Annotated in this window: 56 protein-coding genes, 1 other RNA gene and 1 pseudogene (2 of these 58 only partly in view); 26 read left to right on the plus strand and 32 right to left on the minus strand. The window is 53.4% G+C overall.

Features of this window, described 5'->3' with window-relative positions:
* Window positions 1-248: the beginning of a Fe-S cluster assembly transcriptional regulator IscR gene (gene iscR, locus NR195_RS15695; RefSeq protein ID WP_010257591.1), read on the minus strand. 250 nt of this gene lie to the left of the window's left edge; 248 of the gene's 498 nt are visible here — the first part of the coding sequence; it begins with the start codon at window positions 246-248; its stop codon lies beyond the left edge, outside the window.
* A 130-nt stretch (window positions 249-378) separates the two neighbouring features.
* Window positions 379-1,131 carry a tRNA (cytosine(32)/uridine(32)-2'-O)-methyltransferase TrmJ gene (trmJ, locus tag NR195_RS15700; protein ID WP_010257594.1) on the minus strand — a complete coding sequence of 251 codons (753 nt, stop codon included), beginning with the start codon at window positions 1,129-1,131 and terminating at the stop codon, window positions 379-381.
* 132 nt (window positions 1,132-1,263) lie between these two features.
* On the opposite strand from trmJ, the gene suhB reads away from it, so the two are divergent.
* Window positions 1,264-2,067, plus strand: a complete 804-nt coding sequence (suhB, locus tag NR195_RS15705) for an inositol-1-monophosphatase (RefSeq protein ID WP_008926709.1) — start codon at window positions 1,264-1,266, stop codon at window positions 2,065-2,067.
* Window positions 2,068-2,130: 63 nt separating this feature from the next.
* Here suhB and NR195_RS15710 read toward each other — a convergent pair whose 3' ends face one another.
* The 3 genes from NR195_RS15710 to NR195_RS15720 form a co-directional block, all read right to left on the minus strand.
* The gene (locus NR195_RS15710; RefSeq protein WP_010257601.1) at window positions 2,131-3,144 is read right to left on the minus strand and encodes a TIGR04086 family membrane protein; all 1,014 of its coding nucleotides are present in this window, start codon (window positions 3,142-3,144) and stop codon (window positions 2,131-2,133) included.
* A 204-nt stretch (window positions 3,145-3,348) separates the two neighbouring features.
* A complete protein-coding gene (locus NR195_RS15715; RefSeq protein WP_256844701.1) occupies window positions 3,349-4,329 on the minus strand; it encodes a nickel/cobalt transporter in 981 nt (326 codons plus the stop codon).
* Window positions 4,320-4,946, minus strand: coding sequence for a DUF1007 family protein (locus NR195_RS15720; RefSeq protein WP_010257608.1), 627 nt, complete (start codon window positions 4,944-4,946; stop codon window positions 4,320-4,322). The genes NR195_RS15715 and NR195_RS15720 overlap by 10 nt, the downstream gene beginning before the upstream one ends.
* Window positions 4,947-5,101: 155 nt before the next feature.
* Between NR195_RS15720 and csiE the strand changes: the two genes are divergently transcribed.
* Window positions 5,102-6,370 carry a stationary phase inducible protein CsiE gene (gene csiE, locus NR195_RS15725; protein WP_010671313.1) on the plus strand — a complete coding sequence of 423 codons (1,269 nt, stop codon included), beginning with the start codon at window positions 5,102-5,104 and terminating at the stop codon, window positions 6,368-6,370.
* On the opposite strand, the gene NR195_RS15730 is transcribed toward csiE, so the two are convergent.
* Together NR195_RS15730 and glyA are read right to left on the minus strand one after the other, a co-directional pair.
* A complete protein-coding gene (locus NR195_RS15730; protein WP_022624118.1) occupies window positions 6,352-7,500 on the minus strand; it encodes a 3-phenylpropionate MFS transporter in 1,149 nt (382 codons plus the stop codon). The two genes, csiE and NR195_RS15730, sit on opposite strands and share 19 nt — an antisense overlap.
* A gap of 128 nt (window positions 7,501-7,628) precedes the next feature.
* The gene (glyA, locus tag NR195_RS15735) at window positions 7,629-8,882 is read right to left on the minus strand and encodes a serine hydroxymethyltransferase (RefSeq protein WP_010257616.1); all 1,254 of its coding nucleotides are present in this window, start codon (window positions 8,880-8,882) and stop codon (window positions 7,629-7,631) included.
* Window positions 8,883-9,209: 327 nt separating this feature from the next.
* Between glyA and hmpA the strand changes: the two genes are divergently transcribed.
* Window positions 9,210-10,394: an NO-inducible flavohemoprotein gene (hmpA, locus tag NR195_RS15740; protein WP_124890208.1), complete on the plus strand. Its 1,185-nt coding sequence runs from the start codon at window positions 9,210-9,212 to the stop codon at window positions 10,392-10,394.
* 201 nt (window positions 10,395-10,595) lie between these two features.
* Here the strand turns inward: hmpA and glnB are convergent, their stop codons facing one another.
* From glnB to purL, 5 genes are all read right to left on the minus strand, one after another.
* Window positions 10,596-10,934, minus strand: a complete 339-nt coding sequence (gene glnB / locus NR195_RS15745) for a nitrogen regulatory protein P-II (RefSeq protein WP_003848647.1) — start codon at window positions 10,932-10,934, stop codon at window positions 10,596-10,598.
* A 184-nt stretch (window positions 10,935-11,118) separates the two neighbouring features.
* Entirely contained in the window at window positions 11,119-12,453 is a 1,335-nt protein-coding gene (gene glrR, locus NR195_RS15750) for a two-component system response regulator GlrR (RefSeq protein ID WP_010257627.1), read from the minus strand.
* Window positions 12,453-13,121: a two-component system QseEF-associated lipoprotein QseG gene (gene qseG, locus NR195_RS15755; protein WP_033772428.1), complete on the minus strand. Its 669-nt coding sequence runs from the start codon at window positions 13,119-13,121 to the stop codon at window positions 12,453-12,455. The genes glrR and qseG overlap by 1 nt, the downstream gene beginning before the upstream one ends.
* Window positions 13,122-13,124: 3 nt before the next feature.
* Entirely contained in the window at window positions 13,125-14,552 is a 1,428-nt protein-coding gene (locus NR195_RS15760) for a HAMP domain-containing sensor histidine kinase (RefSeq protein WP_022624115.1), read from the minus strand.
* Between the two features lie 579 nt (window positions 14,553-15,131).
* Entirely contained in the window at window positions 15,132-19,019 is a 3,888-nt protein-coding gene (purL, locus tag NR195_RS15765) for a phosphoribosylformylglycinamidine synthase (RefSeq protein WP_256844702.1), read from the minus strand.
* A 267-nt stretch (window positions 19,020-19,286) separates the two neighbouring features.
* On the opposite strand from purL, the gene mltF reads away from it, so the two are divergent.
* Window positions 19,287-20,753 carry a membrane-bound lytic murein transglycosylase MltF gene (mltF, locus tag NR195_RS15770; RefSeq protein ID WP_010257637.1) on the plus strand — a complete coding sequence of 489 codons (1,467 nt, stop codon included), beginning with the start codon at window positions 19,287-19,289 and terminating at the stop codon, window positions 20,751-20,753.
* Here the strand turns inward: mltF and tadA are convergent.
* Window positions 20,750-21,241, minus strand: a complete 492-nt coding sequence (tadA, locus tag NR195_RS15775; RefSeq protein ID WP_010671307.1) for a tRNA adenosine(34) deaminase TadA — start codon at window positions 21,239-21,241, stop codon at window positions 20,750-20,752. The genes mltF and tadA overlap by 4 nt on opposite strands.
* Window positions 21,242-21,304: 63 nt before the next feature.
* Window positions 21,305-21,943 carry a phosphatidylglycerophosphatase C gene (gene yfhb / locus NR195_RS15780; RefSeq protein WP_010257641.1) on the minus strand — a complete coding sequence of 213 codons (639 nt, stop codon included), beginning with the start codon at window positions 21,941-21,943 and terminating at the stop codon, window positions 21,305-21,307.
* 154 nt (window positions 21,944-22,097) lie between these two features.
* Here yfhb and NR195_RS15785 point away from each other — a divergent pair, with 154 nt between their 5' ends.
* Window positions 22,098-22,937: a MurR/RpiR family transcriptional regulator gene (locus tag NR195_RS15785; RefSeq protein ID WP_256844703.1), complete on the plus strand. Its 840-nt coding sequence runs from the start codon at window positions 22,098-22,100 to the stop codon at window positions 22,935-22,937.
* Window positions 22,938-22,992: 55 nt separating this feature from the next.
* Entirely contained in the window at window positions 22,993-23,241 is a 249-nt protein-coding gene (locus NR195_RS15790; protein ID WP_010671305.1) for a YfhL family 4Fe-4S dicluster ferredoxin, read from the plus strand.
* Here NR195_RS15790 and acpS read toward each other — a convergent pair.
* From acpS to rpoE, 11 genes are all read right to left on the minus strand, one after another.
* A complete protein-coding gene (acpS, locus tag NR195_RS15795) occupies window positions 23,238-23,618 on the minus strand; it encodes a holo-ACP synthase (RefSeq protein WP_010257645.1) in 381 nt (126 codons plus the stop codon). The two genes, NR195_RS15790 and acpS, sit on opposite strands and share 4 nt — an antisense overlap.
* Window positions 23,618-24,349, minus strand: coding sequence for a pyridoxine 5'-phosphate synthase (gene pdxJ / locus NR195_RS15800; protein WP_010257647.1), 732 nt, complete (start codon window positions 24,347-24,349; stop codon window positions 23,618-23,620). The genes acpS and pdxJ overlap by 1 nt, the downstream gene beginning before the upstream one ends.
* Before the next feature lie 72 nt (window positions 24,350-24,421).
* The gene (gene recO / locus NR195_RS15805; protein WP_010257651.1) at window positions 24,422-25,150 is read right to left on the minus strand and encodes a DNA repair protein RecO; all 729 of its coding nucleotides are present in this window, start codon (window positions 25,148-25,150) and stop codon (window positions 24,422-24,424) included.
* Between the two features lie 4 nt (window positions 25,151-25,154).
* Window positions 25,155-26,060, minus strand: coding sequence for a GTPase Era (era, locus tag NR195_RS15810; protein WP_010257653.1), 906 nt, complete (start codon window positions 26,058-26,060; stop codon window positions 25,155-25,157).
* Window positions 26,061-26,202: 142 nt separating this feature from the next.
* Window positions 26,203-26,883: a ribonuclease III gene (rnc, locus tag NR195_RS15815; protein WP_010257656.1), complete on the minus strand. Its 681-nt coding sequence runs from the start codon at window positions 26,881-26,883 to the stop codon at window positions 26,203-26,205.
* Between the two features lie 131 nt (window positions 26,884-27,014).
* A complete protein-coding gene (lepB, locus tag NR195_RS15820; RefSeq protein ID WP_010257658.1) occupies window positions 27,015-27,989 on the minus strand; it encodes a signal peptidase I in 975 nt (324 codons plus the stop codon).
* 9 nt (window positions 27,990-27,998) lie between these two features.
* Window positions 27,999-29,798, minus strand: a complete 1,800-nt coding sequence (gene lepA / locus NR195_RS15825) for a translation elongation factor 4 (protein ID WP_010257661.1) — start codon at window positions 29,796-29,798, stop codon at window positions 27,999-28,001.
* 218 nt (window positions 29,799-30,016) lie between these two features.
* The gene (gene rseC / locus NR195_RS15830) at window positions 30,017-30,481 is read right to left on the minus strand and encodes a SoxR-reducing system protein RseC (protein ID WP_010257664.1); all 465 of its coding nucleotides are present in this window, start codon (window positions 30,479-30,481) and stop codon (window positions 30,017-30,019) included.
* The gene (gene rseB, locus NR195_RS15835; protein WP_022624108.1) at window positions 30,478-31,434 is read right to left on the minus strand and encodes a sigma-E factor regulatory protein RseB; all 957 of its coding nucleotides are present in this window, start codon (window positions 31,432-31,434) and stop codon (window positions 30,478-30,480) included. The genes rseC and rseB overlap by 4 nt, the downstream gene beginning before the upstream one ends.
* Window positions 31,434-32,087, minus strand: a complete 654-nt coding sequence (gene rseA / locus NR195_RS15840) for an anti-sigma-E factor RseA (protein ID WP_010257667.1) — start codon at window positions 32,085-32,087, stop codon at window positions 31,434-31,436. The genes rseB and rseA overlap by 1 nt, the downstream gene beginning before the upstream one ends.
* 27 nt (window positions 32,088-32,114) lie before the next feature.
* Window positions 32,115-32,693: an RNA polymerase sigma factor RpoE gene (gene rpoE / locus NR195_RS15845; protein ID WP_010257669.1), complete on the minus strand. Its 579-nt coding sequence runs from the start codon at window positions 32,691-32,693 to the stop codon at window positions 32,115-32,117.
* Window positions 32,694-33,107: 414 nt separating this feature from the next.
* On the opposite strand from rpoE, the gene nadB reads away from it, so the two are divergent.
* On the plus strand, window positions 33,108-34,727 hold the full coding sequence (nadB, locus tag NR195_RS15850; protein ID WP_372340764.1) for an L-aspartate oxidase: 1,620 nt from the start codon (window positions 33,108-33,110) through the stop codon (window positions 34,725-34,727).
* Here the strand turns inward: nadB and NR195_RS15855 are convergent.
* Entirely contained in the window at window positions 34,712-35,461 is a 750-nt protein-coding gene (locus tag NR195_RS15855) for a tRNA1(Val) (adenine(37)-N6)-methyltransferase (protein ID WP_010257673.1), read from the minus strand. The genes nadB and NR195_RS15855 overlap by 16 nt on opposite strands.
* Window positions 35,462-35,626: 165 nt before the next feature.
* Between NR195_RS15855 and srmB the strand changes: the two genes are divergently transcribed.
* Window positions 35,627-36,955 (plus strand): ATP-dependent RNA helicase SrmB, encoded by a 1,329-nt coding sequence (gene srmB, locus NR195_RS15860; protein ID WP_256844705.1) that lies wholly within the window; start codon window positions 35,627-35,629, stop codon window positions 36,953-36,955.
* A gap of 217 nt (window positions 36,956-37,172) precedes the next feature.
* Here srmB and grcA read toward each other — a convergent pair whose 3' ends face one another.
* Complete coding sequence (grcA, locus tag NR195_RS15865) at window positions 37,173-37,556, minus strand: autonomous glycyl radical cofactor GrcA (RefSeq protein ID WP_010257678.1); 384 nt, start codon at window positions 37,554-37,556, stop codon at window positions 37,173-37,175.
* 242 nt (window positions 37,557-37,798) lie between these two features.
* On the opposite strand from grcA, the gene ung reads away from it, so the two are divergent.
* On the plus strand, window positions 37,799-38,479 hold the full coding sequence (gene ung / locus NR195_RS15870) for a uracil-DNA glycosylase (protein WP_010257681.1): 681 nt from the start codon (window positions 37,799-37,801) through the stop codon (window positions 38,477-38,479).
* 59 nt (window positions 38,480-38,538) lie between these two features.
* Here the strand turns inward: ung and grpE are convergent, their stop codons facing one another.
* The gene (gene grpE, locus NR195_RS15875) at window positions 38,539-39,120 is read right to left on the minus strand and encodes a nucleotide exchange factor GrpE (RefSeq protein ID WP_010257683.1); all 582 of its coding nucleotides are present in this window, start codon (window positions 39,118-39,120) and stop codon (window positions 38,539-38,541) included.
* Window positions 39,121-39,242: 122 nt separating this feature from the next.
* Here grpE and nadK point away from each other — a divergent pair, with 122 nt between their 5' ends.
* From nadK to bamE, 3 genes are all read left to right on the plus strand, one after another.
* Window positions 39,243-40,121 carry an NAD(+) kinase gene (nadK, locus tag NR195_RS15880; protein WP_256844706.1) on the plus strand — a complete coding sequence of 293 codons (879 nt, stop codon included), beginning with the start codon at window positions 39,243-39,245 and terminating at the stop codon, window positions 40,119-40,121.
* Between the two features lie 84 nt (window positions 40,122-40,205).
* Window positions 40,206-41,867 carry a DNA repair protein RecN gene (gene recN, locus NR195_RS15885; RefSeq protein ID WP_039389657.1) on the plus strand — a complete coding sequence of 554 codons (1,662 nt, stop codon included), beginning with the start codon at window positions 40,206-40,208 and terminating at the stop codon, window positions 41,865-41,867.
* Between the two features lie 186 nt (window positions 41,868-42,053).
* Window positions 42,054-42,401: an outer membrane protein assembly factor BamE gene (gene bamE / locus NR195_RS15890; RefSeq protein ID WP_010672176.1), complete on the plus strand. Its 348-nt coding sequence runs from the start codon at window positions 42,054-42,056 to the stop codon at window positions 42,399-42,401.
* A 95-nt stretch (window positions 42,402-42,496) separates the two neighbouring features.
* Here bamE and NR195_RS15895 read toward each other — a convergent pair whose 3' ends face one another.
* A complete protein-coding gene (locus NR195_RS15895; RefSeq protein ID WP_033778631.1) occupies window positions 42,497-42,790 on the minus strand; it encodes an RnfH family protein in 294 nt (97 codons plus the stop codon).
* Window positions 42,783-43,217 carry a type II toxin-antitoxin system RatA family toxin gene (locus tag NR195_RS15900; protein WP_009088627.1) on the minus strand — a complete coding sequence of 145 codons (435 nt, stop codon included), beginning with the start codon at window positions 43,215-43,217 and terminating at the stop codon, window positions 42,783-42,785. The genes NR195_RS15895 and NR195_RS15900 overlap by 8 nt, the downstream gene beginning before the upstream one ends.
* 158 nt (window positions 43,218-43,375) lie before the next feature.
* Here NR195_RS15900 and smpB point away from each other — a divergent pair, with 158 nt between their 5' ends.
* The 13 genes and pseudogenes from smpB (at window position 43,376) to NR195_RS15965 (ending at window position 53,782) form a co-directional block, all read left to right on the plus strand.
* A complete protein-coding gene (smpB, locus tag NR195_RS15905) occupies window positions 43,376-43,858 on the plus strand; it encodes an SsrA-binding protein SmpB (RefSeq protein ID WP_010257694.1) in 483 nt (160 codons plus the stop codon).
* 43 nt (window positions 43,859-43,901) lie between these two features.
* Window positions 43,902-44,263: a transfer-messenger RNA gene (gene ssrA / locus NR195_RS15910) on the plus strand.
* Between the two features lie 191 nt (window positions 44,264-44,454).
* Window positions 44,455-45,696: pseudogene (locus tag NR195_RS15915) on the plus strand (integrase domain-containing protein).
* The gene (locus NR195_RS15920; protein WP_256844707.1) at window positions 45,668-46,870 is read left to right on the plus strand and encodes a DUF262 domain-containing protein; all 1,203 of its coding nucleotides are present in this window, start codon (window positions 45,668-45,670) and stop codon (window positions 46,868-46,870) included. Before NR195_RS15915 ends, NR195_RS15920 begins: the two are co-directional and overlap by 29 nt.
* On the plus strand, window positions 46,863-47,945 hold the full coding sequence (locus NR195_RS15925) for a DUF3696 domain-containing protein (protein WP_256844708.1): 1,083 nt from the start codon (window positions 46,863-46,865) through the stop codon (window positions 47,943-47,945). The genes NR195_RS15920 and NR195_RS15925 overlap by 8 nt, the downstream gene beginning before the upstream one ends.
* Complete coding sequence (locus NR195_RS15930; RefSeq protein WP_256844709.1) at window positions 47,942-48,838, plus strand: hypothetical protein; 897 nt, start codon at window positions 47,942-47,944, stop codon at window positions 48,836-48,838. Before NR195_RS15925 ends, NR195_RS15930 begins: the two co-directional genes overlap by 4 nt.
* A gap of 450 nt (window positions 48,839-49,288) precedes the next feature.
* Window positions 49,289-50,110: an RNase A-like domain-containing protein gene (locus tag NR195_RS15935; RefSeq protein ID WP_256844710.1), complete on the plus strand. Its 822-nt coding sequence runs from the start codon at window positions 49,289-49,291 to the stop codon at window positions 50,108-50,110.
* Between the two features lie 7 nt (window positions 50,111-50,117).
* On the plus strand, window positions 50,118-50,414 hold the full coding sequence (locus tag NR195_RS15940; protein ID WP_065110696.1) for a contact-dependent growth inhibition system immunity protein: 297 nt from the start codon (window positions 50,118-50,120) through the stop codon (window positions 50,412-50,414).
* Window positions 50,415-50,443: 29 nt separating this feature from the next.
* Window positions 50,444-50,935: an RNase A-like domain-containing protein gene (locus NR195_RS15945; RefSeq protein WP_256844711.1), complete on the plus strand. Its 492-nt coding sequence runs from the start codon at window positions 50,444-50,446 to the stop codon at window positions 50,933-50,935.
* Between the two features lie 3 nt (window positions 50,936-50,938).
* On the plus strand, window positions 50,939-51,241 hold the full coding sequence (locus NR195_RS15950; protein WP_061901184.1) for a contact-dependent growth inhibition system immunity protein: 303 nt from the start codon (window positions 50,939-50,941) through the stop codon (window positions 51,239-51,241).
* A gap of 286 nt (window positions 51,242-51,527) precedes the next feature.
* Window positions 51,528-51,773 carry a YmjA family protein gene (locus tag NR195_RS15955; RefSeq protein ID WP_256844712.1) on the plus strand — a complete coding sequence of 82 codons (246 nt, stop codon included), beginning with the start codon at window positions 51,528-51,530 and terminating at the stop codon, window positions 51,771-51,773.
* Window positions 51,774-52,112: 339 nt separating this feature from the next.
* Window positions 52,113-52,601, plus strand: coding sequence for a cold-shock protein (locus NR195_RS15960; RefSeq protein WP_010257735.1), 489 nt, complete (start codon window positions 52,113-52,115; stop codon window positions 52,599-52,601).
* A 326-nt stretch (window positions 52,602-52,927) separates the two neighbouring features.
* A complete protein-coding gene (locus NR195_RS15965) occupies window positions 52,928-53,782 on the plus strand; it encodes a PA4780 family RIO1-like protein kinase (protein WP_010257738.1) in 855 nt (284 codons plus the stop codon).
* A gap of 67 nt (window positions 53,783-53,849) precedes the next feature.
* Here NR195_RS15965 and mgtU read toward each other — a convergent pair whose 3' ends face one another.
* Together mgtU and mgtA are read right to left on the minus strand one after the other, a co-directional pair.
* On the minus strand, window positions 53,850-53,936 hold the full coding sequence (mgtU, locus tag NR195_RS22980; RefSeq protein ID WP_350029534.1) for a magnesium transporter protection protein MgtU: 87 nt from the start codon (window positions 53,934-53,936) through the stop codon (window positions 53,850-53,852).
* Window positions 53,937-53,946: 10 nt separating this feature from the next.
* The gene (gene mgtA, locus NR195_RS15970; RefSeq protein WP_039391420.1) at window positions 53,947-56,649 is read right to left on the minus strand and encodes a magnesium-translocating P-type ATPase; all 2,703 of its coding nucleotides are present in this window, start codon (window positions 56,647-56,649) and stop codon (window positions 53,947-53,949) included.
* A gap of 658 nt (window positions 56,650-57,307) precedes the next feature.
* On the opposite strand from mgtA, the gene NR195_RS15975 reads away from it, so the two are divergent.
* Window positions 57,308-57,671, plus strand: partial view of an ABC transporter substrate-binding protein gene (locus NR195_RS15975; RefSeq protein WP_010257743.1) — the beginning only. It continues 1,205 nt past the right edge of the window; 364 of the gene's 1,569 nt are visible here — the first part of the coding sequence; its start codon is at window positions 57,308-57,310; its stop codon lies off the right edge, out of view.

Raw genomic sequence — 57,671 nt, forward strand, 5'->3', positions numbered from 1 at the left:
ACGGCGGTGATCACTTCACCGACAGAGATGGTATTAGACGCTTTGCCCAACAGATAACCGCCGCCCGGACCACGTACGCTGGACACCAGCTCATTTTTACGCAATCGGGAGAATAACTGCTCCAGATAGGAGAGCGAAATGCCCTGACGCTCTGAAATATCAGCCAGCGGGACCGGACCTTCATGGGAGTGAAGGGCAACGTCCAGCATTGCAGTAACGGCATAACGTCCTTTGGATGTCAGTCTCATAGCGTACGACCTCAATAGCGTCCGGTTATCGGAGGATTAGCAACAGATGCTCTGAAGTCTGCCATTCCCGAGTAAATTGGTCAACTATTTAACCTGGTAAATTAGTCAGGTATTTAACCTGGTAATTCACTCAACTATTATCTGCTTCTTTTTTATCGTTTTTTCGCTTTTCAAACGACGAAAGCATGCCGCGCAGGATGTTCAGTTCATCGCGTTCCGGGCGGGCACGGGTGTAAAGACGACGCAGTTTGCTCATCACCTGGCCAGGATTGGCTTCACGGATAAAGCCGCTGTTCAGCATCATCTGTTCCATATGCTGATAGAAGCGCTCCAGGTCATCCACCAGCGGATAAGGTGACTCTTCATACTGTGGCGGCGGGCTGGCCTGCTCCTGCGCCTGTAACCATGCCATGCGCACTTCATAGGCGATAATCTGTACGGCCATCGCCAGATTCAGCGAGCTGTATTCCGGGTTTGCCTGAATTGCGACGTGATAGTGGCACTTCTGCAACTCGTCATTGGTCAGGCCGACACGTTCACGACCAAAAACCAACGCAACCGGTGCCTGCTGGCCCTCTTCCACGCTTTTCACGCCACATTCGCGCGCATCCAGCATCGGCCAGGGCAGCGAGCGGGAACGTGCGCTGGTGCCGACCACCAGACTGCATCCGGCAATGGCCTCATCCAGCGAGTCGACAATTTTTGCGTCGCCGATAACGTCGCTGGCACCGGCCGCGAGTGAGATAGCCTGTGAGTCAGGCTTGACCAGCGGGTTAACCAGATAGAGGTTGGTTAAGCCCATGGTTTTCATGGCGCGCGCAACGGAGCCCATGTTACCGGTGTGAGAAGTCTCGACCAGCACGATACGAATATTTTGCAACATGATTAGGGATACTCAGAAACGGGTCAGTAAAATCAGTAGAGAGAATATTAACATAAAGCAGGACATTTACCGAACACGCTGCTATACTCCGCGCCGTTTTCCCCGTTCTTTAACATCCAGCGAGAGATACCGATGCATCCAATGCTCAACATTGCCGTGCGCGCAGCGCGCAAGGCCGGAAATTTAATTGCCAAATATTATGAAACCCCGGACGCCGTCGAAGCCAGCCAGAAAGGCAGCAACGACTTCGTAACGAATGTTGACCGCGAAGCAGAACGCCTGATTATCGAAATTATTCGTAAATCTTACCCGAAACATACCATCATCACTGAAGAAAGCGGTGAACTGGCGGGCGAAGATCAGGATGTTCAATGGGTTATCGATCCGCTGGATGGCACCTCAAACTTCATCAAACGTTTACCCCACTTTGCTGTTTCTATCGCTGTGCGCATTAAAGGCCGCACTGAAGTCGCCGTCGTTTACGATCCAATGCGCAATGAACTCTTCACCTCTTCACGCGGTCAGGGCGCTCAGCTGAATGGCTATCGTCTGCGTGGCAGCACGGCCCGCGATCTGGATGGCACCGTTCTGGCGACCGGCTTCCCGTTCAAAATGAAGCAGCACGCGCCGGCTTACATGAATATCATGACCAAACTCTTTACCCAGTGTGCTGACTTCCGCCGCACCGGTTCTGCTGCGCTGGATCTGGCCTATGTGGCTGCCGGTCGCGTAGATGGCTATTTTGAGATTGGCCTGAAGCCGTGGGATTTTGCGGCGGGTGAACTGCTGGTCCGTGAAGCGGGCGGTCTGGTGACCGACTTCACCGGCAACCATGGCTATCTGCTGTCAGGTAACCTGGTCGCGGGTAACCCACGTGTGGTGAAATCGATGCTGTCGAACATGCGTGATGAGCTGAGCGAAGCGTTAAAACGCTAAGTCTCAGTACAGAAAAAGGCGGCTTCTCAGCCGCCTTTTTTATTGCCTGTTACTCAGTGATGATTAACGACGTTCGTGTGACAGCACCTGACGAGGCTGAGTACGACGACCTACCATACCCATCACGCCTGCCAGCACCGCTTCGATGATCAGCAGAATCAGGGCATACCAGCTCGCTTTCGCAGTCGCGGCAGCGGCTTTTTCACCGGCTTCACGCGCTTTCTGTTCAGCCTGCTGTTTCAGTTCCTGATACTTCTGAACCGCCTGCTGATAGCTCTGCTCGGTTTTGGCCACGATCTGATCCACTTCCTGATCGCTTTTGCCGGTGCGCGCTTTGATAATATTTTTCAGCGCATCACGATCGGCTGCCTGCAGGGTATCGGAATGACGATCCATCACCCCTTTTAACCAGTTAGCCAGATCAGTATCCGCTGTCTGTGGATGGTTTGCGGTGTTGTTAGCCTGGTTTTCAGCATTCTGCGCTTCTTTATTTGCATCCTGCTTTAAGTTCTCTGGCTGTAATTCCGGTTTCCCGGTCTGGCGTAAAGTCGTTTCCAGTTCGTTCTGCAGGTTATCTAAATTAATATTACTCTCCTGCAGTTTGTCTTTTGCCATTTGGGTAACGGATGGCGCAGCGGCCGAAATACCACTACCCAGCGCCTGGAAGCCTGAGCCCACAATATTCATCGCGCCGCCTAATACACTGGTCGCCAGCGCAATAGCCAGGTAAATAGTGAAAATTGTGCTAAGGCCAAACATCAGTAAACCGTGCAGTGCGCCTTCGCGCTGAGCCAGTCGGCCTGCAACATAACTACCTGCAGCCATCGCGACCAGCATTTCAATGGCAGTCCAGACCAGCGCGCCTGTGCCCAGGCCGTCGAGTGGATTCTGTTCTTTCATCGGATCAATGGTTGTTGCACCAATGGCGGTTCCCAGCAGCGTCAGAATAATGTGAACGATCAATGCACAAATGACACCGGCAAACACGGCGCTCCAGGAAATACGTTTTAACGGCAATCCAGCCGGCCCGGTCGCCAGCGTTTCGGTGTAGCCATTATTAATACGGGTATCAGCCATGAAATATACTCCTCGCAATAAACAGAAAGCGGTCTTGATCTTTTATCATCCCGACGGCGGAATGCCGTTTTGGTATTATCAGCGTAGACAGGGAATAGTCATTTCACCACTAAACCAGCCAGAGAAAAAAATAAAGAGATGAATTCAGAGATAATTAACGAAGAGAAGAGCGCAGCGGCAATTTTATTTCCGCTGCGCTTTTATTCAGAAGGGTCGAATTCCGCCACCCAGCGTCATCTGCGCTGACTGCCATAGCGCGATACCCGCTACGATTAAAATCAGGCTGCCGGTTAAGGCCAGCGCGGGGATCAGCAGTCGCGTCATGCCTGCGGTAACGCCAGGCTGTGCCAGCCGTTGTGCCACCGTGCGCGCCTGCTGAACCAGCAGGCCAATCGCCGAAATGGTCAGTGCCGTGCCCAGCGCCATCACCGCAGCAGAGATCACCCCCCAGCCATAGACACCAATCACTTTGGCAAACAGCAGCATCATAATCGCGCCGGAACAGGGACGTAATCCCATCGACACCACCACCAGCAGCTGGGTTTTCACGCTGAGATTGCCGCTCATCTGCTGCGGTGTCGGAAGATGTGCGTGTCCGCATCCGCACTGATCGTCATGCTGATGGTGAGGTTTGAAGGTGCGAAATACCGGGGCCGGACGCGGACGCAATGTCCGCCACAACGAACGCAGCGCCCGATAACCGATCATCACGCCCAGCCCGATCACCAACAGATAACTGCCCTTCTCCAGCCAGAAACTGCTGAGATGCAGCTGTCGCGATGACGTTTTCAGCAGCAACAGCATCACCGTCACCAGGACAATCGCCACCGAACCCTGCAGCAGTGAGGCGAGCAGCGTCAGCCTGATACTGGTTTTCACTCTGGTGGGATGGGTCGCCAGAAAGGTCGCGATCACCACTTTGCCATGGCCCGGTCCCAGCGCGTGCAGTACGCCATACAGCAGGCTGAATATCACCAGCGAAATGCCTGCCTGGTGGGGCTGCTCCGCAACCTGCTGTAGCAGCTGAGTCATCTGCCGATGCAGATCTTTCTGCCACAGTACGCTCTGCATCAGAATCTGCGACCAGTAGAGCCAGACCAGCAACGCGCTGCTCAGCAGCACGCCCGCCATCAGCCACAGCGGCCAGAGGCGGGAAGCCCGTAACGGTGGGGAGATTACTGACATGTCAGTATCACCGTCTGGGCAAACTGGCGGCCTAAATCCATCTCCTCTGCAGGCGCGTCGGCTTTATCCAGCGACAGCGCATACTGCTTCAGTGAATCATTGGGCTTTGGCGTGTTCAGCGCGAACTTGCAGCGCGCCTGCAGCGCCGTCGGCAGCGTTAACGCACCAGGATTGTCATAGAACATATCGACGAAATAGGTGGGATCAAAAGTCAGGATCTCAAAGCGCTGCCCAGTCAGCTTCGGGGGTTCCGCCAGCGGCAGAATAAATTCCAGCACCGCTTTATGGCCGTTACGTGACAGGTTGTATTCGGTTGGCAGATTCAAAAACTTTACCCGCTGTTGGTTGTGCCAGATTTCAGAAAAGTAGTGCTGGCCCAGCACGTTCGCCATCACGCCTGCCGCCAGCTTCTTCCACACCACGCTGCCTGGTTTCGCCTCGCCCGCGTCGTAAAGCAGATCGGCGGAGGTAATCTCATCCATGGTCCAGGTCATCTTTAATCCGGTAAAGGTGTCATCCTGCGCCACCAGTTCGGTTTTCATATCGATGAAGCTGTGAGGATGTGCCATTACAGCCGGACTTAATACCATCAAGAGGGCAAAGAGTGTGCGTTTCATAATGTTATAAAGTAACGTTCCCGATGAAAAGAATCTATAAGTAACAAAATTTTGTGACCCGCCTTAAACCTCCAGCAAATAAACCGCGTAAACCGCGCAGGCGCTGACGGGGTTGACTATTCTTAGCTCAAAATAGCCTGCTGGAAACCTGATTGATGAGTTCTGCTACCCCTTTGGCACCACTCTTCACCCGCTCACAGCGTCAGTGCCATCTTTTATTGCTGCTGTTTCTGCCGACACCCGTGCTTACGCTTGAAAAAGTCTGCCAGCTGAATGGCGTCGATCCTGCTGTTGCCCGACAGGATATCGCGGATGTGGGCCTTGAGATACAGCGATATCACCAGCTGGAATTGCATCAGATGGTGGATGGCAGCTTTCGTCTTCATGGCACAGAGTTGGATCGGCGCCTCTGTCTGCTGCACAACCTGCGACGCAGTTTGCGTTTATCGCAGGATTTCGTCTGCGACCATTTTGCAGCTCCCCTGCGTCAGCGCCTGAAGGTGATGAAGATTGAGAAGGCGCTGTGGGATGAGACCAATTTACAGGCGCTGATCCAGCACTGTAGCCTGCGTCTGAAGCGCGATTTCAGCGAACGCGACCGGCTTTTTCTGCAGATTTTCATGAAATATGGATTGTGCCAGCGCCAGCCGGTGCTGTTCAGTGAAGCGCAGTGTCACTGGCTGCAGCAGAAGGCTGAGCGGCAGGCTGCCGAGGATGTGATTCACCACTGGCGCAAACGCTGCCACCTTGCGCCGCCCGTCAGTGAAACCGACTTCTGGACACTGCTGTTCAGCCAGATACATACGCCTGTCGTGGATGCGATTGCCCATCCTGCTGAGCAGCAGTTAATGGCTGCGACCCAGCAGTTAATTAATGACTTTGAACGGTGTGCCGACATCACTTTTGCTGATCGCGACGAGCTGCTTAACCAGCTCTATCCTCATCTGGCGCAGGCGCTGGATCGCACCCACTTCACTATCGGCATCGACAACAGCGTGGCGCTGGATGTCAGCCGCCTCTATCCCCGCCTGTTGCGCACCACTCAGCAGGCGCTGCAGGCGTTTGAGCAGCAATACGGGATTGCGTTCAGCCCGGAAGAGGTGAGCTTAATCACCGTTATTTTTGGTGCCTGGCTGATGCAGGAGAATGCATTGCAGGAGAAGCAGGTGCTAATTCTGACGGGTGACGATACCGATCTGGAGCAGGATGTGGAGCAGCAGATCCGGGAGATCACGCTGCTGCCAATCAATATTACCTATCAGGACGTGAAACAGTTTCAGCGGGATGGCGCACCGCGGGATGTGGACATCATCATTTCGCCCTACCCCACCTCGCTGCCACTCTTCTCTCCGCCGCTGGTGCATGCGGAACTGCCGCTGACGTTACACCATCAGCAGCGGATTCGTTATTTACTGGAGTCGTAGCCGGGACGCAGAAATAGCGCGGGCAGTGCCACCAGTGCCATCACCCAGAACAGATGCCCCTGCAGATGAGCGAACAGCACGCCGCAGATCATGGTCATTATCGCAATGCCACCCCCCATCGCCAGCGCGGAATAGAGCGACTGCAGACGGATCACTTCCGCTCCCTGACGCGCCGCAATAAAACGCATCGCCGCCAGATGACAGACGGTGAAGCTGCCACAGTGGAGGATTTGCGCCACAATCAGCAGCGGCAGCGCGGTAGTGGCGCCCATCAGACTCCAGCGGATCAACGCACAAATGCCCGAAAGCAGCAGCAGATCGCGCGCGCTCCAGCGGCGGAACAACCGGTTGCTCAGGGCAAACACGACGATTTCGGCCACCACGCCCAGCGACCAGAGATAACCCACCGTGGAGGCGGAGTAGCCACTCTCCTGCCACCAGATAGCACTGAAGCCGTAATAGGCGGCGTGCGCACCCTGCAGCAGTGTTACGCAGAGCATAAATCGCCATACCGCATTCTCACGCAGCAATGCACGCCACACCTGCCAGCCGCCGCCCGCCGCGCCCTGCCGTTCATTACCCTGTGGCTGGGTGGCGGGTGTCAGCATCATACCTGCCAGCATAGAGATGACGCCGACGGAGAGCAGCAGCAAAATGGCGTTTGAAGAGTAAGCACTGACTAGCACGCCGGTTAACGCTGAGCTGATCACAAAGGCCAGCGATCCCCACAGCCTGACCGGCCCATACGCCAGCCCTATCTGCTGTGTCCAGGTGGCGGCCAGCGCATCGCTAAGCGGGACCAGCGGCGAGAAAAAGAGGTTAAAGCCGATCATGACCGTCAGCAGCCACATCCACTGCTCACCCACCCAGAAACCGGCAGCGAACAGGCAGGTCATCAGCGCCAGCAGACGCAGCGCCGTAATCAACCGTGAAGGATTTTTGACCTGAGAGGCGATAAGCAGACTGCCGACAAAGCGTGCCACCATGCCACAGCCGAGCAACAGGCCAATCTTTTCAGCATCGAGACCGGTGCCTTTCAGCCACACGCCCCAGAATGGCAGATAGATGCCGTAACAGAAGAAGTAAGTGAAGTAGCCCAATCCGAGCCATCTGGCGGAGCCGATTGCCATATTCCCTCCAGCAAGAGTGCTGCCTGGCAGCATGAGTGGGCGCTACTCTGGCAGAGCGCCGCAGGACAGGCAATAAAAAAGGATGGCTGATGCCATCCTTTGTATGCTGTCTCACAACAGGTTAACGATTAAGCGTAGACCGGCAGACGGCTGCAGATTTCCAGCACTTTCTTTTTGGTGCGCTCAATGGTCGCTTCGTCATTGACGTTATCCAGCACATCCGCGATCCAGCCAGCCAGCTCACGCACGTCTGCTTCGTTGAAGCCACGACGGGTAACAGCTGGTGTACCGATACGGATACCGGAAGTGACAAACGGGCTTTTCGGATCGTTAGGCACGCTGTTTTTGTTAACCGTGATGTTGGCACGGCCCAGCGCCGCATCCGCTTCTTTACCGGTCAGGTTTTTGCTCACCAGATCGATCAGGAACAGATGGTTATAGGTGCCACCAGAAACGATGTCATAGCCACGCTCAATCAGCACCTCAACCATCGCTTTGGCATTTTTTGCCACCTGCTGCTGGTAGGTTTTGAATTCCGGCTCCATCGCCTCTTTGAACGCAACCGCTTTACCAGCGATAACGTGCATCAGAGGACCGCCCTGACCGCCAGGGAAGACAGCAGAGTTCAGTTTCTTATAGAAATCTTCGTCGCCGTTTTTCGCCAGAATGATACCACCGCGCGGACCCGCCAGCGTTTTGTGAGTGGTAGAGGTCACGATGTGCGCATGCGGGATCGGACTCGGGTAAACGTCTGCAGCAATCAGGCCGGCAACGTGTGCCATGTCCACAAACAGCCATGCACCTACGCTATCCGCGATTTCGCGCATTTTCGCCCAGTCGCAAACGCCGGAGTAAGCTGAGAATCCGCCAACGATCATTTTTGGCTTGTGGGTTTTCGCCAGTTCAGCCAGTTCGTCGTAGTCAATTTTACCGGTCTCATCGATACCGTAAGCCACGACGTTATAGAGTTTGCCCGACAGGTTAACCGGTGAGCCGTGAGTCAGGTGCCCACCGTGCGCCAGGTTCATCCCCAGAATAGTATCGCCCGGCTGCAGCAGCGCGGTGTAAACCGCAAAGTTAGCCTGTGAACCTGAGTGTGGCTGCACGTTAGCGTAATCGGCACCAAACAGTTCTTTTGCACGATCGATCGCCAGCTGCTCAACGATATCAACGTACTCACAGCCGCCGTAGTAGCGTTTGCCCGGATAGCCTTCAGCGTATTTATTGGTGAGCTGAGAACCTTGTGCCTGCATAACACGCGGGCTGGTGTAGTTTTCAGAAGCAATCAGTTCAATGTGCTCTTCCTGACGCACTGTCTCCTGCTCCATCGCCTGCCACAACTCGGCATCGTAATCGGCAATGTTCATATCACGCTTTAACATCCGGATCTCCTGACTCAGCTAACTTTCTGACGGTATTTACCCCCCTTCAGGGGCGAAGGCCCACAGTGTAAACCGTTTTAACAGGTGAAGGTAGGGTGAACCTCCTCTTTTTACGCAAACGATTGGCTGGCTACTGGCAGGGCTTTTTTACACCTTTTCACCCTGTTCAGACGCCACGATTTTTCTTCAGGATGTGACGGCGGTTTCTCAGGATGCACCAAAAAGTTGCCACTTTGACAACCGGGAAATTTATCGGGTTATTTACACCACAGGCGAGACGGCTATAAGATGCATTTAAAATACATATTTAAATGAGAGGCCGCTTTTATGCTTGATGCACACACTATCGCCACGGTTAAATCGACCCTGCCTGCCATCGCCGCCTGTGGTCCTGCGCTTACCGCACACTTCTATGACCGCATGCTGTCGCACCATCCTGAACTCAAAAATGTTTTCAATATGAACAACCAGCGCAATGGCGATCAGCGTGAAGCGCTGTTCAACGCCATTTGCGCCTATGGCGCGAATCTGGAGAACCTGGCCGTGCTGCTGCCTGCGGTGGAAAAGATTGCACAGAAACATACCAGCCTGAATATTCAGCCTGCGCAATACGCCATCGTCGGTGAAAATCTGCTGGCAACCATTAAAGAGCTGCTGAATCCGGGTGAAGAGGCGCTGGCAGCCTGGGGCCGGGCCTATGGCGTACTGGCAGATGTGTTCATTAATCGCGAAGAGGAGATTTATCAGGCGACGGAGCAGCAAACCGGTGGCTGGCGCGGCACTCGTGCGTTTCGCATCAGTGCTGTTGAGCAGCAGAGCGAGGTGATTAAAAGCTTTACCTTCAGTCCGGTAGATGGCGGCCCGGTAGCGGCCTTTAAACCGGGTCAGTATCTGACGGTGCATCTGCAGCCCGCCAGTTTCGAACATCACCAGATTCGCCAGTACTCGCTTACTCACCTCAGTAATGGCAAAGATTACCGGATTGCGGTGAAACGTGAAGCGCAGGGCACCGTCTCCGGCTGGCTGCATCAGAATGGCAAAGTGGGTGATGAGCTGATGCTGGCCGCACCGCATGGCGACTTCTTCCTTGAGGTCGATGCTGCAACCCCGGTGGCGCTGATATCCGCGGGCGTGGGTCAGACGCCGATGCTGGCCATGCTGCATGCCCTGGCGGCCCGCCAGCACCGCGCGCCGGTCAGCTGGCTGCACGCAGCAGAGAACGGCAAACAGCATGCATTTGGCCCGGAAGTGATAGCAACGGGCGCGCAGCTCACCGATTTCGTCAGTCAGGTCTGGTATCGCGATCCCGCCGCTGAAGATGCCGGTCGCTATGACGCGCAGGGTCTGATGGATATCACCGCGATCTCCGCACGTCTCGCCTCACCCGACACCCACTTCTACCTCTGCGGTCCGCTGCCCTTTATGCAGCATGTGGTGGCGCAACTGCGTGATGCCAGCGTGGCAGATACACGCATTCATTACGAACTTTTCGGCCCGCACAAAGGGATGTAAATCTGGCAGCAACGAATTAGCCTAAAGCGAAGGGAACACGGGCAGAAGAGGAAAGCGTCCCGCGCCAGGACGGCGCGGGCCGAGCGTGCCATGGATGGCGGGTTTTGCGTCTTTCCGATCTGACCGTGTTCCCTGAGCAGGCACGATCGCACAATCATCCGTATCAGGTTCCTCAGGCATAAAGAGCTGATAAAGATATAATCAGATCGCCTCTTCATCCTCTTCGCCAGTACGGATGCGCACCACGCGCGCCACGTCGAAGACAAAGATTTTACCGTCACCGATTTTGCCGGTCTGCGCAGTACGCATAATGGTCTCGACGCAGGTATCAACGATATCGTCGCCCACCACCATCTCGATTTTCACTTTAGGTAAAAAGTCGACCATATACTCTGCGCCGCGGTAAAGCTCGGTGTGCCCTTTCTGGCGGCCAAAACCCTTTACTTCACTCACGGTCATCCCGGTGATGCCGACTTCCGCTAAGGCTTCACGGACATCATCGAGTTTGAATGGTTTGATAATCGCATCAATCTTTTTCATGTCAGACCCTTTTTCACTCCCTCCATGGTCAGAGGGTTTATCAAGTATAAATGTTGCTGGCGCTGTCGGGCGGTAATATCCGGGATTCTTCAGGTTGCCGCAAGCGCTGCCAGATTATGCTGACCGCACCCATTCTGATTCGGGCCTGAGCAGGCAACCTGCCGGTATCACTCCGCAGCCTCCGCTACTCTTTGAAATCACTGGCATCCAGCTCATGACGAGACAGCAGCTTATAGAACTCCGTGCGGTTGCGTCCAGCCAGACGTGCGGCATTGGTTACATTGCCTTTGGTCATCTGCAACAGCTTACGCAGATAGTTCAGCTCAAACTGATTGCGCGCCTCAGCAAAGGTCGGCAAAGCACTATTCTCACCGCTTAACGCCTGCTCCACCAGCGCATCGCTGATGACCGGCGATGAGCTCAGCGCTACACACTGCTCAATAACGTTAACCAGCTGACGCACGTTGCCCGGCCAGCTGGCCGCCATCAACCGCTTCATCGCATCAACGGAAAAACTGCGGATCTGCGGTTTATGCCGTTCCGCCGCCTGACGCAACAGATGATTAGCCAGCAGCGGAATATCTTCAGTGCGCTGATGCAGCGCCGGAATCTTCAGGTTCACCACATTAAGACGATAGAAGAGATCCTCACGAAACTCCTTTTTCTCCATCGCCTTCGGCAGATCGCGATGCGTGGCTGAAATAATGCGCACGTCGATCTCAATATCATGATCGCTGCCCAGCGGCCTGACCTTACGCTCCTGCAATACCCGCAGCAACTTAACCTGTAGCGGTTGCGGCATATCGCCAATCTCATCCAGGAACAGCGTGCCACCACCTGCAGTTTTAAACAGACCATCACGGGCACTGACTGCGCCGGTAAAGGCCCCTTTGGCATGCCCGAACAGCTCTGACTCCAGTAACTGCTCCGGCAGTGCGCCACAGTTAATGGCGACAAAGGGCTTGCCGTTTCGCGGGCTGGCAGCGTGAATCGCCTGTGCCAGCATCTCTTTACCAGTACCGCTCTGCCCGTTAATCAGCACGCTGACGTCCGACTGCGCCACCATGTGCGCCTGCTCCAGCAGCCGCAACATCAGCGGGCTGCGGGTGACGATCGCTTCCCGCCAGCGGTCATCGCTGACCGGCGCCTGCTGAGCCAGTGCTTCATCGATCGCTTTGTAAAGCGCATCTTTATCCACCGGTTTAGTCAGAAAGCTGAAGACGCCCTGCTGCGTGGCAGAAACTGCGTCCGGGATTGAGCCGTGCGCCGTCAGGATAATCACTGGCAGACCGGTGTGGCGTTTCTGGATCTCGCCAAACAGCGCCAGACCATCCATCTCATCCATCCGCAGATCGCTGATCACCAGCTCGATTTTTTCTTTCTGCAGCAGACGCAACGCTTCGGGGCCGCTGGCCGCGGTGGTGACCTGATAACCTTCGCTGCGAAGACGCATGCCCAGCAGCTTCAGCAGGCTGGGATCGTCATCCACCAGCAGCAATTTTGCCGCTTGTCTGACCATTATTGCTCCTCATCCTGCGGCAGCGCAGTGCCATGGCCGCTGTCAGACACATCCGGGGCTTTCCGTGATGAAAGCTGGCGCTCAATGTCAGTAAGCCGCTCCAGCTTATGCTGCGTGTCGCTGAGCTGCTGCTGCTGTTTAACCATCTGCTGGCGTATCGCCTCCAGCTGGGTATCGCTGCTCTGTTGCAGATGAACATAACGGGTGCGCGCTTCACTCAGGTCGAGCTGTGCGGCCTGATTACTGCGCCACAACTGGAGCAGCGGACGCACAGACTGCGGGAAATCGCTGCTGTAGCGATCCAGGGTTTCAACATAACGACGACGCTCCACTGGCGTCACGTTGCCGTTCGACATCAGCACGCCCTGCTTGAAAGCGCGCGACCAGCTCTCAACCGGCCAGCGGTGGGCTTCGGCTCGGGCCTCGGCGGGGGAAAGGCGTTCAGCGCAATCGATCGCCCGCATCCAGTAGAGGGGATTACTCAGTGCCGCACTATTCTCTATCGTCCACAGGTCATTGCAGCGGGTCGCCAGGTAATCAGCCACGCTGACCTCGGGTTCCGCTACCTGATGGCCTGACGGCAGGGATGAGGTGGCCGGGGAGGTCGTACATCCGCTGAGCAGCAGCGTGGTCAGTGTGCTCAACAGCAAAGCGGGTAAATATTTCATCAGTCAGACATTCCCGGCTGTGGTGTTCAGTTCAATTCGAAAACAGACGTCAGCCTGCTCGCAGGAGACCAGCGTCAGGTCGCCATGCATCCGGCGCAGGCAATCTTTGGCAATACTCAATCCCAGCCCGCTGCCTTTTACCGGCCCTTTGCGCTGCTGGCTACCCTGGAAAAAAGGTTCGAAAATCATTGCCTGCTCTTCCGGCGGGATCGGCGTGCCGCTGTTCGCGACATCAATCCAGACCCGATCGCCCTGCTGCTGACTGCGCAGCCAGATGGTACCGGATTCGCTGCCGTAGTTCACGGCGTTCGAATAGAGATTATCGATGACCCGCATCAGTAACATCGGTTCAGCAAGGCAGTAACTGACCTCCAGATTGACAACCGTCTGCATGAGTTTGGCGCGCGCCGAGAGTGCGTGTGCATTCACTACCCCCTCCACAATTTCCGCCACGCTGACCGGTTCCAGCTGGATCGGGCCATCTGCCAGTTTACGGTTGTAATCAAGCAGCTGTTCAATCAGCCGCTGCAGATGACGGCTGCTGCCGTCGAGGATAGTGACCACCTCTTTTTGATCGGCGTTCAGCGACCCAGCTACCTCGTCCGCCAGCAGTTCGGTGCCTTCACGCAGGCTGGCCAGCGGCGTTTTCAGTTCGTGAGAAAGATGACGCAGGAATTCATGGCGCTGCGATTCCAGCCACTGAAGCCGTTCGCTGAGCCAGACGATGCGCTGTCCCAGCGAGCGTAACTCGCGCGGGCCGCGAAATGTCACGCTGTTACCCAGTTCCCGGCCTTCGCCAAGCCGGTTGATCATCCGCTCAATACGCTTGACCGGCCCGATAATCATGCCGGTAAACAGCGTCATCAACGCCAGACTGATGATAAACAGAATCAGCGCCTGCCAGCCAAAAAACTGGCCGCGATCGGCAATTTCGCGCTGCAGCTGAAGGCCGCGCGAAAACACCACTTCGCGCGTGTCCTGCACCATCTGCGCATTGGTGGCAGAAAAACGATCCAGCGCCTCTGCGGCAGGCGTAACCGGATTACCGTTATCGCACTTTAACGGTGTCAGCAGCGGCAACGTCGCCTGTAAAGTCTGGAATGCGGGCAGCTCGGGCAGGCTGGCGCTGTGCGAACTCAGCATCTGGCTGTAGCGGGTGTGCTGGGTCTGATAAAGGCGCGCCAGCGAGGCATCATCCAGCACGCAGTACTGGCGATAGCTGCGCTCCAGCTCAACCGCCGTTCGCGCCATCGCCTCACTTCTGCGTACGTCGGTGAAGGTATTGCGGTTGGTATCCGCTGCCTGTTCGCTTAACGCAGAGAGACTTTCCCACGCCTGCCAGGCCAGCACCAGCAACGGCAGCAGCACCAGTACAAACGCCATCAGCACCAGCTGACGCAGAGAACGGGGAAATAAACGCCATTTTTTCACGCAGCCGCTTCCTTAAGATTTGCTGTCTGGATGCTAACGGACTCTGTCAGCGGAAGAAAGGTGTCGGCGGAAGAAAGGGGAACAAAAGAAAACGGCAGGCTCAATGGCCTGCCGCTGGCACGACGCGTGATGCATCGCGTAAAAATGGGTGGAGCCTTACTCAACGTTACGTCCGGTGTTTGATAACGCAAGCGATTATCGGTCAGTTGGACGGCAGGCTCCGTTTGGTGCGTCATTCGGGCTTTATGAGCTCTTCTCCGCTAAGCGGGGCAATCATAAACAGGTGAATGAGCAGCTGCATGAGTATAGCAAGTTCCATGCCAGAAAATAAATCATTATATTTTTCAGCAGATTGAATAAGCTTGCCGAACAACTTTTGCGCCAAATCTGATTACAGTAAGTGAAAACTGTCTCCGCAGAGCGACATGAAATCGCGCCTGATGGGCGCTCATTAAAAATCAACGAGATAGATGTCGCCATAAAGAGACAGTGCGAGATGCTCATTGTCGCCATTTGCCAACAGAGCCACAAAAAAGAACAGGAGGCACACTGGCCTCCTGCTCTTTTCAGCGGATTAAATTAACCCAGCTGTTTGCGCGCATTGCGGAAAATACGCATCCACGGGCTATCTTCGCCCCACTCTGCCGGATGCCAGGAGTTGCTGACGGTGCGGAACACCCGCTCCGGATGCGGCATCATGATAGTGACGCGACCACTTTCATTGGTCACGGCAGTGATGCCGTTTGGTGAGCCATTCGGGTTAGCCGGATAGGTTTCTGTTACCTTGCCGAAGTTATCGACAAAGCGCAGTGCCACCAGCCCTTTCGACTCCAGCGCCGCCAGATGTGAAGCATCACGCACTTCAACAAAGCCTTCACCGTGCGAAACGGCGATAGGCATATGCGAACCGGCCATGCCGTCCAGCAACAGCGAGGGACTGGCAGCCACTTCTACCAGACTGAAGCGCGCTTCAAAGCGCTCAGACTGGTTACGCACAAAGCGCGGCCAGAGATCGCTGCCTGGGATCAGTTCACGCAGATTAGACATCATCTGGCAGCCGTTGCAGACGCCCAGCGCCAGGGTTTGCGGACGATGGAAGAAGGTTTCGAACTCGTCACGCACGCGCGGATTAAACAGAATCGATTTCGCCCAGCCCTCACCGGCACCCAGCACATCGCCGTAGGAGAAGCCGCCACAGGCGACCAGCGCCTGGAACTCTTCCAGACCGCGACGTCCGGCCAGCAGATCGCTCATATGAACGTCAATGGCGGTGAAACCTGCCCGATCAAAGGCGGCGGCCATCTCTACATGGGAGTTCACGCCCTGCTCACGCAGCACCGCGACCCTTGGACGTGCGCCAGTGGCGATCATCGGGGCAGCAACATCTTCCTGCGGATTAAAGGTCAGATTAACGTTCAGGCCAGGATCGCTGTCGTTTTTCTTCGCTTCATGCTCCTGATCGGCACACGCCGGGTTGTCGCGCAGACGCTGCATCTGCCAGGTGGTTTCCGCCCACCAGGTACGCAACGTGTTGCGGCTTTCACTGTAGACCGCGCTGTCACCAGAACGGATCACAAAGCGATCGCCCGGCTGCGCGCTGCCCAGCAGATGCGTCGAGTCGGCAAGGCCGTGATCCGCCAGGATCTGCTCAACCACGGCGCGATCGGCGGCGTTGATCTGAATCACCGCGCCCAGCTCCTCGGTAAACAGGGAGGCCAGCGCATCGTTACCCAGCGAGGCGATGTCAACGTCGATGCCGCAGTGACCGGCAAACGCCATCTCGGCCAGCGTCACCAGCAGACCACCGTCGGAACGATCGTGATAAGCCAGCAGTTTCTGCTCAGCCACCAGCGCCTGGATGGCATTGAAGAAGCCCGCCAGCTGAGCGGCATCGCGCACGTCGGCAGGTTTGTCGCCAAGCTGACGGTAAACCTGCGACAGCGCGGTTGCGCCCAGCGTATTCGCGCCGTTGCCCAGATCGATCAGCAGCAGCAGGTTATCCTGATCGGCCTGCAGTTGTGGCGTGACGGTGCGACGGACATCTTCGACGCGGGCAAAAGCGGTAATCACCAGCGACAGCGGTGAGGTCATTTCGCGCTGTTCGCTGCCTTCCTGCCAGCGTGTTTTCATCGACATCGAATCTTTACCGACCGGGATGGTGATCCCCAGCGCCGGGCAAAGCTCTTCGCCGACCGCTTTCACCGCCGCATATAAACCGGCATCTTCACCCGGATGACCGGCTGCGGACATCCAGTTTGCAGAAAGCTTCACACGCTTCAGCGAACCAATATGGGTAGCCGCCAGGTTGGTCAGTGCTTCACCGACGGCCAGACGACCCGAGGCCGCGAAGTCCAGCAGCGCAACCGGTGAACGTTCGCCCAGGGCAAACGCTTCGCCGTGATAGCTGTCGAGGCTGGCGGTAGTCACTGCACAGTTGGCAACCGGGATCTGCCACGGTCCCACCATCTGGTCGCGCGCAACCATGCCGGTCACGCTGCGGTCACCGATGGTGATCAGGAAGGTTTTTTCCGCCACGGCAGGCAGATGCAGCACGCGGTTTACCGCATCGACCAGCGTAATGCCGTCACGCTGCAGGGCAGTGCCCTGCGTCTGCTGCGTCACCACATCCCGCGTCATCTTCGGCGTTTTGCCCAGCAGGACATCAAGCGGCATATCGATCGGCTTATTACCGAAATGACTATCTTCCAGGCTCAGGTGCAGCTCTTCGGTGGCTTCACCAATGACCGCGAACGGTGCGCGTTCGCGCTGGCAAATTGCCTCAAACTGCGCCAGCTGATCGGGTGCCACTGCCATCACATAACGTTCCTGTGATTCGTTACACCAGACCTCCAGCGGACTCATGCCTGGCTCATCACTCAGGATGTCACGCAGGTTAAACCGGCCGCCACGACCGCCATCGCTGACCAGCTCCGGCATCGCATTGGAGAGACCGCCAGCGCCCACGTCGTGGATAAACAGAATCGGGTTCTCATCGCCCAGCTGCCAGCAGCGGTCGATCACTTCCTGACAACGGCGCTCCATCTCCGGGTTATCACGCTGTACCGAGGCAAAGTCGAGGTCGGCATCAGACTGACCCGAGGCCATCGATGACGCCGCGCCGCCGCCCAGGCCGATGTTCATTGCCGGACCGCCCAGCACCACCAGCTTCGCGCCTACGGTGATTTCACCTTTCTGCACGTGATCGGCACGGATATTCCCGATGCCGCCCGCCAGCATAATCGGCTTATGGTAGCCACGGAGCTCAGTGCCGTTGTGGCTGGTGACCTGCTCTTCATAGGTACGGAAGTAACCATTCAGAGCCGGACGACCAAATTCATTGTTAAATGCAGCGCCGCCCAGCGGGCCATCGGTCATAATTTCCAGCGCGCTGACGATGCGGGCCGGTTTGCCGAAGTCCTCTTCCCACGGCTGTTCAAAGCCTGGGATACGCAGGTTCGATACGGAAAAACCGACGAGGCCCGCTTTTGGCTTCGAACCCCTTCCGGTTGCGCCTTCATCACGAATTTCACCACCGGAACCGGTCGCAGCACCAGGCCACGGCGAGATGGCCGTTGGGTGGTTATGGGTTTCCACCTTCATCAGGATGTGTGCGGCTTCCTGATGCCAGCGGTATTCGCTCTCTCCGGCGTCAGCAAAGAAGCGGCCAACCTCTGAGCCTTCCATCACGGCGGCGTTATCTTTGTAAGCAGAGAGAACGTAGTCCGGCGTCTGCTCCATGGTGTTTTTGATCATCTTAAACAGCGACTTTGGCTGTTTCTCGCCGTCGATAATCCAGTCGGCGTTGAAGATCTTGTGACGACAGTGCTCAGAGTTCGCCTGCGCAAACATGTAGAGTTCAATGTCGTTGGGATTGCGGCCCAGTGCGGTAAACGCCGCCACCAGGTAGTCGATTTCATCGTCGGCCAGCGCCAGACCCAGTGAGATATTCGCCTGAACCAGCGCCTGACGGCCCTCACCCAGCAGATCGACACTTTTCACCGGCTGTGGCGTATGGTGCGCGAACAGCTGTTCAGCCTGCGTCAGATCGCCGAAGACCGTTTCCATCATCCGATCGTGCAGCAGTGTGCCCAGCGTTTGCCACTGCGCTTCCGTCAGTTGTGGGGCCTGTACATAAAAGGCCAGGCCGCGCTCCAGGCGACGGACCTGCGGCAGTCCGCAGTTGTGGGCAATGTCAGTGGCTTTGGATGACCAGGGCGAAATGGTGCCGGGACGAGGCGTCACCAGCAACAGACGCCCCTGTGGGGCATGTTCAGCGAGAGAGGGACCATATTTCAGCAGGCGCTGCAGACGGCTCTGTTCGTCAGCGCTTAAGGGCGTGCTGACATCAGCAAAATGGATGTACTCAGCGTAAATATCACTCACCGGCAGATGAGCGTCCTGAAAGCGGGTCAGCAGTTTGTTTACACGAAATGCCGACAGGGCGGGCGAACCACGCAGAATTTCCATTAATAAATCTCTCGTCAGGGCGCCGGGCGACGCTTCATTGGGCGCAACAGGGAAAACGGGGCGTATTATAGAGAAAGCGACCTCGCGACGAAACCGTTTGCGCACAATTTTTGGCGACCCGGATTTGCCTGAATTTTGCGCAAAAGCTGCTATAAAAGTTGCTCAGCGTGATTTTGTTGCGCAAAATGCCCCTCGCTCTGGGAGTTCAAAGAAGACAAATACTGCCTTTAAAAGACAGAGGCCTTAGAGCCAGCGAGAGATAACTATTTGAAACGCCTAAAATTTAATTATCTGTTTATCGGTCTGGTTGCCGTGCTGTTAGCGTTAGCGCTATGGCCATCCATTCCCTGGTATGGGGGTGGGCAGGACCAGATTTCACAGATTAAATCACGGGGAGTACTGCGTGTCAGTACCATCAATTCCCCGTTGACTTACTACACAGTGAACCAATCTCCGGCCGGTATGGATTATGAGCTGGCAAAACGCTTCGCCGATTATCTGGGCGTCAAACTCAAGGTGACAGTACGTCCCAACCTGAGCGATCTGTTTGACGATTTAGATGATGGCAAAGCCGATTTGCTGGCCGCGGGTCTGAACTACAACAGCGAACGCCTGACCCGCTATCAGACCGGGCCAGGCTACTACAACGTTTCGCAGCAGCTGGTCTATCGCGTGGATAAGCCGCGCCCTAAAAACCTCGGTGACTTAAAGGGGCGGCTGACTGTTGCGTCAGGATCGGCTTATCTGTCAACGCTGAAGAGCGCGCGGTCAAACCAGTACCCCGATCTGGACTGGGCGATCTCCACCGATCAAAGTCCTAAAGCCCTGCTGGAAGCGGTGGCAGACGGCAAGCTCGACTATACGATTGGCGACTCCGTGACCATCGCTCTGCTGCAGCGCATCTATCCGCAGCTGGCGGTGGCGTTTGACGTCACTGATGAAGAGCCGGTCACCTGGTATGTGCGGCACAGCGATGACGACAGCCTGAATGCCGCGATGCTCGACTTCTTTAACGGTATGGGTGAAGAAGGGGCGATGGCGCGGCTGGAGGAGAAATATCTCGGCCACGTCGGCACCTTTGATTATGTCGATACCCGCACTTTCCTGCGCGCCATCGATAACACGCTGCCTGACATCAAACCGCTGTTTGAGAAGTACGCCACCAGCATTGACTGGCGACTACTGGCGGCAATCTCCTATCAGGAGTCGCACTGGAACCCGCAGGCCACCTCCCCTACCGGCGTGCGCGGCATGATGATGCTGACCCGTAACACCGCTGAGAGCCTGGATGTGGGCGACCGGACCGATCCCGAACAGAGCATTCGCGGCGGCAGTCAGTATTTGCAGGATATGATGGCGAAGGTGCCGCAGACCATCCCGGAAGATGAGCGCATCTGGTTTGCGCTGGCGGCCTATAACATGGGCTATGCCCATATGCTGGATGTCCGTAAACTCACTGCCCGCCAGGGGGGTAATCCGGATAGCTGGGCGGATGTGAAGCTGCGTCTGCCCATGCTGAGCCAGAAGCGTTACTACACCCAGACGGCTTATGGCTATGCCCGTGGGCATGAAGCCTATAACTATGTGGAGAACATCCGCAAATATCAGTTAAGCCTGGTGGGTTATCTGCAGGAGCAGGAAAAGCGCCTGGCGCAGCAGGCTGAAGCACAAGAAGCACAGGCCGAACTGGCCAAAGGCTATCCGGCGGTCGAACCGAAGATCGCCATGAACTAATCCTGGCGTTGCGCCTGCCGCAGCGCTTTTTTCTGCTCGCGACGCATACGGAAGAAGTCGCTCAGCATAGCGGCACACTCTTCAGCCAGCACGCCGCTCTGTAATTCAACCTGATGATTCATGCCGGGGTGTCCCAGCACATCGAGCAGCGATCCTGCCGCTCCACTTTTGATGTCGTGCGCACCGTAGACCAGCCGGCTGATGCGGCTGTGAACCATAGCGCCGGCGCACATCACGCACGGCTCCAGCGTCACGTAGAGCGTGGTGTCCAGCAGACGATAATTTTCCAGTACTTTACCGCCCTGCCGCAACGCCATAATCTCCGCATGCGCCGTCGGATCGTGCTGGCCGATGGGCCGGTTCCAGCCTTCACCGATCACCCGGTCATTCTGAACCAGCACCGCACCCACCGGCACTTCGCCCTGCTCCCACGCCCGGCGCGCCAGGTCAAGCGCATGGCGCATCCAGTATTCATCTTGTTGTTTCATGCTGACCACTCCGGGCGACAGAAAAGCGGCGCATTATAGCGGTCTCACCGATCCTTTAGAAACTTATTCCAGCTGTTGCAGCTCACCTGCGGGTGTTACGCGCCAGCGATGCTGACAGAAAAACAGCAGCGGGTTGTCCTGTTTGCTGTCGCTATAGCCGCTGTAGAGCTGTAGCGGGGTGCCGATTTTCTCTTCCAGCTGTGCCACTTTCTCATGGCCGAGGCAGCGCATTGCCAGTACCCGCCCGCCCCAGCCGCGCTGCATCTGACTGGCAATCAGCTTCACGCGTGGCAGAAACGCGGAGTCGTAATAGACCTGCTCCACCAGAGACTGTGGCGATCCGGTGATGAGCCAGACGTCAGCATCATCACTGCCGAGGTAATCGGTCAGACGCTGCTGAACCACCGGAAAGGCTTTAACGCGCAGGCGGAACCACTGTGCAAATTCGGCTTCGAGTTGCAGCAGCGTCCGCTCAGAACGGCCAAAAGTAATAGACCAGAGCAGCAGGCTCATGGGCCAGCGTGCCGCCCGGCCTTTAAACAGCAAGCCGATACCTACTACCGGCAATAACGGCACCACCAGCAGCAGATTAAGCGGTCGGCGACGCAGCAGATAGCGCATAAAAGTGCCGAACATGTCCTGCTGGTGCAAAGTGCCATCCAGGTCAAAAAATACGACGCGACGTTGTGTTCCCCTGGTCAAACAACTCTCCTTCAGGCTGATTCTGGAATGATAAAGAGTAGTGTAGCCATCATCAGGCGCTACGGCGATGACTGTCATTTTTAATTCCGATGACTACAATGCCTGATGAATAGTTTATTCTTCACAGATTATCCCTGAATTACGAGGATTGGGCATGAGTTCATTGCTGCGCATTCGCCAGCTTTATCCACGTCTGGCATTGAACGAGCGTCGGCTGGCTGATTTTTTACTGTCGCAACCCGATCGGGCGCGCCACCTGAGTTCGCAAAAGCTGGCGGAAGAGTCTGGCGTCAGCCAGTCGAGCGTGGTGAAGTTTGCTCAGAAACTGGGATACAAAGGTTTTCCGGCGCTTAAGCTGGCTCTGAGTGAGTCACTGGCGGACAAAGATGCCATTACCGTGCATAACCATATCCTCAGCGACGATCCCCTTAAAATGGTGGGTGAGAAGCTGCTGACGGAGAAACTCTCGGCGATCCGCGCCACGCTGGATATCAACAGCGAAGAGAAACTCAACGATGTGTTACAGCTGCTGAAAAATGCCCGGCGTATTTTACTGGTAGGCATTGGCGCTTCGGGTCTGGTGGCGAAGGACTTCTCCTGGAAGCTGATGAAGATCGGCATTAATGCGGTGGCGGAGCAGGATATGCACGCCCTGCTGGCCAGTGTGCAGGCGATGGGGCTCGGCGATGTGCTGCTCGCCATCTCTTACACCGGTGAACGGCGGGAGATCAATCTGGCCGCGCAGGAGGCGGTTCAGGTAGGCGCCGATGTGGTGGCGTTTACCGGTTTTACGCCGAATACGCTGCAGCAGAGCGCCAGTTACTGTCTCTATACGGTGGCGGAAGAGCAGAGTACCCGCAGCGCGGCCATCTCCTCGACCACGGCGCAGCTGGCCCTGACCGATCTGCTGTTTATGGCGCTGGTGCAAAACGATCCGGAACGCGCGTCCAGTCATATTCGCCACAGCGAAGCGCTGGTGAAAAAGCTGGTCTGATCAGCTGCAGCGCGTATAATACCCGCGCTTTTTCTGTTGTTATCAGGTGGGTAAAATGGCGCTGTTGATTACGTCCAGATGCATTAACTGCGATATGTGTGAACCGGAGTGCCCGAACCAGGCCATTTCACTGGGCGATGCGATCTATGAGATTGATGTCAGCCGCTGCACGGAATGTGTCGGGCACTATGAGACGCCAACCTGTCAGCAGGTATGCCCCATCGACAACACCATCATCATTGACCCACAGCACACCGAATCACGTGATGCGCTGTGGGAGAAGTTCGTGCTGCTGCACGGCTAGCTTTCAATGATCACCGTGGCGCAGGCGTAGTGACGCTCATCGGCCAGCGTCACGTGAACGTGTTTAACGCCCAGCCTCTCTGCCACTTCAGCGGCATGCTGAAAGAAGCGTAATCCCGGTTTTCCCAGCGCATCGTTGTAAACTTCAAACTGATTAAATGCCAGACCACCGCGAATGCCGGTGCCAAAGGCTTTTGCCGCCGCCTCTTTTACCGCAAAGCGTTTAGAGAGAAAGCGCACCGGCTGTTTGTGCGCCTGATATTGCTGCCATTCGGCTTCGCTCAGCACCCGCCGCGCCAGCCGGTCGCCGGAGCGTTCAATCACCCCGGCGATACGTTCAATCTCAACGATGTCCGTACCCAGTCCCAGAATAGCCATCAGCGACGGGCTTCACGCAGCAGTTGCTTCATCTCTTTGACCGCATCCGGCAGGCCACTCATCACCGCACGACCAATAATCGCATGGCCGATATTCAGCTCATGCATTTCCGGCAGCGCCGCAATCGGCAGCACGTTGTGGTAGGTCAGACCGTGACCGGCATTGACCTTCAGTCCCAGGCTGGCGGCAAAGGTCGCGGCGTGACGGATACGCGCCAGCTCAGCGTCACGCGCCAGTCCCTCTGGTGCTTCGGCGTAAGCGCCGGTATGGATTTCGATGTAAGGCGCGCCGCTGGCCACGGCCGCTTCAATCTGACGGTGATCGGCATCGATAAACAGCGAAACCAGAATGCCTGCGTCACTCAGCAGTCGTACGGCCGCGTTCATCTTCTCCTGCTGCCCCGCCACATCCAGCCCGCCTTCAGTGGTCACTTCCTGACGCTTTTCCGGCACCAGGCAACAGAAATGGGGCTGGATATCACAGGCGATGCCGATCATCTCATCGGTGACCGCCATCTCCAGATTCATCCGCGTCTGGATAGTGTCACGCAGGATACGCACGTCGCGATCAGTGATGTGACGGCGATCTTCGCGCAGGTGCACGGTAATGCCGTCTGCGCCCGCCTGCTCGGCGATAAACGCCGCCTGCACCGGATCGGGATAGTTTGTCCCACGGGCGTTACGCACCGTAGCAATGTGATCGATATTGACGCCTAACAGCAACTCAGCCATGACCATCCTCACTTCTTTTTCATCGTGATGTTGAGTGTACCGCGCAAAGTGAAACAGGCGGTACGACCAGCGCTATTCTTCTGCCTGTTCAGGCTTTTTCTTCGGAATAAACTGGCGGAACAGCTCCTGACTCTTCAGCGGCTTGCCACCAAGATAGGGCTTCAGGGCGATGCGGGTAAACCGCTTCGCGGCGCGCAGGGTGTCGGCATCGGGAAACTCTCGCTCGCACAGGGCGCGCAATTCGCGGCCGGTAAAGCTACGCTGATTGACCACCAGGCTGGCAATAAAGCCGCGCTCTTCGCGGTAGCTGTACGTCATGTTGTCGCTGACCGGCTCGCCGCTGCCGGCGCAGTGCAGGAAATCGACGCCATAACCCAGGTGACCGAGCAGCGCCAGTTCAAAACGTCGCAGTGCCGGTTCGGGCTTGCCGTGCGTTGAGGCTAATGCCTGAAGGCAGTTGAGATAGTCGAAGAAGAGTTCTGAGAAGGGGAATTCCTGCTGCAATACGCGAGAGACCAGCTCATTGACGTAGAGACCGCAGTAGAGCGTGATGCCGCTGAGCGGTAAAGCCAGCGACACCGCTTCGGCATTGCGCAGGGTTTTGACTTCCCCGCGCCCGCTCCAGCGAACCAGCAGCGGGGTAAAAGGCTGTAACGCCCCCTTCAGCTGCGAGCGCCGCGAACGTGCGCCCTTGGCCAGAACCCGCACCCGCCCTTCACTTTCGCTGAACAGGTCGAGCAGCAGACTGGTTTCGCTGAAGGGGCGACTATGCAGCACAAAGGCGCGTTGCCAGCCTTCCATTGAATCAGAGATCGTCTGTATAACCCAGGCTGCGCAGCGCACGTTCGTCATCTGCCCAGCCGGATTTCACTTTCACCCACAGTTCGAGATGCACTTTCGCTTCGAACATCTCTTCCATGTCTCTGCGCGCTTCTGTTCCGATGACTTTGATTTTGGCGCCTTTGTTGCCAATCACCATCTTCTTCTGCCCTTCGCGCTCAACCAGAATCAGACCGTGTATATCGTAACCGCCACGTTCATTGGTCACGAAGCGCTCAATCTCAACCGTAACGGAGTAAGGCAGTTCAGCCCCCAGGAAGCGCATCAGTTTTTCACGGATCATCTCTGACGCCATGAAACGCTGTGAGCGGTCGGTGATGTAATCTTCCGGGAAGTGATGATCGGCCTGCGGCAGATGCTTGCGGGTAATCGCCGCAATGGTATCGACGTTTTTGCCGCTCTCAGCAGAAATAGGTACGATATCGAGGAAGTTCATCTGCTGGCTCAGGAACTGCAGATGCGGCAGCAGAATGCTTTTATCCTGGATGTTATCGACCTTATTGATCGCCAGCACCACCGGCACTTTATTGTCGCGCAGTTTGCCCAATACCATCTCATCATCGGGCGTCCAGCGGGTGCCTTCAACCACGAAAATCACCAGTTCAACGTCGCCAATAGAACTGCTGGCTGCGCGGTTCATCAGACGGTTAATGGCGCGCTTCTCTTCCATGTGCAGACCTGGGGTATCGACGTAGATCGCCTGATATTCGCCTTCGGTATGAATGCCCATGATGCGGTGGCGCGTGGTTTGCGGCTTACGCGAGGTGATCGACACCTTCTGCCCCAGCAACTGGTTCAGTAAGGTGGATTTACCGACGTTTGGTCGGCCAACAATCGCGACAAAGCCGCAATAAGTAACGTTTTCGCTCATTCGAGTCCTGAATTGTTCAGCGCCTGATGCGGCGCCGAAAGAGTGCTATTTGAGTCATGTGTCATTCAGCGTCTTCTGACGCCGGGATAGAGTGTCGGGTTAATGGTTCAGTGCCGGTTTCGGCACTGTCATCCCGACAGATCTATTCAAGACCTAATTTTATCAGTGCCTGTTCAGCCGCTGCCTGCTCAGCTTTACGACGGCTGGAGCCGACGCCGACAACCGGCTCGGCCATGCCACTCACCTGACAGTGAATGGTGAATTCCTGATCGTGGGCTTCGCCACGTACCTGCACTACCAGATAACTTGGCAGCGGCAGATGACGTCCCTGCAGATACTCCTGCAGGCGCGTTTTCGGATCTTTTTGTTTGTCGCCAGGACTGATTTCGTCGAGGCGGGTCTGATACCAGTCGAGGATCAGCTGCTCTACCCGCTCGATACTGCTGTCGAGGAAGATACCGCCAATCAGCGCTTCTACCGTATCCGCCAGGATCGATTCACGACGGAAACCGCCGCTTTTCAGCTCACCGGGTCCCAGGCGCAGGCACTCGCCAAGATCAAATTCGCGTGCCATTTCAGCCAGCGTGTTGCCCCGCACCAGCGTGGCGCGCATGCGGCTCATGTCACCTTCATCAACCCGCGGGAAGCGGTGATAAAGGGCATTAGCAATCACATAGCTAAGAATAGAATCGCCAAGAAATTCCAGGCGTTCGTTGTGCTTACTGCTGGCGCTGCGGTGAGTCAGGGCCTGCTGTAACAGTTCCGAATGAGTAAAAGTGTAGCCCAGTTTGCGCTGAAGCTTGTTAATCAGGATGGGGTTCATGCGATTCCAGTTCTTTGTTGCGTCTGTGACTCTGCATACCAAACGGGGCTGGTAATCCAACACGTTCCGTTTGGTGTGCAGTGGCCTCCCTGAGGAGGCCACCCGATTTGCCTGTTAATCAGACAATAATGTTAGTGGATACCACCGATGCGACTGAATCGCACGCCGGTTGGCCACTGGCCTTCTTGTTTCTCAAAGCTCATCCAGATAGCGACCGCTTTACCGACCAGATTACGCTCCGGGACAAAGCCCCAGTAGCGGCTGTCGGCGCTGTTATCACGGTTGTCGCCCATCATGAAGTATTGCCCTTTCGGCACGACCCAGCTCGCCTGCGGCTGACCCGGCTGCTGATAATACATGCCTGCCTGACTCTGCGCTTCGTTTACCAGCAGAATGTCATGCGTCACGTTACCGATTGTCTCTTTGCGGGTTCCCAGGCGCAAACCACCGCGCAGGGTATCGCCCTGCGGCACCTGATAAAAACCGTTGCCGGTTTCGTTGCCATCAAAGCCGCTAAAGGTCTGAACAAAGTTGCTTGGCTCAACGTCGGTGTAAGTTACCGCTAACGCTGTGTCACAGGCTTTATCATCGGAGCAGGTCGGTTTCACCGTCAGCGTTTTGCTGTAAGGATCATAAATGACTTTGTCGCCCGGCAGGCCGATCACGCGCTTAATGTAATCCAGGCTCGGATCTTTCGGGTATTTAAATACCGCGATATCGCCGCGCTTCGGCTGACCGGTTGGGATCAGCGTCGTCTGGGTGATCGGATCCTTGATGCCGTAAGCAAACTTCTCCACCAGGATAAAGTCACCAATCAGCAGCGTCGGCATCATCGAGCCAGAGGGAATCTGGAACGGTTCGTAGATAAACGAACGCACGATGAAAACCACAGCCAGCACCGGGAACACAGACGCGGTGGTTTCAACCCAGCCTGGCTTTGCAGCGACCTTCGCCAGCGTTTTGCTGTCGAGCGCGTTACCGGTCTGGGCCTGAGCCTCAGCCTGTTTCGCGCGACGCGCGGGTGCCCATTTAAAACGATCAATTACCCATACGATGCCAGTAATCAGCGTCGCTATCGCCAGAATCAGGGCGAACATATTAGCCATTGGAAATCCTTATTTGCTGTCCTTACCGACATGCAGAATGGCGAGGAACGCTTCCTGTGGCAGCTCAACGTTACCAACCTGCTTCATTCGCTTCTTACCATCTTTCTGCTTCTGCAACAGTTTCTTCTTACGGCTGACGTCACCGCCATAACACTTAGCGAGAACGTTTTTACGCAGCTGTTTCACCGTTGAACGCGCGATAATGTGGTTACCGATGGCAGCCTGAATCGCAATATCAAACTGCTGACGCGGGATGAGCTCTTTCATTTTCTCAACCAGATCGCGTCCGCGATAAGGCGCGTTGTCACGGTGAGTAATCAGCGCCAGCGCATCCACACGTTCAGAGTTAATCAGTACGTCGACGCGTACCATGTCTGAAGGCTGGAAACGTTTAAAGTTGTAATCCAGCGAGGCATAACCGCGCGAGGTTGATTTCAGACGGTCAAAGAAGTCGAGTACCACTTCAGCCATCGGAATTTCGTAAGTCAGTGCCACCTGATTGCCGTGGTAAACCATGTTGGTCTGCACGCCACGCTTCTCAATACAGAGCGTGATGACGTTGCCCAGATACTCTTGTGGCAGCAGCATGTGACATTCGGCAATCGGTTCACGCAGCTCTTCGATATTGTTCAGTGCCGGCAGCTTGGATGGGCTGTCGACATGAACGATTTCGCCGCTGGTGGTCACGACTTCATACACCACCGTCGGTGCAGTAGTGATCAGATCGAGATCGTATTCGCGCTCCAGACGCTCCTGGATGATCTCCATGTGCAGCAGACCAAGGAAGCCGCAGCGGAAACCAAAGCCCAGCGCCGTTGAGCTTTCTGGCTCATAGAACAGCGAGGCGTCGTTCAGGCTCAGCTTACCGAGCGCATCACGGAACGCTTCATAGTCGTCAGAGCTGATTGGGAACAGACCAGCGTAAACCTGTGGCTTCACTTTTTTAAAGCCTGGCAGCGCTTTGTCTGCTGGGTTACGTGCGGTAGTCAGCGTATCGCCCACGGGTGCGCCGAGGATATCTTTAATGGCGCAGACCAGCCAGCCTACTTCACCGCAGTTCAGCTCATTACGATCAACCCGTTTCGGGGTGAAGATACCCAGGCGGTCAGCGTTATAAACCTGGCCGGTGCTCAGGACTTTGATCTTGTCGCCTTTGCGCATGGTGCCGTTTTTCACGCGCACCAGGGAAACAACACCCAGGTAGTTATCGAACCAGGAGTCGATAATCAGTGCCTGCAGCGGCGCTTCCGGATCGCCTTCTGGCGGCGGAATGTCGCGCACTAAGCGTTCCAGCACTTCCGGAACGCCGACGCCGGTTTTGGCTGAGCAGCGCACTGCATCAGTTGCATCAATGCCGACGATATCTTCAATTTCCTGCGCGGCGCGATCGGGATCGGCAGCGGGCAGGTCAATTTTGTTCAGAACCGGCACCACTTCCAGATCCATCTCCATCGCGGTGTAGCAGTTCGCCAGTGTCTGCGCTTCAACACCCTGACCGGCATCCACCACCAGCAGCGCGCCTTCGCAGGCGGCCAGTGAGCGGGAAACTTCATAGGAGAAGTCTACGTGGCCTGGGGTATCGATGAAATTGAGCTGGTAAGTTTGGCCGTCTTTCGCGTGATAATCGAGTGTGACGCTCTGTGCTTTGATGGTGATGCCACGCTCGCGCTCCAGATCCATAGAGTCAAGAACCTGCGCAGCCATTTCACGAGCGGTGAGGCCGCCGCAAATCTGAATCAGGCGGTCAGAGAGCGTAGATTTGCCATGGTCGATATGAGCGATGATGGAGAAATTTCTTATGTGCTTCATTTATTGGGATATCTTCGCTTAAAATTCAGTTGAAAACCTGAGCACAGACACATTCAGGAAGATCGCTCTTTACCCACAATCCTGTCAGCCTCATTAATGACGACGCATATTACACTGTTAACGCCGCGCATAAAAGAATGGAACGTGGTGGAAGCGAAACAGATATCTGCGCGAGGCAGAACAGACAAAGGCCGCGGGATGCGCGGCCTGGACGTGCGTTACGCTTCGCTTTCAACACGCAGCGCATCGGGAGGCAAGGCGATGTTCAGAATGACCGGCTGAAAGGCTTCCCGATCGCCGAATTTCATTGAAACGCCTTTGGCGACAATAAAACCCCCGATACCGCCCAGCAGCGCACCGCAGGCGGCGGCCAGATCGCTGCTGAACAGCGCCTGAAACAGCCCGGAAACCAGGAACAGGCCAAACAGCGGCGTCATGTAGACCAGCAGCGCTGAACCCAGCAGGCTGCTCTCTTTGATACCGAGTTCGATCCGCTGCCCCGGCTGCAGCGGCTTGCTGCTGGCGATTTGCATCACGTGGGCATTCTTCGGACCGAGCTTATTCAGCATATGGCTGCCACAACCTTTACGTGCCTGGCAGCTGTTACAGGAGGTTTTAGCTTCGGTGTGCAGCGTGGCGATGCCATCCTGCCATGCCACCACGGTGGCCCATTCTCTCATCATTTTTGTGACCCCAGGTCGATGCTGTCCGCAATACGTTTTGCGGTCGAGGGCGGTAATTCGCCGATCACCGCTATTTCGTTATTATTGCGCACAACGGTCTGGACCGTACGACGCCCAGTGCGCAATGTCTGCGTTGTGCTGGTTTTATCGGCCGGCGTCACGTTGATCGCGAAACTAAACAGGCCATCGCTGTAGAGCTTCGATTCCATATTTTTATTCAGACCGGGTAGCGTGCGGCGATTCTGCGACACCAGCGACATACCGGCAGGTATCCAGCCTGGCTGCCAGGTGAGCGTAACCGCATCCCCTTTCGGCACCGATAGCGACGGAGGCAGATTGGCTTTCTCCAGACCCTTCATCAGATTGCGCACCCCTTCGTCCACCGCAAAGCTGATGACGCGGAACTGCTCCAGCGTTTCGCCGTCACGATCGAGCAGGTCGATGCGCAGCGGCAGCTTGGTGTCCACATCCAGCCAGACCACATAGCTGTAACGGGTGCCATCGCGTGAAACGATGCGCAACACATCACACATCTGATCGGCAATGCGCGAGCGGCCTACGGTAATAAAATCATAGGCTGTAGCGAGCTTGGTGAAGTCAGCAAAAATCACCGACGGCAAAGCATCGATAATGTGATTGCCGGGGAGCGAAAAGGGATCGAGGCCGGGTTCGAAGTAACTGATATCGTTGCCGCGCTGGATCACTTCCCGACGTGGCCCGTCCATCTGCAACAGCTGCGCGAATATCCGGTTATCGATTACAGCATGACGATAACGCAGCGATTCGATGCCGATGCGGGAGACGTTGATATAGGCGAATTCGTAGTTGAGGTTCTGACTTGCCTGCTCCATCTGCTGCAATAGCGCCCCGGACGCAGAAGGTTGCGCCGGGGCGGCAGATGACCACAACAGGCTGCCTGTCAGCAGGCTAACAGCATACCAAAGCGGCTTCATTACTGCTGTTGCTGTCCTAATGATTGATTTCCGGGAACATCAACCTGCGCCTGTTTTGGCGCAGTGGTTTCAAACTGCAGCTGGTCAGCGTGCAGGCGACGTTGCAGTTCGTAATCCTGCAGCATGGCATTTACGCGACGACGCTGGTCCTGAACCTGCTGGTTAGAACTGTTGGTGTCAAATGCATCAGACGGCACGCCCAGGCTCACCGGAGACGCTTTGCCCATCATCGGCATCGTGTTGAACACCGGAGAGTCAGAGGTCTGCGTGGCGCTGCCCTCTGGCTGGTTATAGTGCTGAACGCCTACGATCACGGCCAGTGAAACACAGGCAGCGACACCGACCTGGGTCAGTTGCGCAGCCCACGGGCGCGCTTTTTTCCAGAACGGCATTTTTTCCCAGCGGGAAGGTTCTGGCTGAGCTTCAGGGATCAGCGTTGTAACCGTACGCAACGGTTCTTTTTCGATGGCAGCAGCGACGCGCGCAGAAATATCAAAATGCAGGACATCGCCCACATCACCGCGCATGGTATCGCGAATGAGATGATAGCTTGCCCAGCTTTTCTGTAATTCTGCGTCCTTAGACAAGGCGGAAAACAGCTCGTTATCTAAGGTCTCACCATCCATTAAAGCGGAAAGTTTTTCTTTCTGCATGCCTATGTACCCTTCCAGTAGCCGTTATCACTGACGTTGGATAAGCGGTTGAACTTTGTTATCAATGGCCTCTCGCGCACGAAAGATACGTGATCGAACAGTGCCTACCGGGCAATCCATAATGACGGCGATCTCTTCATAACTCAGACCGTCCAGTTCCCTGAGGGTGATTGCCATACGCAAGTCCTCGGGTAGCGCCTCGATGGTACGAAAGACAATTTGTTTCAATTCTTCTGACAACATTAAGTTCTCAGGGTTCGAAATTTCTTTTAATGCACCCGCACTTTCGAAATTTTCTGCGTCAATAGCATCCACATCGCTGGATGGCGGACGACGCCCCTGAGCAACCAGGTAATTTTTCGCTGTATTTACCGCAATGCGGTACAGCCAGGTATAAAACGCGCTATCGCCCCGGAATGAATCCAGTGCGCGATACGCTTTAATAAACGATTCCTGTACTACATCAGGTACGTCGCCCGAGGGAACATAGCGTGAAACCAGGCTCGCCACTTTATGCTGGTAACGAATCACCAGTAAGTTGAAAGCTTTTTGATCTCCCTTCTGTACGCGCTCGACAAGGACCTGGTCCGTCAACTGCTCGCTCATCCGAGGTAATGTCTCCCCAAATTTTTCATACGCATAAAGTAACTGCCAGCACATCTCATGGTTCTGAGCAAGCATGCGCTTAGAGTTGTGATGTGGTGCGAAGTTCACTTCTCGCCCTGATATTTACCGCTCCGATGGACATTACACAGGTTCTTCGTTTTCGTTCAGTGTAAGGAGCGTAAATCGCAGGCAGAGTAACCTATGACAACAGCTTTTTCATCATTAAATCCTTTAGGTTTAATAAGTTTGCTATAAAAAACCGCGCCAAAAGCAGTCCGGTTTTAACTCACTGATATTAAGTAACTTTGGGAAATCATCAGACAAAAACCTGCGCCAGATGTTTAAAATACTTCACAGCAACCCCCATTGCGCTTATGCTCAGCCCTATTCTTGTTTAGTAAATTAAACATTATGATGAATGCGAACCCGGATTATCAGTGTGATGTACTCATTGTGGGCAGCGGTGCTGCTGGCCTGTCGCTGGCATTGCGGCTGGCAAAACAGTATCAGGTGACAGTTCTCAGTAAAGCGCAGGTCAATGAGGGGTCAACCCTTTATGCCCAGGGCGGTATTGCTGCGGTATTTGATGAGACTGACAGTATCGAGTCGCACATCGAAGATACGCTGATTGCCGGAGCAGGATTATGCAACCGTGAAGCCGTCTCGTTTATCGCCAGTAATGCCCGGCATTGCGTGCAGTGGCTGATCGACAACGGTGTCGCCTTTGATCTCGATCCGCAGGCGGCCGGCGACATGCGTTATCACCTGACGCGGGAAGGCGGCCACAGTCATCGACGTATCCTGCACAGCGCTGACGCCACCGGCCATGCGGTTGAAACGACGCTGGTTAGCCAGGCGTTGAGCCATCCCAATATCCGGATACTGGAACGCACCAACGCGGTCGATCTGATTCTTTCAGATAAAATCGGCCTGCCAGGCCCACGCCGTGTAGTAGGCGCGTGGATCTGGAACCGTAATCGCGAACAGGTGGAAACCTGTCGGGCACGGGCCGTGGTGGTTGCAACCGGTGGTGCCGCCAAGGTCTATCAATATACGACTAACCCCGACATCGCCTCCGGTGACGGGATCGCGATGGCCTGGCGTGCCGGCTGCCGGGTTGCCAATCTGGAATTTAACCAGTTCCACCCGACCTGCCTGTTTCATCCGCAGGCGCAGAATTTCCTGTTAACCGAAGCGTTACGCGGAGAAGGTGCCTGGCTGTTGCGTCCCGATGGCAGCCGTTTCATGCCCGATTTTGATGAGCGCGCCGAACTCGCCCCGCGCGATATCGTCGCCCGGGCCATCGATCATGAGATGAAGCGGCTGGGCGTTGACTGTATGTATCTGGACATCAGCCACCAGCCTGAGGAGTTTGTTCGCGCGCACTTCCCGATGATCTATGAGAAGTTGCTGACCTTTGGCTTTGACCTCACCAAAGAACCCATCCCGATTGTGCCTGCCGCGCACTATACCTGTGGCGGCGTGGTCGTTGATCAGCACGGCCAGACCGACGTCAGTGGCCTCTATGCCATCGGTGAGGTGAGTTATACCGGCCTGCATGGCGCTAACCGCATGGCATCCAATTCGCTGCTGGAGTGTCTGGTGTATGGCTGGTCCGCCGCAGAGGAGCTGATTCGCACCCTGCCCGCCATCGAAGCCGTTACTGCGCTACCCGCATGGGATGAAAGTCAGGTCGATGACGCCGATGAGCGCGTGGTGATCCAGCATAACTGGCACGAGCTGCGATTATTCATGTGGGATTACATGGGAATCGTCCGCACGACCCGGCGGCTGGAGCGGGCGCTGCGTCGCATCAACCTGCTTCAGCAGGAGATCGATGAATATTATCGTCATTTCCGCCTCTCCAATAACCTGCTGGAGCTACGGAATCTGGTGCAGGTCGCTGACCTGATGGTGCGCTGTGCGCTGGAGCGAAAAGAGAGTCGCGGCCTGCACTATATCCGCGACTACCCGGATTTACTGCCCGAGGCGCGGCCAACCATCCTGAGGCCGCCGGACTACATAAAAAGGTAGAACTCCCGCGTCAGACTACACCACTCATCAGAATAGCGGGTGTCCGGCGTGCGGATAGCAAGGCGCTCCAGCAGGGTTTCCCCGGCCTGCGGCGACAGCCCCAGCAGGACGCGGTGCGGCGGACGATGGGCATATTCCGCCACGTCCAGCCGGAAACGCAGATGCCAGCCATCCGCCTGCGCCAGGGCGATGAATTCCTGGCCGGTCGCGGTGGGCAGCACCACGCAGAACATCCCCTCTTCTTCAATCAGTAATGCAGCACTGCGCAACAGTGTCTGATGATCGAGCGAGGCAGTCGCACGGGCGCTGTCCCGTGCCGCAGTAGAACAGGCCACGCCAGGTGCAAAATAAGGCGGATTGCTGACGATTAGCGAGTAACGTTTATCGCACTGTTCAGCCCAGTCGGCGATATCACGCTGATGAACCTGAATACGTTCAGGCCACGGCGACTGCTGCACATTCTCCTGCGCCTGAAGCGCGGCTTGCGGTTCTAACTCAACCGCATCGATGTTGACCGGCGACGGCGTGCGCTGCGCCAGCATCAGCGCGATAAGCCCGCTGCCGCTGCCAATATCCAGAATACGTTTTACCCCGGCAACCGGCGCCCAGGCCCCAAGCAGAATGGCATCGGTGCCCACTTTCATCGCACAGCGATCGTGCGCGACAAAAAATTGTTTAAAGGTAAAACCGTTCTTGTTTAACTGTGGCCGTTCACGCGGCTTATCCTGCATCATTCGTCACTACCATCGTTTTTTTCCTGCCGTACGGCAGCGCATGAGTGTAACGTGACAACAGAGGGAATTCACGCGGCAGACAACCCCAGGCGCAGCCGAAACGGATTAACAGATGAAGATTCAGTCTGATCTGTCTATAATCAGCGCCCCAAACTGAGGTAGACCATGACAGTAACCACATTTTCCGAACTCGAACTCGACGAAAGCCTGCTACTAGCGTTGCAGGAAAAAGGCTTTACGCGCCCAACAGTGATCCAGGCTGCTGCAATTCCGCCCGCGCTGGAGGGCCGTGACGTTCTGGGTTCGGCACCTACAGGGACCGGGAAAACCGCCGCGTATCTGTTACCGGCGTTGCAGCACCTCCTTGATTTTCCGCGTAAGAAATCTGGCCCGCCACGCATCCTGATTGTGACCCCGACCCGCGAACTGGCGATGCAGGTCGCCGATCATGCGCGTGAGCTGGCGAAACATACCCATCTGGACATCGCCACCATCACTGGCGGCGTGGCTTATATGAACCATGCCGAAGTGTTCAGCGAAAACCAGGACATCGTGGTCGCCACCACCGGCCGTCTGCTGCAGTACATCAAAGAAGAGAACTTTGACTGCCGCGCAGTAGAAACCCTGGTGCTGGATGAAGCGGACCGCATGCTCGATATGGGCTTTGCCCAGGATATCGAAACCATCGCGGCTGAAACGCGCTGGCGCAAGCAAACCCTGCTGTTCTCTGCCACGCTGGAAGGCGACAATATCCGTGACTTCGCCGAGCGTCTGCTGAACGATCCGGTTGAGCTGGAAGCGGACCCAAGCCGCCGTGAGCGCAAAAAGATCCAGCAGTGGTACTACCGCGCTGACGATCTGCAGCATAAGACCAAATTACTGATCCATCTGCTGAAACAGCCGGATGTGACGCGCAGCATCGTCTTCGTGCGTAAGCGTGAACGTCTGCATGAGCTGGTGAGCTGGTTGCACGAAGCGGGGATTCGTAGCAGCTATCTTGAAGGCGAAATGGTGCAGGCAAAGCGTAACGAAGCGATTAAACGTCTGAGTGAAGGCCGCGTTAACGTGCTGGTTGCGACGGATATCGCCGCGCGCGGCATTGACGTTGAAGATGTCAGTCACGTCTTCAACTATGACATGACGCGCACCGCTGATACCTATCTGCACCGCATCGGGCGTACCGGTCGTGCGGGCCGTAAAGGCATCGCCATCTCACTGGTTGAAGCGCACGATTTTGTGCTGCTGGGCAAAATCACCCGCTATGTGAACGAGCCGATCAAAGCGCGCGTGATTGATGAGCTGCGTCCTGAGACGCGGGCGCCAAGTGCCAAAACGACCGGTAAACCGTCGAAAAAGGTTCTGGCGAAGCGCGCAGAGCAGAAAGCCAGTGAAACAGAAAAACCGCGTGTGAAAAAACGCCATCGTGATGCCAAAAATGTCGGCAAACGCCGCAAGGCAAGCGGCAGTACGCCAGCTAACGAGAATGCGGAATAAATCATCGCAGCTATAAAAAAATCGCCTCACAGGAGGCGATTTTTTTTATCTGATAATCAGTAACAGCCCTTTCACAATCTTTTATCTGCCAGAGCGCTTTCTTCATGACACTGGCATCAGCGTGCCGGGCAGTTAACTGTTTATCTTCTTCATAATATTAATAAAAATTGCTGTGTGCGCTTTGCGCTAATTTTCAGCAGCCGATAACTCAGGCTGCTTAAAGACTTTCAGTAAAGGTACGGGTAATGACGTCGCGCTGCTGCTCAGGCGTCAGTGAGTTAAAACGCACGGCATAGCCTGAAACACGGATAGTCAGCTGCGGATAGTTTTCAGGATGTTTAACTGCATCTTCCAGCGTTTCGCGACGCAGAACGTTGACGTTCAGATGCTGTCCACCTTCAACACGTACCTGAGGTTTGATTTCAACCGGCACTTCGCGGAAAGCGAATTCGCCCAGTTCGCTGATGGCGACAACCTGATCTTCTTCGTAGCCCGCTTTTGCACACAGGCAACGCGCTTCGGCTTTCTCTTCGTCCAGCAGCCAGAAGGAGTTCAGTAGTTGTGAATTGTTTGATTGAGTGATCTGGATACCAGTGATCATGATTGCGTCTCCCGGGTAATACGTGGATAAATCAAATTTGAGGCCCCGGTATATCACCTTTGATTTCGTACAGCTTTGACCTGTATCAATATTAATCAGGCATTCCGACCGCTTTTAAGCTAACCCGTTGATCTCAATACCCCTGTCACCTAAACTTAATTTGTATTATTCAAATTATTTTTGCCTTCAGGTCAGCGGCAGGAACCGCTAAGCTTATGGCACTAACGTTAAGGGAGTTAAACATGGCTGAAAAGCTGACCTGGCACGACGTGCTGGCTGAAGAGAAAGAGAAACCCTATTTTATCGAGACGCTGAAGCAGGTCGCCGATCAACGCGCCGCAGGTGTCACGGTCTATCCGCCGCAGAAAGATGTGTTCAACGCCTTTCGCCTGACGGAGCTGGGCGACGTCAACGTCGTGATACTCGGTCAGGATCCCTATCACGGGCCTCATCAGGCGCACGGCCTGGCCTTCTCGGTACTGCCTGGCGTCCAGGTGCCGCCCTCTCTGCAGAATATCTATAAAGAGCTGATGCAGGATATTCCAGGCTTTCAGAAGCCCAATCACGGCTTTCTTGAGAGCTGGGCAAAACAGGGCGTGATGTTGCTGAACACCGTGTTGACAGTTGAGGCGGGCAAAGCGCATTCCCATGCGCGATTTGGCTGGGAGACCTTTACGGATAATGTGATTGCGGCGATTAACCAGCACTGTGAAGGGGTGATTTTTCTGCTGTGGGGTTCACATGCGCAGAAAAAAGGCAGCATTATCGATCGCCAGCGCCATCACGTGTTGCAGGCACCGCATCCCTCGCCGCTCTCCGCCCACCGTGGCTTTTTCGGCTGCAAACACTTTTCAACAACCAATGAACTGCTGAGCGCTGCCGGTAAAAAGCCGGTGGACTGGACGCCGGTTTTACCTGACTGACGCCAGAAAGCACACGGCCGCGTCAGTGCGCGGCCGTGTAACGGGATTCAGGCGTTGAATCAGCTTTTCGCTTTGGAAACCGCAACCATCGCCGGGCGCAGCAGGCGACCATTCAGCGTATAGCCACGCTGCATGACCAGCATGACATGGTTTGGCTCAAACTCTTCAGACTCCATCATCGACATCGCCTGATGCACTTCCGGGTTAAACGGCACGCCGGTTTCGCCGACCACTTCAACACCGAATTTACGCACGGCGCCCAGCAGGCCTTTCAGGGTCAGTTCAATCCCTTCAATCATCGAAGCCAGCTGTGGGTCCTCTTTGTTCGCCACTTCCAGCGCACGTTCGAGGCTGTCGATTACCGGCAGCAGTTCGTTGGCAAACTTCTCCAGCGCAAATTTGTGCGCCTTCTCAACGTCCATCTCGGCACGACGACGAATGTTCTCAATCTCTGCCTGCGCACGCAGCTGGGCATCGCGCACACCGGTCTGCGACTGCGCTAATTCAGCTTCGAGCTGAGCAATACGCTCATCACGCGGATCCACCTCTGCCGCTGTCTCCGCTTCCTGAGGTTGCTGCTGATCCTGCTGAATTTCGTCTGAGACTTGCTCGTTTGGGGTGTTCTGTTCTTTACTACTCATGAATTTCTCCGCGTTTTGCACATTCATTTCGCTGGTTGGCTTATTATGGGGATTGGTATGACGGATTCAAGGGAACCTATCACATTGCCTTACCGTTTTGGCTTATAAGGAACACCGACCAGATGAACAAACACTTTAACTGCATTGGTATTGTGGGTCATCCGCGCCATCCCACCGCGTTAACCACGCATGAGATGCTCTGGCGCTGGCTGACAGCCAAAGGTTATCAAGTGATCGTTGAGAAGCAAATTGCGCAGGAGCTGTCGCTTCACGACGTACAGACGGGCACGCTGGCGGAGATTGGTCAGCATGCCGATTTAGCGGTCGTGGTGGGCGGTGATGGCAATATGCTGGGCGCAGCGCGGGTGCTGGCGCGCTACGACATTAAAGTGATTGGGATTAACCGCGGTAATCTCGGCTTTCTCACCGATCTTGATCCGGATAATGCGCAGCAGCAGCTGGATGAGGTGCTACAGGGCAACTATTTCGTCGAAAGCCGCTTTCTGCTGGAAGCGCAGGTGTGCAAATCTGACTGCTCGCCGCGCATTGGCTCCGCTATCAACGAAGTGGTGCTGCATCCCGGCAAAGTCGCGCACATGATCGAATTTGAAGTCTACATTGATGAAGTGTTCGCCTTCTCCCAGCGCTCGGATGGGCTGATTATTTCGACACCCACCGGCTCGACCGCCTATTCACTCTCTGCGGGCGGCCCGATTCTGACGCCGTCACTCGAAGCAATCGTGCTGGTGCCGATGTTCCCGCATACGCTGTCAGCGCGGCCACTGGTCATCAACAGCAGCAGTACCATCCGTTTGCGCTTTTCCTCGCGTCGCAGCGACCTGGAAATCAGCTGTGACAGCCAGATTGCGCTGCCGATACAGGAAGGCGAGGATGTACTGATTCGACGCAGCAGCAACCACCTGAACCTGATTCACCCCAAAAACTACAGCTATTTCAATACGCTGAGTTCAAAGCTGGGCTGGTCAAAAAAATTGTTCTGAAATGCGGCCTCTCCTCTTTACTGGATAAAAAACCAGTTTATACTGTATGAAAAACCATATGTGTTTATTCATACAGGTGAACCTATGCTGGCCCAACTGACCATCAGTAATTTCGCTATCGTTCGTGAGCTCGACATTGATTTTCAACGCGGCATGACAGCAATCACTGGTGAGACCGGTGCCGGTAAGTCTATCGCGATTGATGCGCTGGGATTATGCCTGGGTGGTCGTGCTGATGCCGACATGGTGCGTCAGGGTGCCAGCCGGGCCGACCTCTGCGCCCGCTTCCAGCTTAAGTCCTCCCCTTCTGCTCAGCGCTGGCTGATTGATAATCATCTGGATGACGGCAACGAATGTCTGCTGCGCCGGGTTATCAGCGCTGACGGACGTTCCCGCGGCTTTATCAATGGCACGGCGGTGCCGCTCTCTCAGTTGCGCGATCTCGGCCAGTTGCTGATTCAGATCCACGGCCAGCATGCCCATCAGCTTCTGCTCAAACCAGACCACCAGAAACATCTGCTGGATGCCTATGCCGGTCACGACGATCTGCTGCAGCAAATGCGCGCCAGCTATCAGACCTGGCATCAGAGCTGCCGCACCCTGGCGCTGCATCAACAGCAAGCGCAGGAGCGCGAATCCCGCCGCGAGCTGTTGCAGTATCAGTTGAAAGAGCTGAACGACTTCGCTCCGCAGCAGGGTGAATATGAGCAGATCGACGAAGAGTATAAGCGTCTGGCCAACAGCGGACAGCTGCTGTCGACCAGCCAGCAGGCACTGCAACTGTTAGCAGACAGCGATGACAATAATCTCAACAGCCTGCTCTACAGCGCACGTGAGATGATTTCAGAACTGACCTCACTGGATGAGAAGCTGAACGGCGTTCACAACCTGCTGGAAGAGGCGGCGATTCAGCTGAGCGAAGCCAGCGATGAGCTGCGCCACTACTGCGACAGCCTCGATCTGGACCCTAACCGCCTGTACGAACTGGAACAGCGTATTTCGCGCCAGATTGCTTTAGCCCGTAAGCATCACGTCACTCCTGAAGGGCTGCCTGAACTGCATCAGCAACTGCTGGCGGAAGCGGAACTGCTGTCTCAGCATGAGAGCGATCAGGAGAGCCTGCAATCACTGGTGGGTGAACACTATCAGGCCGCGCTGCAAAGCGCAGAGCAGCTGCATCAGCAGCGCAGCCACTATGCCGATGAGTTGCAGCTGCTGATTACCCAGAGTATGCATCTGCTCTCAATGCCGCATGGCCAGTTTAAAATCGCGCTGACCTTTAATCCGGATCAGCTGACCGCAGACGGTGCGAGCCGCGTCGATTTCCAGGTGACGACTAACCCAGGTCAGCCACTGCAGCCGCTGGGCAAAGTCGCTTCGGGCGGTGAATTGTCACGTATCGCCCTGGCGATTCAGGTCATCACCGCGAAGAAAATGGAAACGCCGGCGATGATTTTCGATGAAGTGGATGTCGGCATCAGCGGCCCGACCGCCGCCGTGGTGGGTAAACTGTTGCGTCAGCTGGGCGAATCGACTCAGGTGATGTGCGTAACCCACCTGCCGCAGGTTGCCGGTTGTGGTCATCAGCATTTTTATGTCAGCAAAGAGACCGATGGTGCGATGACCGAGACCCATATGCAGCCACTGGACAAGCGTGCACGTCTGCAGGAACTGGCACGACTGCTGGGTGGCAGCGAGGTCACACGCAATACCCTGGCCAACGCAAAAGAACTTTTAGCCGCATAGCAGCGCACTTTTTTAACCGGCTGGGGTCATAAGCTTGCTCTGTAGAGGTTTCCAATAGCGAAAAGGTTTATTATCATCGGCACTTATGTCGCCAAAGTAATAAAGCCTGCCGCAGGCAGAGTTCAGATTTTGATGGCAAGAAAACCGCCTGTAAAAGGCGTTTGGCCCCGGAAAAGGAATGTATAGATGCGCTGTAAAACGCTGACTGCCGCGGCAGTAGTAATGTTGATGATGACCGCCGGATGTTCCACCTTAGAGCGCGTGGTCTATCGTCCTGATATCAACCAGGGTAACTATCTGGTAGCTAACGACGTAGCCAAGATCCATACCGGTATGACACAGCAACAGGTGGCTTACACCCTCGGTACGCCGATGATGAAAGACCCGTTTGGCAGCAACGTATGGTATTACGTGTTCCGTCAGGAGCCAGGTCATGAGCGCGTGAAGCAGCAGACGCTGACACTGAACTTTGATGGTAACGGTGTTCTGACTAACATCGACAATAAGCAGAATCTGGCCAGAAACAGCGACTGATTGAACGTAAGACCGTTTAAACGACAGACAGCAAAAAGGCGCACTGAGCGCCTTTTTTTATGCCCGCTATCCACTGAGTCTGAAGGGATAGCGACTTATTTTTTGCTTTCTGCCGCACGCTCTGCGCGCTGACGGCGCAGCTCTTTGGGATCGGCAATCAGCGGACGATAGATCTCAATACGATCGCCCTCATTAACCTCATCACCCAGCTTCACTGGCCGACTGTAGATGCCGACTTTGTTACTGGTGAGGTCAATCTCCCGACGCAGTTCCAGTAGCCCTGACTTTTCGATGGCCTGCTCTACCGTGCTGCCCTGCTCCACTTTCACGTAAAGCTGATACTGTTTTTCAGGTAAGGCGTAGACCACCTCAACGGAGATCTCAGGCACTGTAGACCTCTTTGGCACGCTGAGTGAAAGCCTGCACCATGCTGTTGGCAAGCTCTTTGAAGATACGGCCAAAGGCCATCTCTACCAGCATGTTGGTGAATTCAAACTCCAGGCTTAATTCAACCTTGCAGGCGTCATCGCCCAGCGAGACGAACTTCCAGCCGCCGGTCAGCTTGCGGAACGGTCCATCAACCAGTTGCATATGAATGCTCTGGTTATCTGTCAGGGTATTGCGGGTGGTAAATGTCTTGCTGATGCCCGCTTTCGACACATCCACGGACGCAGTCATCTGATTCTCTGACGCATCCAGCACGCGGCTTCCGGTGCAACCCGGCAGGAATTGCGGATAGGCATCCACATCATTTACAAGTTTGTACATCTGCCCGGCACTAAACGGGACCAGCGCCGAACGACTAATCTGAGCCATAATGGTTCCTGTTCATCACGAAACCGCTGAATAATAGCATTTTCAGCGATTAAACAAAAATGTCCCCGAGTGAGGGTGTGCTAGAATATCCCGTTTCCTGCCGCCCCGCTGGACTGGGGATGCGATAACCGACTAAGTGATGTAAAATACGCCGCACTATGACAAAGAAAAAAGCACACAAACCCGGTTCTGCCACTGTTGCCATGAACAAACGCGCCCGTCACGAGTACTTCATTGAAGAGGAGTACGAAGCGGGATTGTCGTTACAAGGATGGGAAGTTAAGTCACTTCGTGCTGGTAAAGCCAACATCAGCGACAGCTATATTCTGCTGCGCGATGGCGAAGCCTTTCTGTTCGGTTCAACCTTTCAACCCTTAGCCGTTGCCTCCAGTCACGTGGTCTGTGACCCAACGCGCAGCCGTAAGCTGCTGCTGAAGCAACGTGAACTCGACTCCCTGTATGGCCGCGTCAACCGCGAAGGCTACACCATTGTGGCGCTGTCGCTGTACTGGAAGAACGCCTGGTGCAAACTGAAGATTGGTGTTGCACGCGGTAAAAAAGAGCACGACAAGCGCGATGATATCAAAGACCGCGAATGGCAATTAGACAAAGCACGTATCATGAAGAATTCAAAGCGTTAAGCACTGGATTTTGAGTTGTTTTGTTGTTAGTATTTGAAGTTCTGGGGCTGATTCTGGACTCGACGGGATTGTGAAGCCTTAGGAGCATGCCGAGGGGCGGTTTGCCTCGTAAAAAGCCGCAAAAAAATAGTCGCAAACGACGAAAACTACGCACTAGCAGCTTAATAACCTGCTTAGAGCCTTCTCTCCCTAGCTTCCGCTCTTAAGACGGGGATCAAGAGAAGTCAAACCCAAAAGAGATCGCGTGGATGCCTTGCCTGGGGTTGAAGCGTTAAATCCAATCAGGCTAGTCTGTTAGTGGCGTGTCTGTTCGCAGCTAACCGGCGAATGTAAAAACTGACTAAGCATGTAGTGCCGACGGTGTAGTAATTTCGGACGCGGGTTCAACTCCCGCCAGCTCCACCAAATTCTTGGTTGATGGTTACCAGAACCATCATCGAAGTCCTGAGAGCCCGCAAGGTGAAAGCCTTGCGGGCTTTTTTGTGTTTGTAACCTTCCGAGATGATCCGCCTGAATCTGATGATAATTGGTACACGTTTAGGTACACGCTGTAATGTGGGCCTAATGCGTGTATCAATTATGGACGGAAATCAGTCATGGAGCGGCTTACACGCCCCCTCACAAATAACGAAATCCTCAAAGCTAAGCCTCAAGAGAAAGACTTCACACTGCATAATGGTGACGGCCTTTTCCTACTCATTAAAACGTCGGGTAAGAAGCTATGGCGTTTTCGCTACCAGCGGCCAGAAAGTTGAAACCTCACAAATCTTAGTCTTGGCGCATACCCTGCTCTAACGCTTGCTGTCGCACGCCAAATGCGTGACCAGTATTTGTCGCTGCTGGTAGAAGGGATCGACCCACAAAAGCAACAAGCGGAAGTGTCAGAACAACGCCTAATCGAGTTAGATAGCATTTTTCAATTGTGGCCGGGGGTGGTTCCACCTTAAAAGCTAAAGCGTCACCGAGGATTATGCGAAGGATATTTGACGATCGCTGGAGAAAGACATCTTCCTTACAATTGGTGAGATTCCTGTTCAAACGCTCAAGGCCAGAGCGATCTTTGAAGCATTGGAGCCGATTAAAGCTAGCGGGGCACTTGAGACAGTTCGCCGTTTGGTTCAGCGCATTAACGAGATCATGATTTTTGCAGTCAACACAGGGTTGAATGATGCGAATCCCGCTTCTGGCGTTGGGATGGCCTTTGAAAGGCCAAAGAAGAAAACATGCCAACATTGCGACCGGAAGAACTGCCAAAGCTAATGCGTTCTCTAGTCATGTCAAATCTTTCTGTTTCGACTCGCTGCCTAAATGAATGGCAGCTCTTGACACTTGTTCGCCCTTTTGAGGCTTTCGGTACTCGGTGGGAAGAAATCGATCTCGATACTAAGCTCTGGACTATTCCATCAGTACGGATGAAGGCTAAGCGGGAGCACATTGTTCCTTTATCACCTCAGGCTTTAGGTATTTTGGAAGTAATGAAGGCTATCAGCGCTCACCGAGAGTATGTTTTTCCAAGCAGAAATAATCCACAGCAACCAATGAATAGCCAGACGGCTAATGATGCTTTAAAACGGATTGGATATGGTGGTAAGTTAGTTGCACATGGATTGCGTTCAATTGCGAGTACAGCAATGAATGAAGCTGGATTTAACGCCGATGTAATTGAAGCAGCTCTGGCGCATTCAGAGAAAAATGAAGTGCGTCGTGCCTATAACCGTTCCACTTATCTTGTACTCCGTCAGGAGCTAATGACTTGGTGGTCAAATTTAGTTTATAATCAATTTATTATCAAACCGTTAGAGGTAAAAGATGGCAATCCTAACATTAGATCAGAATGAAGAATTAGCGGAAGAAGGAATTTTATCTGGAGTTGAAATAGAAGATGAAGATATCTCGAATGAATCTTATGAAAAAGAACCTTTTGACACTGATTCTATTTCAATAACATCTAAAATTGTCGCCTTAGATACTGTTCTTAGAAGAATAAAAAACAAGACCATTAAATTAGCTCCCGACTTTCAACGAGAGTATGTGTGGGATATAAAAAGGAAAAGTCAGCTCATTGAGTCTATGATGCTTAAAATACCTTTACCAATGTTCTATGTTTCTGAAGATAAAAATGGAATATGGGAGGTTGTAGATGGTCTCCAGAGGCTGACTACTATTAAAAATTATGTTCTAGGTGACGATAATGATGGTAAAGGCTTTAAGCTCAAAGGGCTTGAGTTTTGGTCAGAGATTTATGATGGTTTGGATTTTTTTAATCTAGAAAAGCAAGCATCTAATGTTAAGGTCGTCAATAACATTTTAGAAACTGAGCTTTCATTTATAGTAATAAACCCCGAGACACCAGAAAAAGTAAAAAGAAATATTTTCAAGAGGATAAATACTGGGGGAATGAGATTATCAAACCAAGAAATAAGGCATGCTCTTTATCAAGGTAGAGCCAGTGATTTGTTAAAAATATTAGTTGAAGATAATGTATATAGCAATGTAATTAATAACACCGTTAAAGATAATAGAATGGCTGGAAGAGAGTTAATCCTAAGGTTTTTATCTTTTTATTTACTAAACTACACTACTTACAAAGGCGATATGGATGATTTTCTTTCAAACACTATGAGAGCTATAAATGGTGAAATTGATATACCATTCAAGGACATAGCAATCCCAGATGATATAGAGATTGTTAAATTATTTAGAACTGGATTATCTCGAGCTTATAGTTTGTTTGGTGAGCATGCCTTTAGGAAATCATTACCTAATGACGCAAGAAAAACACCAATAAATAAATCACTATTTGAGCTATGGCTTTGTGTATTATCTAAAATGAAAGAAAATACATATAACACGTTAAATGCAAAAAAAGATTTACTTATTAAAAGATACTCTGAAATAATGCAGGATGATGATTTCATCAATTCAATTAGCAGACATGGCTCAAGTATGCAGGGTGCTAAACACCGCAGAGAACAGATATTAAAATTGATTAGGGAGATTAAAAATGCTTGATTACATCAATATTAAATCATTCAAGTCTTTCATAGACTCGACTATTTCGTTGAATAAATTAACAATTTTAACCGGGCTTAATAACTCTGGAAAAAGCTCTATCATTCAAGCCATTAGAATGTGCCTGTTATGCAAAGACAATTTATCTCCATATATTCTAGGGCATGGTGATTTTTCAGAGTTAAAATCAAAACTATCTTCACTTCATTCTAAAATTGATATTTCCTTGAAAGAATCAAATAATAATTCAAGTGGGATTTTGAATATAAAACTGGAAGAAGACACTACCTTGTGCGACTGCAATATAGAACCCATATCATATGATTATATAAGCGCTGATAGGCATGGCCCTAGTGTAATTTTACCAACAATGAATAATGACATTAGTAACATTACTATCGGATCAAAAGGTGAGTATTTCGTTGATTATTTCTTGAAATTTGAAAATGTAATTATCCCTGAATTAATTAGACATGAGAATTCAATTGGTAATACGCTAAAACATCAAGTATCATATTGGATGAGTGAAATATCACCCGGCGTTGACTTAAACTTTGAAGTTAACAAAAACCATGACATCTCTCATCTTGAAGTAAATACTTTCCGTGCAACCAACACAGGTTTTGGCATTAGTTATTCATTGCCAATTGTTTTGTCGGCTTTAACAATGAGTTCTATGCCACCGCTTGATGAATTTAAAAATTCCAAATTAAAAAAATGGCACAGCTGCCCTAATAAACTACTTATTATTGAAAATCCAGAAGCACACTTACATCCTAAGGGGCAAACAGCTCTTGGAAAATTGATTGCCTTAGCCTCAGCATGTGGTGTTCAAGTTATCATCGAAACTCATAGCGATCATTTTGTTGATGGTGTCCGATTAGCAGTCAAACAGTATAACGCACTTTCCGCGCAAGACTGTTCAATTCATTACCTTACAAGAGAAAAAGGAATGCAATCTGTTAGTGAGGTAATTAAAATTAGTGAGGATGGAAAGCTAAGTTCTTGGCCAATAGGATTTTTTGACCAAACATCAATAAATTTATCAAAATTAGCCAAACGAGATAAAAAATGAATGCCACATTTATACTTGATGAACGTTGGTTAATTAATGCACTCAGTGTAATCCCAAACTCTATTGGGCATTTAGAAGACATTGCTGATTTGGTAGACAATATAAATGAAAAATCAAATTCATTCATTCTTTGCTGCTCTGAAATTTATGAAAAAGAATGTTCCGACCAACAGCTTTGTGATGTACTTTTTGGCGATTTAGCTAGGCATCCAATATCTAGGGATGCATTATTACGCTTATCTGTCATGTTAAACTCGATGGAAAAGATCGATATTAAAATTGATAATAAAAACATCGAATCAGATGCATTAAAAATATTAAAAGAATATGACTTCGGTGGGTTAATTTTTAATGAAGATATCGTTACCGACTGGTGGAAGCCAGAATCAATGATGGTAGTTAATGAAAAAAACAATATAGAAAAATACTATAGACTTCAATCGCTTTATGAAATGATTTCCTATCCCGATCTTTCTATCCATCTCGATGATTTATTCCCATTGTTATATTTCCTTCCTGACGCAAAAGATTTCTCCAAGCTAGGCGTTTCTCACAGAGAATATCTTCAAATCATCATTGAACATTTATCTTACTTAAATGATCACGCTCGCAATCATTATTTAGAGGATAGAGACTCTTTTAATCGCACAGCAAGTTCGCATGGTGTTGATCTTTCTGGAGAAAGTAGTAACACAAGAAGTAACCCTAGTGCAATCAGAGAAAGAATTCGAACTATAGAAAATATTAATCTTGGGTTTGAAATGCATACTAAGATAACGTGGAATAAGGGTAGGATTCATTTTCACATCGGAAATAACCTACCCGCGTCAGTATCAGAAATTACAGAAGGGAAATTAATTATCGGAATCGTGTGCGAACATTTGTCAACGTGACATTTACTTCCAGCGCGCAATGCTATCCCCGCCACGCCTGCCCGCTTTATGCATCGCTTTTCATGCAGGTGCATGATGCGGGCCTGACCGAGCCCGGTAAGTCCTGAACAGGGGAAAGCGATGCATGATCTTGCATGCAGATCCATGTCGCAAGATAAAAATCTTGCGTGCTTTCCTGTGTCTGCGATCTTCCTTAAAATATACCCCTCGACTAACGCAATGCCCGCTTCATCGTCTGACTAACTCCATAAAATTACGAAACTAATTTGCGCCTCGCTGTGTAAGTTGATCCCCATAGTTAGTGACCTGAGTATATTATTTTAAAAACAAACAATGAATAATTCAGATAACGAAGATTTATAGAAACAGTGTTTATTTAAGGTAGATCTAATCAAGGCACATACCTGCCTGATTCAAAAAGGATGTCATTCACACAGATGGAGTTGAGTTATGGATGATGGATTAAAGATAGTATTGTCTCCTATCCAGCTTGCTGCTGCCCTTTCTGACAAGTCAGTCACCGAATCTGAGACAATGTCTAACCGTCTCATGGGTGGGTTGGGGCTGGTAATGGGAACGCTGGAGCTGGCCGGGGCAACTGCACTTTGTATCGCTCCCGAGCCTACAGGTTTGACAAAGGCGGCCTGCATCGTTATTGGCGGGCACAGCATGGACAGTATCAATACCGCAGCAAATCAGGTTCTGAGCGGCAAGAATGTTCGTAGTGCAACATATCGGGCCGCCATTGAGATGGCAAAACAGTTTGGCGCTGATGAAGATACAGCGTGGAAAGTAGGCCTGACCGTAGATGTGGGCGTGCCGATAGCTTTTTCTCTTGGACTTGGCGCGGCGAGAATTGCTGCCGTTCGTGTTGGACGAATCAAATTAATTGAGCATGAATCTGTCTCTGGATTAAAACCAGGCGGGCATACGCTTTTAAAGCATATTGGAAAATCACCCCAGGAACTTCATGAAAGAATTATCCAATCCAATGGGGTATTGGATCTATCTGGTTCGTTCTCGTCGCTGGAGATTGCCGAAGCAGCCATATCAAAGGCACTTCATAATAATCGGGAATGGATAAAACTATGGGCTGCAAGTAAACCACGACATAACATGACGATAAGTTACGATGTGGGTAAAACCGTTGGTTATGTTGTTCAGAAAGGGAGCAACACTGCGTATAAAGCAACTAAAATCAGAGTTGCGCTGAAGTATCAGACTTACAATAACAAACCTTATTATATAATTACTTCTTTTCCAGATAAGTGAGTTGATCATGAGCCGTGCACCTCTTGCCCCAAACTTAGATTTATGCATTGTTGGAACACTGAATCAGGACTTCGACGTTATCACTGGCGCTGATACGATGGATGGTGCCATTGATGTAGTCGTTGACGAAGCTTCTCCAGAAGAAAGATGTGATTTACGTAAAGAAATTACTGACTTTCTCAAGCTGTCAGAAGAAGAGATAAAGGAAGAGTTTTCTCAGCGCTGGCCAGATATTTCACCTGATTACGCCAGCAGTTTTTTGCTCTATTTCCTTGAAAGCATCAAAAGATACGATGAAAGATGATGTTGCGTGCACGCCCATTCGTGAACTGATTGGTAGGTTTAACCTTCGATGTTGCTGTACCTGTTGCTCTTTCTCTGGGGGCAGGAGCGGCGAGAATTGCAGCCATTCGGACAGGACGCATCAAACTTATTCAACATGAATCAGTAACTGGTAACACGCCCGGAGGCCATGCAATTTTAAAGCATATTGGTAAAACACAGCATGAATTAGCAGCCCGGTTAAAAAGCACAGAAAATATGGCTCGCCCGCCAAATGCCATTAGTTCTTTCACCAATATAGATCTGGCCGAAAAGTCAGTATCCGATGCAATAAAAGCAAATAAAGAGTGGATAAAAATTTGGGCGGCAAGCAGACCAGGACATAATTTAAATATCAAATATGACACCGGGAAAGCCATTGGTTACTCCCTGTTCAGGGGTAGTCAAAAACTGACTCCGGCAACGAAAGTCAAGGTTGTTCTTAAATATGAATTGTACAACGGCAAGCCTTACTATATTCTGACTGCATTCCCGGAGGTTTAAATTATGCTACTCACTACTAATATAGATATTCTGATTGAAGGGACATTAAATCAGGACTTTGACTTTATTACAGGTGCTGATATCATTGATGAAGCTATTGATATTTACACAGCTGAATTAACACTCCAGGATCGTGAAGACCTAAAAAAAGAAGTGATGAACTTTCTGACATATGACGATGAACTGATTAAATCAGAGTTCAGAGACAGATATATTAACGCCTTTGCACCGGAAGATGGTAAAGGGTTGCTTCTGCGAATACTCGAAAGCATCAACAAACATAGTGACCATGGCAATCCCTTATAAACGAGAATTGGTGTTCGATGGAGGGTTACCAGAACTTCGTCGAACTCCTCAAAGCCCGCGAGATAAACGTACTGCGGGCTTTTTGTGTCTGTGCAGCCCTGCGGCCTTCCGTGCGAATGCGCTTCAGGCATGTCTATCAACATTTTCTGCAACGTCATTACCATACTCCCTTCCGCCTCCCCACTCCCCCTTTACAGCCCCAACCCAAACACGAAATAATACCCTTCTACGCCGGGCCACAACGCCCTGCCAACGCTTAAACCAAACTCAACTCTGCGGACACCCTATGAATAACGAAATCTCTCTCAAATACTATGATGTCGCAGATGAGTATGCGACGGAGTCCGCTAAGCCGGTGAGCGAAGCTGAACGTACCCCGCTGGCGCATTACTTCCAGCTGCTGATCACCCGTCTGATTAACAACGAAGAGATCAGTGAAGAGTCGCAGCAGGATATGGCGCGTGAAGCGGGTATTGATGAGCAGCGTATTGATGAAATTGCCGAGTTCCTGAACCGCTGGGGCAACGAGTAACAGACACTCACCGGCAGACGAGCTTTGCGCAGTTCGCCGGTTAATCGGCCTGACTCAACAACCTGATTCGACACAGCGCCGGTATCCCCGTAACAACGCCCAGTGCTGACAGCCACGTGTATCACGTGGCTGATGTCCGTTCCCTGCCCTACCGACCCATCTTCGTCTTTATCTGCCGCTACACACTCTATCGCTCTCGCCTTAACCAGCTACAAAGTCCCCTTCCGCCCCACATCCTCTGGCGCACCTGAAAATTATCATCCAGACTTATATAGTCTGCGCAGGCATTGTGTTTTACACTGCGCGCTGTAAAAAACTGAGTAGATTAAGCAGGCAAAAATGGCGATGAACGGAACGATCACAACCTGGTTTGAAGATAAAGGTTTTGGCTTTATCAAAGATGAAAACGGTGATAACCGCTATTTTCATGTGATTAAGGTCGCCAATCCTGATCTGATCAAGAAAGATGCGGCGGTGACGTTTGAACCCACCACCAACAACAAGGGCTTATCCGCCTATGCGGTGAAGGTCGCGCCGACAAGCAAATACATCTATATCGCAGGCGAGCGGCTCAAGATCACCTCGATTAAGTCTTATCTGGTCTACAACGAAGAAGTGCCGGTCGATGCCGGTGTCGATAAAGAGAACGCGGTGTTGTCAGTGGGACTGTTGCTGAATAATATCCGGCCGAAAACTGACCCGAACGCCAATGAGATGCGCTCGCTGAAAAAGCTGGCCGTCACCACCTTCCAGGGTACGACACTGATCTTCTCTGAAGACGAGATCGACATTGAAAGCACGGTTAAAGTGCTTAAAGGCCTGAAGTAATCCCGAATGCGGGCCGAAATTCTGTTGGCAGGATTTCGGCCTTCAGCCTCCCGCCAGCCTGCTATTCAGGCACATTTCTCTGACACGAAATCCCCGCCCACAGGGCTGATACATAACAAAGCGTTGCTCTGGCGGATAAAACCTTCCTGCTCTCCCCTCTAATCCATTGTTTATGATAAAACAAAGGTCAAAAGCGCAGCTCATCAAGGTTCATCCCCACAAAGCGACTTTCCAGGGTAGAATTAGAAACTTTGTTCAGTCATTGCCAATGTTTTCCATCATCGCAAAGTGATACGAAAAGCGGGTGAAATAAGGTATAAAGCCGCATGAAAATCCCAAACAGAATCCAGCCCCTGGTCGATGACGGCCTGATTGACGATGTCCTGCAGCGGCTGAAAAGCGGCAAAGAAGCAGACGTCTATACCGTACTATGCGGCGGCAAGGTGCAGTGCGCCAAAGTCTATAAAGAAGCGACCCAGCGCAGCTTCAAGCAGGCGGTGCAGTATCAGGAAGGTCGTAAAACCCGCAATAGTCGCAACGCGCGCGCCATGCAGAAAGGCACAAAGTTCGGCCGTAAGCAGCAGGAAGAGTCCTGGCAGACCGCCGAAGTAGATGCCCTGTTCCGCCTGGCGAACGCCGGTGTTCGCGTGCCGCAGCCTTATCTCTGCATCGACGGTGTGTTACTGATGGAGCTGGTGACCGATGCCAATGGATCGGTCGCGCCACGTCTCAGCGATGTCTCTCTGTCTGAAGAGCAGGCGGTGACGGATTTCCACACCATGATCCGCAACATCGTCCGCATGCTCTGTGCCGGTATCGTTCACGGTGACTTATCCGAGTTCAACGTGCTGCTGGATGACCAGGGCCCGGTGATTATCGACCTGCCACAGGCGGTCGATGCGGCAGCCAATAACCATGCCGAGTCGATGTTTGAACGTGACGTGGACAACATCACCTCTTACTACGGTCAGTTCGCTCCGCAGCTGTTGAAGACGCGCTACGCCAAAGAGATCTGGCTGCTCTATGAAGATGGCAAGCTGACGCCGGAAACACCGCTTACCGGGAAGTTTGTGGAAGAGGAGCGCGTAGTCGATATGGATTCTCTGATGGATGAGATCATCACCGCAGAAGATGAATATTACGAGCGCCAGCGCGCCAGCCGTGAGCGCGACGAAGAGTAACTGCATCAATAAAAAAAGGCAGCGAGTCCCCTCGCTGCCTCTCACTTACCGCACTATCACAACGCCATCACCGCACGATGACCGTCAGCGCAATCAGAGTTAAGCCGATGATCATCACGCCGACAAAGACCTTATCGAGCCTGCTTTTTTTCATCTTCTCCTCCCTAGAACCACTGACCAAAGCGACGGATGTAGAATCGTTTCATGCCCTGCGCCACCAGGCAGTAGCTGAACAGCGTCAGCACCAGCCACGGGAAATATTGCCATGGCAGTGGCACCAGACCAACCATCGCACCCAGCGGTGAGAACGGGATCAGGATGCCCAGCGCCATCACCGCCAGCGTAGTCAGCATCACCGGTAAGGTGGCGCGGCTCTGAATAAACGGAATCTTCCGGGTACGCAGCATATGCACCACCAGCGTCTGTGACAGCAGCCCCTCAATAAACCAGCCGGACTGGAACAGCGACTGCACGCCTGCATGGTTAGCGCCGAAAACAAACCACATCAGCGCAAAGGTGGTGACGTCAAAAATTGACGAGGTCGGGCCCATCCACAGCATGAAGCGCTTGATGTTGCCGGCATCCCATTTACGCGGCTTATTCAGAAACTCACGGTCAACCTTGTCCCACGGCAGCGCCAGCTGGGAAACGTCATACATCAGGTTCTGAATCAGCAGATGAATCGACAGCATCGGCAGAAACGGAATAAAGGCACTGGCCACCAGCAGCGAGAAAACGTTGCCGAAGTTGGAGCTGGCGGTCATGTTGAGATACTTGATGATGTTGCCAAAGGTCTCGCGTCCTTTGAGTACACCCTCATTCAGCACCTGTAAATCCTTCTCCAGCAGGATGATGTCCGATGAGGCTTTCGCCACATCCGCCGCGCTGTCCACGGAAATCCCGGTGTCGGCTGCCCGCAACGCAGGCGCATCGTTAATGCCATCGCCCAGGAACCCGACGGTGTGACCGTTCTGCTGCATCAGCCGCACCAGACGGGATTTCTGCAGCGGCGTCAGCTGAGCAAACAGGGTGCAGCGCTCGGCTTCCTGCGCCAGCTCATCATCGTTCATCGCCTCAATCTGATCGCCGGTCAGCATGGCCGGATCGGTCAGCCCGACATCGGCACAGACCCGCAGCGTCACCAGCGGATTGTCACCGGTCAGCACTTTCACCGTCACACCGCTGTCACGCAGGGCTTTAATCGCTTTGCCCGCGCTGGCTTTAGGCGGATCGCGGAAGGTCAGCATTCCCTGAATAATCAGATCGCGCTCATCACTGTCGCTGAGCGGCGCGTGTAGCTCGCCATCACGGGTTGCCACCAGCAGCACGCGATAACCCTGCTGATGATAGTGTTCGGTCTGCGCCAGCAGCGCCGCGCGCTGTGCCGCATCCAGTGCGACCACCGTGTCGCCCTGCCGCACGGCAATACTCACTGCCAGCATCTCTTCCACTGCGCCTTTGCAGATCAGTTGTGAACGATGCTGAGTCAGATCCTCCACCAGCACCGACACCCGACGGCGGGTAAAATCAAACGGCAGCTCATCGATCAGCTGGAACTGGCTGCGCTGAGACTGTGAAATGACCTTGTCGCCCGCGCAGAGTAAGGCGCGATCCATCAGGTTTTTCGCGCCACTCTGGCTGCCGCTGTTGAGCCATGCCAGCAGCAGCACCTGTGCATCTTCGTTGCCCCGCGCATCCAGATGATGCGCCAGCAGGATGGTGTCCTGGGTCAGCGTGCCGGTTTTATCAGTGCAGAGCACATCCATCGCGCCGAGGTTCTGAATGGCATTGAGCTTTTTAACGATCACTTTGCGGCGTGACATCGCAATCGCGCCCTTAGCCAGGTTGGCGCTGACAATCATCGGCAGCATTTCCGGGGTCAGTCCGACCGCAACGGCCAGTGCAAACAGCGTGGCATCCATCCAGTCGCCTTTGGTGAAGCCGTTAATCAGCAGCACCACCGGAACCATCACCAGCATAAAGCGGATCAGCAGCTTGCTGACGCTGTTCACCCCGCGGTCAAAGGCGGTCTGCGGACGGCTTCCGGTCAGCGATGAGGCCAGGGAGCCGAACCAGGTTTCGCCACCCGTCGCTACCACGACTGCGCTGGCTGTGCCGCTGGCCACGCTGGTGCCCATCAGGCAGATATTCGGTGATGCCAGCCGCTCCTGGGCGGTCTGACCTTCGGCATCGATACCCGCATCGCTGCTCTGTTTCTCAACCGGCAGCGACTCGCCGGTCAGTACTGCTTCACTGATAAACAGATTACGTGAACTCAGCAGACGGACATCGGCAGGCACCTGATCGCCGGTGCTGAGCAGAATGATATCGCCCGGCACCAGTTCACTCATATCCACATCCTGACGCTGCGCGGTTTCGCTGCCTGGCTCACGGCGCAACACGGTGACCTGGCTGCGCACCAGTGACTTCAGTGCCTGCGCCGCACGGTTGGTGCGAAACTCCTGCCAGAAGCGCAGCAGCCCGCTCAGCATCACCATGGTGAAGATGATGATCACGCCGGAGAGATCGGTCTCCTGACCGGCGCGCAGCGGCAGAATATAGTCGGTAAACAGGCTCACCAGCGCCAGGACCAGTAATACGTAGATAAACGGGTTATTAAACGCCATCAGCAGCTGAATCAGCGCGGGTGGCGCTTTCTCATGCGCCACTTCATTACGGCCATACAAAGCCAGTCGTTTCGCCGCCTCAGCCTGAGTCAGACCCTGACGCTGACTGCGCAGGTTCGCCAGCGTCATATCAATGTGCTGGTCTGCCTGCTGCGCCACAGCAAACATTTTTTTACTTTTTTTATCATTACGGTTGCCGGATGAAGTGATCGCAACCTGTTCCAGTTTCATGTCGCTCATTTCGACATCTCCCTGATTTAAAGCAATAGTTGTCCTGCACGGGAAATATCGTGCATGGATAAAGCCTGGCGTGGCCGGGTTATTTAATGGGGTGACTTTCAGAAACAGTCAGGTTATTCCGCCGGCGCGCTAAATAATGACGCGCGCAGGGTTACCTGACGCCGGTTATACGCGGCGTTTTAAAAGTCTGATATCAGCGATTGGGCGCAGCCTGGGCTACGCCAGACGGGGCGGAGGAAAAAGAGCGAATATAAACAGCAGCATAACGCGCACTCCTGGTGATAGCAGGATTAAAAATAAGGAGCGCGATCGTTAATTAAAGCGGGGATCGCTGCTCGCCGGTTGGCAAGCAGCAGAGGAGACTCAGCTTGCCAGAATAAAGGTTAATCTCGGGTGACTGTCCAACTGAATTCTCCTGAAGTTATCTGCCGCCATTATAAAGAGAGGCCGGCGTCGGTAAAGCAATAACGTATTGAATAACGGTTTCGTTGAGGATTTGTTTCTGCTCAGGTTGCCGCTTCGGTAACAGCGTGGCGATCTTCTTATAACCTCCAGGTAATGCTTATAACCTTTTGGCATATGATTAGCCCATATTCGACTATTCTTCGCATCGGCCCTTTCGTAAACTCGCGTAACTTTTTAGAGGCAAGGAAATTTCATGAAAACTATAATTCCATCACTGCTGGCGCTGACGCTGGCTGCCGCCTTCACAGCCCAGGCCGCAACACCAAAAGATACGCTGGTGATTGCACAATCAACTGACGACGCAGACAGCTTCGACCCGGCCAAAGGGTTTGAACTGACCAGCGTTCAGGCCTTTACGAACATCTATCAGCGTCTGGTGCAGTCTGACCCGCAGAATCCGGTGGATCTGAAACCTACGCTGGCCACCTCGTGGCAGCCCGGCAGCGACAACCGCAGCCTGACCTTTGAACTGCGCAAAGATGCGAAATTCTCTACCGGCAACCCGCTGCGTCCGGAAGATGTGATCTTCTCGCTGGGCCGCGTGGTCAAACTGAACC

The sequence above is a fragment of the Pantoea sp. Ft-CA_14 genome, assembly GCF_024520875.1.
In the GTDB taxonomy this organism is placed as follows: Bacteria; Pseudomonadota; Gammaproteobacteria; order Enterobacterales; family Enterobacteriaceae; genus Pantoea; species Pantoea agglomerans.

Coding starts and splice junctions, on each gene's coding strand:
- recN (WP_039389657.1), top strand. CDS start 40,206: ATGCTGGCCCAACTGACCATCAGTAATTTCGCTATCGTTCGTGAGCTC.
- tadA (WP_010671307.1), bottom strand. CDS start 21,241: ATGAAACAACAAGATGAATACTGGATGCGCCATGCGCTTGACCTGGCG.
- rseA (WP_010257667.1), bottom strand. CDS start 32,087: ATGCAGAAAGAAAAACTTTCCGCTTTAATGGATGGTGAGACCTTAGAT.
- bamE (WP_010672176.1), top strand. CDS start 42,054: ATGCGCTGTAAAACGCTGACTGCCGCGGCAGTAGTAATGTTGATGATG.
- NR195_RS15785 (WP_256844703.1), top strand. CDS start 22,098: ATGAGTTCATTGCTGCGCATTCGCCAGCTTTATCCACGTCTGGCATTG.
- NR195_RS15855 (WP_010257673.1), bottom strand. CDS start 35,461: ATGATGCAGGATAAGCCGCGTGAACGGCCACAGTTAAACAAGAACGGT.
- rpoE (WP_010257669.1), bottom strand. CDS start 32,693: ATGAGCGAGCAGTTGACGGACCAGGTCCTTGTCGAGCGCGTACAGAAG.
- csiE (WP_010671313.1), top strand. CDS start 5,102: ATGAGTTCTGCTACCCCTTTGGCACCACTCTTCACCCGCTCACAGCGT.
- trmJ (WP_010257594.1), bottom strand. CDS start 1,131: ATGTTGCAAAATATTCGTATCGTGCTGGTCGAGACTTCTCACACCGGT.
- rnc (WP_010257656.1), bottom strand. CDS start 26,883: ATGAACCCCATCCTGATTAACAAGCTTCAGCGCAAACTGGGCTACACT.
- NR195_RS15965 (WP_010257738.1), top strand. CDS start 52,928: ATGAAAATCCCAAACAGAATCCAGCCCCTGGTCGATGACGGCCTGATT.
- NR195_RS15955 (WP_256844712.1), top strand. CDS start 51,528: ATGAATAACGAAATCTCTCTCAAATACTATGATGTCGCAGATGAGTAT.
- glyA (WP_010257616.1), bottom strand. CDS start 8,882: ATGTTAAAGCGTGATATGAACATTGCCGATTACGATGCCGAGTTGTGG.
- glnB (WP_003848647.1), bottom strand. CDS start 10,934: ATGAAAAAGATTGATGCGATTATCAAACCATTCAAACTCGATGATGTC.
- NR195_RS15940 (WP_065110696.1), top strand. CDS start 50,118: ATGAGCCGTGCACCTCTTGCCCCAAACTTAGATTTATGCATTGTTGGA.
- NR195_RS15710 (WP_010257601.1), bottom strand. CDS start 3,144: ATGGCTGATACCCGTATTAATAATGGCTACACCGAAACGCTGGCGACC.
- glrR (WP_010257627.1), bottom strand. CDS start 12,453: ATGGTCAGACAAGCGGCAAAATTGCTGCTGGTGGATGACGATCCCAGC.
- hmpA (WP_124890208.1), top strand. CDS start 9,210: ATGCTTGATGCACACACTATCGCCACGGTTAAATCGACCCTGCCTGCC.
- NR195_RS15960 (WP_010257735.1), top strand. CDS start 52,113: ATGGCGATGAACGGAACGATCACAACCTGGTTTGAAGATAAAGGTTTT.
- rseC (WP_010257664.1), bottom strand. CDS start 30,481: ATGATGAGAGAATGGGCCACCGTGGTGGCATGGCAGGATGGCATCGCC.
- suhB (WP_008926709.1), top strand. CDS start 1,264: ATGCATCCAATGCTCAACATTGCCGTGCGCGCAGCGCGCAAGGCCGGA.
- NR195_RS15900 (WP_009088627.1), bottom strand. CDS start 43,217: ATGGCTCAGATTAGTCGTTCGGCGCTGGTCCCGTTTAGTGCCGGGCAG.
- NR195_RS15790 (WP_010671305.1), top strand. CDS start 22,993: ATGGCGCTGTTGATTACGTCCAGATGCATTAACTGCGATATGTGTGAA.
- qseG (WP_033772428.1), bottom strand. CDS start 13,121: ATGAAATATTTACCCGCTTTGCTGTTGAGCACACTGACCACGCTGCTG.
- NR195_RS15715 (WP_256844701.1), bottom strand. CDS start 4,329: ATGTCAGTAATCTCCCCACCGTTACGGGCTTCCCGCCTCTGGCCGCTG.
- lepB (WP_010257658.1), bottom strand. CDS start 27,989: ATGGCTAATATGTTCGCCCTGATTCTGGCGATAGCGACGCTGATTACT.
- NR195_RS15935 (WP_256844710.1), top strand. CDS start 49,289: ATGGATGATGGATTAAAGATAGTATTGTCTCCTATCCAGCTTGCTGCT.
- mgtA (WP_039391420.1), bottom strand. CDS start 56,649: ATGAGCGACATGAAACTGGAACAGGTTGCGATCACTTCATCCGGCAAC.
- srmB (WP_256844705.1), top strand. CDS start 35,627: ATGACAGTAACCACATTTTCCGAACTCGAACTCGACGAAAGCCTGCTA.
- grcA (WP_010257678.1), bottom strand. CDS start 37,556: ATGATCACTGGTATCCAGATCACTCAATCAAACAATTCACAACTACTG.
- NR195_RS15930 (WP_256844709.1), top strand. CDS start 47,942: ATGAATGCCACATTTATACTTGATGAACGTTGGTTAATTAATGCACTC.
- NR195_RS15730 (WP_022624118.1), bottom strand. CDS start 7,500: ATGGCAATCGGCTCCGCCAGATGGCTCGGATTGGGCTACTTCACTTAC.
- ung (WP_010257681.1), top strand. CDS start 37,799: ATGGCTGAAAAGCTGACCTGGCACGACGTGCTGGCTGAAGAGAAAGAG.
- recO (WP_010257651.1), bottom strand. CDS start 25,150: ATGGAAGGCTGGCAACGCGCCTTTGTGCTGCATAGTCGCCCCTTCAGC.
- mgtU (WP_350029534.1), bottom strand. CDS start 53,936: ATGAAAAAAAGCAGGCTCGATAAGGTCTTTGTCGGCGTGATGATCATC.
- NR195_RS15920 (WP_256844707.1), top strand. CDS start 45,668: ATGGCAATCCTAACATTAGATCAGAATGAAGAATTAGCGGAAGAAGGA.
- NR195_RS15950 (WP_061901184.1), top strand. CDS start 50,939: ATGCTACTCACTACTAATATAGATATTCTGATTGAAGGGACATTAAAT.
- acpS (WP_010257645.1), bottom strand. CDS start 23,618: ATGGCTATTCTGGGACTGGGTACGGACATCGTTGAGATTGAACGTATC.
- NR195_RS15720 (WP_010257608.1), bottom strand. CDS start 4,946: ATGAAACGCACACTCTTTGCCCTCTTGATGGTATTAAGTCCGGCTGTA.
- pdxJ (WP_010257647.1), bottom strand. CDS start 24,349: ATGGCTGAGTTGCTGTTAGGCGTCAATATCGATCACATTGCTACGGTG.
- grpE (WP_010257683.1), bottom strand. CDS start 39,120: ATGAGTAGTAAAGAACAGAACACCCCAAACGAGCAAGTCTCAGACGAA.
- nadK (WP_256844706.1), top strand. CDS start 39,243: ATGAACAAACACTTTAACTGCATTGGTATTGTGGGTCATCCGCGCCAT.
- nadB (WP_372340764.1), top strand. CDS start 33,108: ATGAATGCGAACCCGGATTATCAGTGTGATGTACTCATTGTGGGCAGC.
- smpB (WP_010257694.1), top strand. CDS start 43,376: ATGACAAAGAAAAAAGCACACAAACCCGGTTCTGCCACTGTTGCCATG.
- lepA (WP_010257661.1), bottom strand. CDS start 29,798: ATGAAGCACATAAGAAATTTCTCCATCATCGCTCATATCGACCATGGC.
- purL (WP_256844702.1), bottom strand. CDS start 19,019: ATGGAAATTCTGCGTGGTTCGCCCGCCCTGTCGGCATTTCGTGTAAAC.
- NR195_RS15925 (WP_256844708.1), top strand. CDS start 46,863: ATGCTTGATTACATCAATATTAAATCATTCAAGTCTTTCATAGACTCG.
- rseB (WP_022624108.1), bottom strand. CDS start 31,434: ATGAAGCCGCTTTGGTATGCTGTTAGCCTGCTGACAGGCAGCCTGTTG.
- era (WP_010257653.1), bottom strand. CDS start 26,060: ATGAGCGAAAACGTTACTTATTGCGGCTTTGTCGCGATTGTTGGCCGA.